Source organism: Aureimonas sp. SK2 (genome assembly GCF_029813115.1).
Taxonomy (GTDB): domain Bacteria; phylum Pseudomonadota; class Alphaproteobacteria; order Rhizobiales; family Rhizobiaceae; genus Aureimonas.
Genome location: NZ_JAPZDS010000006.1, coordinates 220,725 through 262,403 on the forward strand (window position 1 = coordinate 220,725; position 41,679 = coordinate 262,403).

The 41,679-nt window shown below is 65.0% G+C and carries 45 protein-coding genes, 1 tRNA gene and 2 pseudogenes (1 of these 48 cut by a window edge); 21 read left to right on the forward strand and 27 right to left on the reverse strand.

The window, feature by feature from the left end; translation table 11 throughout:
* From atpA to O5O54_RS10025, 5 genes are all read left to right on the forward strand, one after another.
* Nucleotides 1-1,366, forward strand: partial view of a F0F1 ATP synthase subunit alpha gene (gene atpA / locus O5O54_RS10005; RefSeq protein WP_279481213.1) — the 3' portion only. It extends 164 nt beyond the left edge of the window; the window shows 1,366 of its 1,530 coding nt (coding positions 165-1,530); its start codon lies beyond the left edge, outside the window; the stop codon is at nt 1,364-1,366.
* Nucleotides 1,367-1,420: 54 nt separating this feature from the next.
* On the forward strand, nt 1,421-2,308 hold the full coding sequence (locus O5O54_RS10010) for a F0F1 ATP synthase subunit gamma (RefSeq protein ID WP_279481215.1): 888 nt from the start codon (nt 1,421-1,423) through the stop codon (nt 2,306-2,308).
* A gap of 106 nt (nt 2,309-2,414) precedes the next feature.
* Nucleotides 2,415-3,866 (forward strand): F0F1 ATP synthase subunit beta, encoded by a 1,452-nt coding sequence (gene atpD / locus O5O54_RS10015; RefSeq protein ID WP_279481217.1) that lies wholly within the window; start codon nt 2,415-2,417, stop codon nt 3,864-3,866.
* Nucleotides 3,866-4,099, forward strand: a complete 234-nt coding sequence (locus O5O54_RS10020) for a glutathione S-transferase (RefSeq protein WP_279481219.1) — start codon at nt 3,866-3,868, stop codon at nt 4,097-4,099. Before atpD ends, O5O54_RS10020 begins: the two co-directional genes overlap by 1 nt.
* Complete coding sequence (locus O5O54_RS10025; protein ID WP_279481221.1) at nt 4,092-4,496, forward strand: F0F1 ATP synthase subunit epsilon; 405 nt, start codon at nt 4,092-4,094, stop codon at nt 4,494-4,496. Before O5O54_RS10020 ends, O5O54_RS10025 begins: the two co-directional genes overlap by 8 nt.
* A gap of 70 nt (nt 4,497-4,566) precedes the next feature.
* On the opposite strand, the gene O5O54_RS10030 is transcribed toward O5O54_RS10025, so the two are convergent.
* The 15 genes from O5O54_RS10030 to rplU form a co-directional block, all read right to left on the reverse strand.
* Nucleotides 4,567-5,073 (reverse strand): N-acetyltransferase, encoded by a 507-nt coding sequence (locus O5O54_RS10030; RefSeq protein ID WP_279481223.1) that lies wholly within the window; start codon nt 5,071-5,073, stop codon nt 4,567-4,569.
* On the reverse strand, nt 5,073-5,585 hold the full coding sequence (locus O5O54_RS10035) for an RNA pyrophosphohydrolase (RefSeq protein ID WP_279481225.1): 513 nt from the start codon (nt 5,583-5,585) through the stop codon (nt 5,073-5,075). The genes O5O54_RS10030 and O5O54_RS10035 overlap by 1 nt, the downstream gene beginning before the upstream one ends.
* Nucleotides 5,586-5,666: 81 nt before the next feature.
* A complete protein-coding gene (locus O5O54_RS10040; protein ID WP_279481227.1) occupies nt 5,667-6,839 on the reverse strand; it encodes a divergent polysaccharide deacetylase family protein in 1,173 nt (390 codons plus the stop codon).
* Between the two features lie 102 nt (nt 6,840-6,941).
* Nucleotides 6,942-8,288 (reverse strand): S41 family peptidase, encoded by a 1,347-nt coding sequence (locus O5O54_RS10045; RefSeq protein WP_279481230.1) that lies wholly within the window; start codon nt 8,286-8,288, stop codon nt 6,942-6,944.
* The gene (locus O5O54_RS10050) at nt 8,278-9,714 is read right to left on the reverse strand and encodes a murein hydrolase activator EnvC (RefSeq protein ID WP_279481233.1); all 1,437 of its coding nucleotides are present in this window, start codon (nt 9,712-9,714) and stop codon (nt 8,278-8,280) included. Before O5O54_RS10050 ends, O5O54_RS10045 begins: the two co-directional genes overlap by 11 nt.
* Before the next feature lie 213 nt (nt 9,715-9,927).
* Nucleotides 9,928-10,410 carry a 23S rRNA (pseudouridine(1915)-N(3))-methyltransferase RlmH gene (gene rlmH, locus O5O54_RS10055; RefSeq protein ID WP_279481235.1) on the reverse strand — a complete coding sequence of 161 codons (483 nt, stop codon included), beginning with the start codon at nt 10,408-10,410 and terminating at the stop codon, nt 9,928-9,930.
* Nucleotides 10,407-10,778, reverse strand: a complete 372-nt coding sequence (gene rsfS, locus O5O54_RS10060) for a ribosome silencing factor (RefSeq protein WP_279481376.1) — start codon at nt 10,776-10,778, stop codon at nt 10,407-10,409. Before rsfS ends, rlmH begins: the two co-directional genes overlap by 4 nt.
* 117 nt (nt 10,779-10,895) lie before the next feature.
* Nucleotides 10,896-11,489 (reverse strand): nicotinate-nucleotide adenylyltransferase, encoded by a 594-nt coding sequence (locus O5O54_RS10065; protein WP_279481237.1) that lies wholly within the window; start codon nt 11,487-11,489, stop codon nt 10,896-10,898.
* A gap of 41 nt (nt 11,490-11,530) precedes the next feature.
* On the reverse strand, nt 11,531-12,805 hold the full coding sequence (locus O5O54_RS10070) for a glutamate-5-semialdehyde dehydrogenase (RefSeq protein WP_279481239.1): 1,275 nt from the start codon (nt 12,803-12,805) through the stop codon (nt 11,531-11,533).
* Nucleotides 12,795-13,946: a glutamate 5-kinase gene (gene proB / locus O5O54_RS10075; protein WP_279481241.1), complete on the reverse strand. Its 1,152-nt coding sequence runs from the start codon at nt 13,944-13,946 to the stop codon at nt 12,795-12,797. Before proB ends, O5O54_RS10070 begins: the two co-directional genes overlap by 11 nt.
* On the reverse strand, nt 13,943-15,010 hold the full coding sequence (gene obgE, locus O5O54_RS10080; protein ID WP_279481243.1) for a GTPase ObgE: 1,068 nt from the start codon (nt 15,008-15,010) through the stop codon (nt 13,943-13,945). The genes proB and obgE overlap by 4 nt, the downstream gene beginning before the upstream one ends.
* A gap of 95 nt (nt 15,011-15,105) precedes the next feature.
* Nucleotides 15,106-15,690, reverse strand: coding sequence for a DUF3833 family protein (locus tag O5O54_RS10085; RefSeq protein WP_279481245.1), 585 nt, complete (start codon nt 15,688-15,690; stop codon nt 15,106-15,108).
* The gene (locus tag O5O54_RS10090) at nt 15,654-16,274 is read right to left on the reverse strand and encodes a GNAT family N-acetyltransferase (protein WP_407061685.1); all 621 of its coding nucleotides are present in this window, start codon (nt 16,272-16,274) and stop codon (nt 15,654-15,656) included. Before O5O54_RS10090 ends, O5O54_RS10085 begins: the two co-directional genes overlap by 37 nt.
* Nucleotides 16,275-16,356: 82 nt before the next feature.
* Nucleotides 16,357-16,626, reverse strand: a complete 270-nt coding sequence (gene rpmA, locus O5O54_RS10095) for a 50S ribosomal protein L27 (protein ID WP_279481249.1) — start codon at nt 16,624-16,626, stop codon at nt 16,357-16,359.
* A gap of 112 nt (nt 16,627-16,738) precedes the next feature.
* Nucleotides 16,739-17,227, reverse strand: coding sequence for a 50S ribosomal protein L21 (rplU, locus tag O5O54_RS10100; protein WP_279481251.1), 489 nt, complete (start codon nt 17,225-17,227; stop codon nt 16,739-16,741).
* 321 nt (nt 17,228-17,548) lie between these two features.
* On the opposite strand from rplU, the gene O5O54_RS10105 reads away from it, so the two are divergent.
* Nucleotides 17,549-17,638: transfer RNA gene (locus tag O5O54_RS10105), tRNA-Ser, on the forward strand.
* On the opposite strand, the pseudogene O5O54_RS10110 reads toward O5O54_RS10105, so the two are convergent.
* From O5O54_RS10110 to traA, 6 genes and pseudogenes are all read right to left on the reverse strand, one after another.
* Nucleotides 17,609-19,237: pseudogene (locus tag O5O54_RS10110) on the reverse strand (recombinase family protein); the annotation flags it as partial. The gene O5O54_RS10105 and the pseudogene O5O54_RS10110 overlap by 30 nt on opposite strands.
* Before the next feature lie 40 nt (nt 19,238-19,277).
* Nucleotides 19,278-19,610 carry a type II toxin-antitoxin system HicB family antitoxin gene (locus O5O54_RS10115; RefSeq protein ID WP_012090880.1) on the reverse strand — a complete coding sequence of 111 codons (333 nt, stop codon included), beginning with the start codon at nt 19,608-19,610 and terminating at the stop codon, nt 19,278-19,280.
* On the reverse strand, nt 19,607-19,861 hold the full coding sequence (locus O5O54_RS10120; protein ID WP_050742845.1) for a type II toxin-antitoxin system HicA family toxin: 255 nt from the start codon (nt 19,859-19,861) through the stop codon (nt 19,607-19,609). Before O5O54_RS10120 ends, O5O54_RS10115 begins: the two co-directional genes overlap by 4 nt.
* A 13-nt stretch (nt 19,862-19,874) precedes the next feature.
* On the reverse strand, nt 19,875-20,192 hold the full coding sequence (locus O5O54_RS10125) for a hypothetical protein (protein ID WP_050742844.1): 318 nt from the start codon (nt 20,190-20,192) through the stop codon (nt 19,875-19,877).
* On the reverse strand, nt 20,182-20,409 hold the full coding sequence (locus tag O5O54_RS10130; protein ID WP_050742843.1) for an AlpA family transcriptional regulator: 228 nt from the start codon (nt 20,407-20,409) through the stop codon (nt 20,182-20,184). Before O5O54_RS10130 ends, O5O54_RS10125 begins: the two co-directional genes overlap by 11 nt.
* Nucleotides 20,410-20,546: 137 nt before the next feature.
* Nucleotides 20,547-23,501: a Ti-type conjugative transfer relaxase TraA gene (gene traA, locus O5O54_RS10135; RefSeq protein WP_279481280.1), complete on the reverse strand. Its 2,955-nt coding sequence runs from the start codon at nt 23,499-23,501 to the stop codon at nt 20,547-20,549.
* Nucleotides 23,502-23,672: 171 nt separating this feature from the next.
* On the opposite strand from traA, the gene O5O54_RS10140 reads away from it, so the two are divergent.
* A complete protein-coding gene (locus O5O54_RS10140) occupies nt 23,673-23,999 on the forward strand; it encodes a conjugal transfer protein TraD (RefSeq protein WP_197283953.1) in 327 nt (108 codons plus the stop codon).
* 1 nt (nt 24,000) lies between these two features.
* The gene (locus O5O54_RS10145; protein WP_050742841.1) at nt 24,001-24,273 is read left to right on the forward strand and encodes a conjugal transfer protein TraD; all 273 of its coding nucleotides are present in this window, start codon (nt 24,001-24,003) and stop codon (nt 24,271-24,273) included.
* Between the two features lie 235 nt (nt 24,274-24,508).
* Here O5O54_RS10145 and O5O54_RS10150 read toward each other — a convergent pair whose 3' ends face one another.
* The gene (locus O5O54_RS10150) at nt 24,509-25,876 is read right to left on the reverse strand and encodes a cell wall metabolism sensor histidine kinase WalK (protein WP_245318716.1); all 1,368 of its coding nucleotides are present in this window, start codon (nt 25,874-25,876) and stop codon (nt 24,509-24,511) included.
* Entirely contained in the window at nt 25,873-26,589 is a 717-nt protein-coding gene (locus tag O5O54_RS10155; RefSeq protein WP_050742840.1) for a response regulator, read from the reverse strand. The genes O5O54_RS10150 and O5O54_RS10155 overlap by 4 nt, the downstream gene beginning before the upstream one ends.
* A gap of 9 nt (nt 26,590-26,598) precedes the next feature.
* On the opposite strand from O5O54_RS10155, the gene O5O54_RS10160 reads away from it, so the two are divergent.
* The 9 genes from O5O54_RS10160 (at nt 26,599) to O5O54_RS10200 (ending at nt 33,960) form a co-directional block, all read left to right on the forward strand.
* On the forward strand, nt 26,599-27,114 hold the full coding sequence (locus O5O54_RS10160) for a hypothetical protein (RefSeq protein WP_197283952.1): 516 nt from the start codon (nt 26,599-26,601) through the stop codon (nt 27,112-27,114).
* A 129-nt stretch (nt 27,115-27,243) separates the two neighbouring features.
* Nucleotides 27,244-27,738 (forward strand): sterol desaturase family protein, encoded by a 495-nt coding sequence (locus O5O54_RS10165; RefSeq protein WP_245290094.1) that lies wholly within the window; start codon nt 27,244-27,246, stop codon nt 27,736-27,738.
* Complete coding sequence (locus tag O5O54_RS10170; RefSeq protein WP_245290093.1) at nt 27,735-28,013, forward strand: cysteine rich repeat-containing protein; 279 nt, start codon at nt 27,735-27,737, stop codon at nt 28,011-28,013. Before O5O54_RS10165 ends, O5O54_RS10170 begins: the two co-directional genes overlap by 4 nt.
* Nucleotides 28,014-28,019: 6 nt before the next feature.
* Entirely contained in the window at nt 28,020-29,318 is a 1,299-nt protein-coding gene (locus O5O54_RS10175) for an efflux RND transporter periplasmic adaptor subunit (RefSeq protein ID WP_050742837.1), read from the forward strand.
* Complete coding sequence (locus O5O54_RS10180; protein ID WP_050742836.1) at nt 29,315-30,478, forward strand: ABC transporter permease; 1,164 nt, start codon at nt 29,315-29,317, stop codon at nt 30,476-30,478. Before O5O54_RS10175 ends, O5O54_RS10180 begins: the two co-directional genes overlap by 4 nt.
* The gene (locus O5O54_RS10185) at nt 30,475-31,194 is read left to right on the forward strand and encodes an ABC transporter ATP-binding protein (RefSeq protein ID WP_050742835.1); all 720 of its coding nucleotides are present in this window, start codon (nt 30,475-30,477) and stop codon (nt 31,192-31,194) included. The genes O5O54_RS10180 and O5O54_RS10185 overlap by 4 nt, the downstream gene beginning before the upstream one ends.
* A 202-nt stretch (nt 31,195-31,396) precedes the next feature.
* On the forward strand, nt 31,397-32,752 hold the full coding sequence (locus O5O54_RS10190) for an IS1380-like element ISPme1 family transposase (RefSeq protein ID WP_012112698.1): 1,356 nt from the start codon (nt 31,397-31,399) through the stop codon (nt 32,750-32,752).
* 239 nt (nt 32,753-32,991) lie between these two features.
* Entirely contained in the window at nt 32,992-33,627 is a 636-nt protein-coding gene (locus tag O5O54_RS10195; RefSeq protein WP_078706666.1) for an SH3 domain-containing protein, read from the forward strand.
* A gap of 12 nt (nt 33,628-33,639) precedes the next feature.
* Entirely contained in the window at nt 33,640-33,960 is a 321-nt protein-coding gene (locus O5O54_RS10200; protein ID WP_279481336.1) for a hypothetical protein, read from the forward strand.
* A 34-nt stretch (nt 33,961-33,994) separates the two neighbouring features.
* Here O5O54_RS10200 and tnpC read toward each other — a convergent pair whose 3' ends face one another.
* Together tnpC and tnpB (O5O54_RS10210) are read right to left on the reverse strand one after the other, a co-directional pair.
* Nucleotides 33,995-35,527 carry an IS66 family transposase gene (gene tnpC / locus O5O54_RS10205; RefSeq protein WP_050742833.1) on the reverse strand — a complete coding sequence of 511 codons (1,533 nt, stop codon included), beginning with the start codon at nt 35,525-35,527 and terminating at the stop codon, nt 33,995-33,997.
* Between the two features lie 69 nt (nt 35,528-35,596).
* Complete coding sequence (tnpB, locus tag O5O54_RS10210) at nt 35,597-35,785, reverse strand: transposase (protein WP_256364416.1); 189 nt, start codon at nt 35,783-35,785, stop codon at nt 35,597-35,599.
* Between the two features lie 20 nt (nt 35,786-35,805).
* On the opposite strand from tnpB (O5O54_RS10210), the gene O5O54_RS22430 reads away from it, so the two are divergent.
* The 3 genes from O5O54_RS22430 to O5O54_RS10220 all read left to right on the forward strand — a co-directional run bounded on the left by O5O54_RS22430 (nt 35,806) and on the right by O5O54_RS10220 (nt 39,095).
* Entirely contained in the window at nt 35,806-36,048 is a 243-nt protein-coding gene (locus O5O54_RS22430) for a DUF5372 family protein (RefSeq protein WP_164056374.1), read from the forward strand.
* 193 nt (nt 36,049-36,241) lie between these two features.
* Entirely contained in the window at nt 36,242-36,703 is a 462-nt protein-coding gene (locus tag O5O54_RS10215) for a helix-turn-helix domain-containing protein (RefSeq protein ID WP_050747112.1), read from the forward strand.
* A gap of 292 nt (nt 36,704-36,995) precedes the next feature.
* Complete coding sequence (locus O5O54_RS10220) at nt 36,996-39,095, forward strand: recombinase family protein (RefSeq protein ID WP_050747113.1); 2,100 nt, start codon at nt 36,996-36,998, stop codon at nt 39,093-39,095.
* On the opposite strand, the gene tnpB (O5O54_RS10225) is transcribed toward O5O54_RS10220, so the two are convergent.
* Together tnpB (O5O54_RS10225) and tnpA are read right to left on the reverse strand one after the other, a co-directional pair.
* Nucleotides 39,003-39,305: an IS66 family insertion sequence element accessory protein TnpB gene (gene tnpB, locus O5O54_RS10225; RefSeq protein WP_279481382.1), complete on the reverse strand. Its 303-nt coding sequence runs from the start codon at nt 39,303-39,305 to the stop codon at nt 39,003-39,005. The two genes, O5O54_RS10220 and tnpB (O5O54_RS10225), sit on opposite strands and share 93 nt — an antisense overlap.
* Before the next feature lie 26 nt (nt 39,306-39,331).
* Entirely contained in the window at nt 39,332-39,778 is a 447-nt protein-coding gene (gene tnpA / locus O5O54_RS10230) for an IS66-like element accessory protein TnpA (RefSeq protein WP_050746558.1), read from the reverse strand.
* A 551-nt stretch (nt 39,779-40,329) separates the two neighbouring features.
* Here tnpA and O5O54_RS10235 point away from each other — a divergent pair.
* Nucleotides 40,330-41,433: pseudogene (locus tag O5O54_RS10235) on the forward strand (IS3 family transposase).
* Nucleotides 41,434-41,679: the final 246 nt, after the last annotated feature.

Sequence of the window (41,679 nt, forward strand, 5' to 3'; positions counted from 1 at the left end):
CCCCGGCGGCGTGCGCGGCATGGCGCTGAACCTCGAGTCCGACAATGTCGGTATCGTGATCTTCGGCTCCGACCGCGACATCAAGGAAGGCGACACCGTCCGCCGCACCGGCGCGATCGTGGACGTCCCGGTCGGCAAGGGCCTCCTCGGCCGCGTGGTCGACGGTCTCGGCAACCCAATCGACGGCAAGGGCCCGATCGAGTCCACCGAGCGCCGCCGCGTCGACGTCAAGGCGCCCGGCATCATCCCGCGCAAGTCGGTGCACGAGCCGATGTCGACTGGCCTCAAGGCCATCGACGCCCTGATCCCGGTCGGTCGCGGCCAGCGCGAGCTCGTCATCGGCGATCGCCAGACCGGCAAGACCGCCATCCTGCTCGACACCTTCCTCAACCAGAAGCCGGCGCACGACGCTGGGGCCGAGAAGGACAAGCTCTACTGCATCTACGTGGCGATCGGCCAGAAGCGCTCGACCGTCGCGCAGTTCGTCCGCACGCTCGAAGAGCGCGGCGCGATGGCCTATTCGATCGTGGTCGCCGCGACCGCTTCCGATCCGGCCCCGCTCCAGTACATCGCGCCCTTCGCCGGCTGCGCGATGGGCGAGTATTTCCGCGACAACGGCATGCATGCCGTGATCGCCTATGACGACCTGTCCAAGCAGGCCGTGTCCTACCGCCAGATGTCGCTGCTGCTGCGTCGTCCGCCGGGCCGCGAGGCCTATCCGGGCGACGTGTTCTACCTGCACTCGCGCCTTCTTGAGCGCGCGGCCAAGCTCAACGACGAGATGGGCGCCGGTTCGCTGACCGCTCTCCCCGTCATCGAGACGCAGGCCAACGACGTGTCGGCCTATATCCCGACCAACGTGATCTCCATCACCGACGGCCAGATCTTCCTCGAGACCAACCTGTTCTACCAGGGCATCCGTCCGGCCGTGAACGTCGGTCTCTCGGTGTCGCGCGTCGGCTCGGCCGCCCAGGTCAAGGCGATGAAGCAGGTCGCCGGCTCGATCAAGGGCGAGCTCGCGCAGTACCGCGAGATGGCGGCCTTCGCGCAGTTCGGCTCCGACCTCGACGCTTCGACGCAGCGCCTCCTCAACCGCGGCGCCCGCCTGACCGAGCTCCTGAAGCAGCCGCAGTTCTCGCCGCTGAAGACGGAAGAGCAGGTCGCTGTGATCTTCGCGGGAACGCAGGGCTATCTCGACAAGCTCAAGGTCTCGGACGTCGGCCGCTTCGAGGAGGGTCTCCTCACCTCGCTGCGCACCGAGCACAAGGCCGTGCTGGACACGATCGCCACCGAGAAGGCGCTGTCGGACGACACGCGCGCCAAGCTCAAGGCGGTGCTCGAGCAGTTCTCGAAGTCCTTCGCGTAAAGCCCCAGCCGCTCGCACTAACGGCCACGGCCGCCCAGGAGACTGACCCGACAGATGGCTTCGCTCAAGGATCTGCGAAACCGCATCGCCTCGGTCAAGGCGACGCAGAAGATCACCAAGGCCATGCAGATGGTCGCGGCGGCCAAGCTCCGCCGCGCCCAGGATGCGGCCGAGGCGGCTCGCCCCTATTCCGAGCGCATGGCATCGGTTCTGGCCAATATCGCGGGCGCCATGGAGGACGGCGAGGGCCTGCCTCTGATGGTCGGCACCGGTAAGGACGACGTGCACCTGCTCGTCGTCTTCACCTCCGACCGCGGCCTGTGCGGCGGCTTCAACTCGCAGATCGTCCGTCTGGTCCGCGAGCACATCCGCCGCCTCGAAGGCGCCGGCAAGACCGTGAAGATCATCTCGGTCGGCAAGAAGGGCACGGACCTGATGCGCCGGGACTTCGGCGACCGGATCGTCGCCCGTCTCGACCACGGCGGCGCGCGCACGATCGGCTTCTCGGCCGCCGAAGCGGTCGCCGACAAGATCATGGAACTGTTCGAGGCCGGCCAGTTCGACGTCGCGACGGTGTTCTACTCCGCCTTCGTCAACGTCATCACCCAGGTCCCGACCGCGCAGCGGATCATCCCCGCCGAGGTGCCCAAGGTCGACCAGGCGACAACCGAAGCCGGCGGCGCGACCGCGCTCTACGAATATGAGCCCGGTCCGGAGGAGATCCTCGCCGATCTCATCCCGCGCAACATCAAGGTGCAGCTCTTCCGCGCGCTGCTCGAGAACGGCGCGTCGGAGCAGGGCGCCCGGATGAGCGCGATGGACAACGCCACGCGCAACGCCGGCGACATGATCAACAAGCTTTCGATCTCCTACAACCGTCAGCGCCAGGCGCAGATCACGACGGAGCTGATCGAGATCATTGCGGGCGCCGAGGCGCTCTGAGGATTACCGGCTGCGCCGCCACAGGGCGGCGCGCCGTAGGACGACATGATGGGCGCGGAGAGGCGGGGCCGCCGGACGCGCCGGACACTTTCGAGAGGACACTCGCATGGCTGACACACTGGATATGAACGGCCGCCGCGGCCGGGTCTCGCAGGTCATCGGCGCCGTCGTCGACGTGCAGTTCGACGACCATCTGCCCGAGATCCTCAACGCGCTGGAGACCGACAACAACGGCAACCGGCTCGTGCTCGAGGTCGCCCAGCACCTCGGCGAGAACACGGTCCGCACCATCGCGATGGACTTGACCGAGGGTCTCGTGCGCGGTCAGGCGGTGACCGACACCGGCACCCCGATCCAGGTTCCAGTCGGCGACGGCACGCTCGGCCGCATCATGAACGTCATCGGCGAGCCGATCGACGAGGTCGGCCCGATCCAGTACGAGTCGAAGCGCGGCATCCACCAGCCGGCTCCTCCGTATGTCGAGCAGAACCCCGAGTCGCAGATCCTCGTGACCGGCATCAAGGTCATCGACCTCCTCGCCCCCTATGCGCGCGGCGGCAAGGTCGGCCTGTTCGGCGGTGCGGGCGTCGGCAAGACGGTGCTGATCCAGGAACTCATCAACAACGTCGCGAAGGCGCACGGCGGCTACTCCGTGTTCGCCGGCGTCGGCGAGCGCACCCGCGAGGGCAACGATCTCTACCACGAGATGATCGAGTCCGGCGTGAACAAGGACCCGCACGAGAACGGCGGTTCGACCGCGGGCTCCAAGGCGGCCCTCGTCTACGGCCAGATGAACGAGCCCCCGGGCGCGCGCGCTCGCGTCGCGCTGACCGGTCTCACCATCGCGGAGAACTTCCGCGACCAGGGCCAGGACGTGCTCTTCTTCGTCGACAACATCTTCCGCTTCACGCAGGCGGGCGCCGAGGTGTCGGCGCTTCTCGGCCGTATCCCCTCGGCGGTGGGCTACCAGCCGACGCTGGCGACCGACATGGGCGCCATGCAGGAGCGCATCACCACGACCACCAAGGGCTCGATCACCTCGGTGCAGGCCATCTACGTGCCCGCCGACGATCTGACCGACCCGGCCCCGGCGACCTCGTTCGCCCACCTCGATGCGCGTACGGTTCTCAACCGCGCGATCTCGGAGAAGGGCATCTACCCGGCCGTCGATCCGCTTGACTCCACTTCCCGCATGCTCTCGCCGCTGATCGTCGGCGAGGAGCACTACGACGTGGCGAACCGCGTCCAGCAGATCCTGCAGAAGTACAAGTCGCTACAGGACATCATCGCGATCCTGGGCATGGACGAGCTGTCCGAAGAGGACAAGCTGACCGTCGCCCGCGCCCGCAAGGTCGAGCGCTTCCTCAGCCAGCCGTTCTTCGTGGCCGAGGTGTTCACCGGTTCGCCCGGCCAGCTCGTCCCGCTGGAAGACACGATCCGCTCGTTCAAGGGCCTCGTCGAGGGCGAGTACGACCACCTGCCGGAAGCTGCCTTCTACATGGTCGGCTCGATCGACATGGCGATCGAGAAGGCCCAGAAGATGGCCGCGCAGGCCTGATGACGATGGACGCGTCCGAAACCTTGAAGGTGGAGGACGCGGTCAACACGACCTGTCCCTGGTCGGGCAAGCCGATCTCGGACGACGCGTTGACCCTCTATCGCGAACGGGTGGTCGGGTTCTGCAATCCCGGCTGCCGCGACAAATTCGAGATCGCGGTCCGGCATTTCGAGACCGCGCTTCAAGCCGAGCTCCATTTGGGGAGCCAAGCAAGGCAGGCGGATCGTGGCTGAGAGCTTCAAGTTCGAACTGGTGTCTCCGGAGCGTCTGCTCCTGTCCGAGCAGGTGTCGGCCGTCGTCGCCCCGGGCAGCGAGGGCTACTTCACGGCGATGCCGGGCCACGCGCCGTTCATGACGACGCTGAAGCCGGGCGTGGTCCATGCAACGCTGGCGGGCGGCGGAGAGCGCCGGATCTTCGTCCAGGGCGGCTTTGCCGACATCAATCCCCAGGGCTTCACGCTTCTCGCCGAGCATGCGATGCCTGTCGAGGAGATCAACGTGGCCGATCTCGACCAGCAGATCCGCAACACGGAAGAGGACCTCGCCGACGCGACGGACGCCGCCGTTCGCTCGCGCGCCGAGCGCCGCCTCGCCGACCTGCGCAATGCCAAGGAAGCTCTCGGCCTCTAAACCGGCGCGCTTTAACGACAAAGGCCCGGACGGTTCTCCGTCCGGGCCTTTTTTTCGGGCCGCTTTGCGATCAATGGTCGGTCTGTTCGAAGGCGGCGGGATAGACGAGAACGCCCGACCAGCCTTCGAGGGCGCCCGGCACCAGTTCCATGGCCTGGAAGTTCGGTCCGGCCCAGGGGACGACCGCGCCCGTGGCAAGCTCGGCCCGGAAGCCGAGTCGCCCGTAGAAGCCGGGATCGCCGAGAACGAAGATCGAGCGCCAGCCGCGGTTCCGAGCCAGCTCGACGCCGGTCTCGACGAGGCGCATGCCGATGCCCTGGCCCTGCCGCTCGGGCACCACCGCGACCGGCCCGAGGGCGAGCGCGCGGTCGATGCCGGCCAGCGCCGTGAAGAGGGCGTGGGCGACGAAATACTCCCCGTCGACCGCCACGACGGAGATGACGTCGTGTCCCGCCGAGACGATGGCATTGGGCAGCCGAGCTTCCTCGTCGCGCCCGAAAGCCGAGGCGTGGACGGTCTCGACGAACACGAGCTCGCTCGGGACCATCTCGCGGATGACGATGTCGCCGCCCGCCATCAGGCGGCTTCCAGATGGCGGAACTGGGCGATCACCGCGTCGTAGACCTCGCGCTTGAAGGGGACGACGAGGTCGAGCACCTCGTCCATCGACTTCCAGGCCCACTCGCTGAACTCGGCGGCGTGGTCGCCCGGTGGCGGGTCGATCTGGATTTCGCTTTCGTCCCCCTCGAAGCGGAAGGCGAACCACTTCTGCATCTGGCCGCGGAAGCGACCCTTGAGCGCGATACCGACGAGTTCGGGCGGCAGCTCGTAGCGGATCCAGCCGTCGGTCATGCCGAGCGGCACGACGCTGCGGATGCCGGTCTCCTCGTAGAGCTCGCGCTTGGCGGCGGTGAGCGGGTCCTCGCCCTCGTCGATGCCGCCCTGCGGCATCTGCCAGAGCTTCGACGCCCCGTCCATCTCGCCCTGCGGCTCGGCGATGCGGCGGCCGACGAAGACCTTGCCCTCGCCGTTCAGCACGAGGATGCCGACGCAGGGGCGGTAGGGAAGCGAATCGGGCGAGGTCGTCATGCGCGCTCCATGGGCTTTCCCAAGGCTAACGCATCCGCAGGCGCGAAGGAACGTCGTCCGGCGGCGGCGGGAGAGCCTGCCTCAGCTCCGCGCTTCGGGGTCGAAGGCGAGGGCGGAGATCGGGACGATCTCGATGCCGCGACCGGCCGCCTCCGCCGCCCAGCGTCCGATCACGTCGATCGAGACGTCGAAGGCGCTGGCGGTGCCGATCGCGGTGCCCTTGGCGCGGGCGATGCGCTCGAGCACGTCGAGCTGTCGTCCGATCGCCTGCGGCTCGCGCTCGGCGTCGATCACGAGGTCGGCGGCGGCGAAGGGCGTGCCGTTCGCCACGGCGACGTCGCGCGCGCCGGATCGCGGGGAGGAGCCATCGTCGAGATAGAGGAGGCCGCGCTTCGAGAGCTCGCCCAGGAAAGGCTGGAGGGCCGCCGGATCGGCGTTGAGCCGCGCGCCCATGTAATTCATGACGCCGACATAGTTGGTCAGACGTCCGAGGGACCAGTGGAGATCGTCGAGGCGACCGGCCGCGGCGTCTGCGACCTTCAGCGTGTGAGGCCCGGCCGAGACGTTGGGATAGCCGAAGGGCTCCATCGGCGCCTGGAGCAGCAGCTCGTGGCCGTTGCGCCGCCCCGCCTGCATCCAGCGGTCGAGGCTGTTGCCCTCGGCGGCGAAGGCGAGCGTCACGGCGGCCGGCAGTTCCTCGACGGCGCGCTGCGAGCCGCTCTGGCTGACGCCGATGCCGCCGACCACGATGGCGACGCGCGTTCCGCCGGTGCCGGACCAGTTGCCGGCATAGACGTCGAGCGGACGGCGCCCGTCGGCGCCGCGCACGGGCAGGGGGCCGAAGTCGGTGGATTCCAGAAGTGACTGCTCGGGCATGTGGGCGAAGGCGGCGGGCTGGCGCAGCGAACCCGGCTCCAGGACGCGGATCGAGCCGGTCATGAGATTGGCGTCGTCCACGAGCGGGCGCTGGCCCTCCTCGTCGGTGATGGTGAAGCCGCCGCCCTCTTCCATGCGCAGGACATTGGGCTGCGGCGCGGCCGGTGGGTCCATCGCTTCGGCCACGCGCTCGGCGACGACGGTCGGCGAGACGGGCGCCGGCGCGAAGCCGGGCTGGGTGAAGGCGGTGTAGGCCGAGCCGCCGGCCACCAGAGCGAGCGCGCAGGCCGCGCCGAGCCAGCGCGCGCGCGATCGGCGGCGCGGTTTGCCAACGGGGTCGAGGGTCTGGCCGAGCGGGCGGTAGAGCTCTTCACGCATGCATCCTTCATAGGACGCAAGACTGGACCGGAGCTTTGCCCGCCCGACAAAAAAGACCCCGGCGCATGGCACCGGGGCCTCTCGATGGTGAAATCGCTCCGCTCAGTTGGCGGCGGACGCGGTGTCCTGCTTCGGCGGGAAGGCCGCGTTGGTCTTCACGCCGCGCAGGAGGTCGTAGGCGTACTGCAGCTGCAGGTCGTCCTTGGCCTCGGGCGGTACGTAGTCGAGCGAGCCGGAGCCCTCCTCGCCTTCCTCGGCGCCCTGAATGTGGCCGCGCAGCGAGGACTCGCCCATCTTGACGTCCTCGTCGGCCTTGAGGCCCATCTGCGCCTTGATCTCGTCGGGCAGCGGCTGCTCGACCTCGATGTCGGGGCGGATGCCGCGGCCCTGGATGGAGGAGCCGGACGGGGTGTAGTAGAGGGCCGTCGTCAGGCGCAGCGCGCCGTTGGCGCCGAGCGGGATGATGGTCTGCACGGAGCCCTTGCCGAAGGAGCGCGAGCCGACGACCGTCGCGCGCTTCTGGTCCTGCAGGGCGCCGGCGACGATCTCGGAGGCCGAAGCCGAGCCGCCGTTGACGAGCACGACCAGCGGCTTGCCGTCGATGTCGTCGCCCGAGCGGGCGTTGTAGCGGCGTGTCTCCTCGGCGTTGCGGCCGCGGGTGGACACGATCTCGCCGTTCTGCAGGAAGGCGTCGGAGACGCTGACCGCCTCGTCGAGCAGGCCGCCGGGGTTGCGACGCAGGTCGAGCACGTAGCCCTTGAGCTTGTCGGCCGGGATCTTCGACTTGATGTCGGCGATCGCCTCTTCCATGCCGGACGTCGTCTGCTCGTTGAAGCGCAGGAGCTTGATGTAGCCGACGTCGTTCTCGACCGTATGGCGGACGGACGGAACCTTGATTTCGGCGCGCTCGATCGTCAGGCGCACCGGCTGGGTCGCACCCTCGCGGATGATGGTCAGGTCGACGGAGGTGCCGATCTCACCCTTCATCTTCTCGACGGCCTGGGCAAGGTTGAGCCCGCGCACCTGCTCGCCGTTGATCTCGGCGATCAGGTCGCCCGCCAGGACGCCCGCCTTGTCGGCCGGGGTGCCGTCGAAGGGCGAGATGACCTTGACCAGCTCGTTCTCCATCGTGACCTCGATGCCGAGGCCGCCGAACTCGCCGCGCGTTTCCGTGCGCATGTCCGCCGTTTCCTTGGCGTTCATGTAGCTCGAATGCGGATCGAGGGAGGTCAGCATGCCGTTGATGGCGGTCTCGATCAGCTTCTGATCGTCCGGCACGTCGACATACTGCGCGCGCACGCGCTCGAACACGTCGCCGAAGATGGCGAGCTGGCGATAGGTGTCCGACCCCGCGGCATTGGCGACGCCCGCATGCGGGCCGACAAAGGCGGTCATCGCGGTGGCACCCAGAAGCGCTCCCGCGAAGAGAATGGAGAGCTTACGTATCATTCCTCGTCCTTCCAGATGATCCATCCGCCCACCAAGGGTTCGGATCGACCGGTTTCCCGTCCTTGCGAAATTCCACATAGAGCGAGGGTTCGGCATTCGACACGTCCGCTTCCGCCGCGCTTGCGATCCGAAGCGCCCCCATCGCCGCCAGGGGCTCTCCCGCGAGGACGAACTGTCCGACCGCAACGTCGATCCGGCTCATGCCGGCCAACACGATATGATAGCCACCGCCCGCATTCAGGATCAAGAGTTGCCCATAGGAGCGAAACGGTCCTGCATAGAGGATGTGGCCCTCCGCCGGCGCCGTCACGAGATCGCCGGCCCGCGCCGCCAGAACGATCCCGGACGAGGGCCGCCCGAGGTCGTCCTTGTCCGCGTACCCGCGCACGAGCCGGCCGGACACGGGACGTACGAGGCTCTTCTTCAATGTCGAAAATGGGGCGGTCGGCTCCAGTTTCGTCATTTCCTTGCGCAGCGCCGCGATGTCGTAGGCGGGGGCCGGTTTCTCGGCGTCCGGCGTGGCGGCCATGCGGCCTTCCGTGCCCTCGGGCGCCGCCTTGGCCGCCTCGGCGGCCAGACGCTGGCGCTCGGCTTCGGCCGCTGCGGCGATGCGCCGCCGCTCGTCCTCTTCCTCCCGTGCGCGTGCGGACTCTGTCTCGAGCGAAGCGATGAGGTCCTGCAGCGTCGTCGCTTGGGCCGCGAGTTCGGCTGCGCGGCGGTTCTCCTCGCCGATCCGCCCGCGCCCCTCGGCTTCGAGCTTCTGCTTCTCGGCCATGAGGCGGTCGAGGCGCGCGGCCTCTTCCTCGCCCTTCGCTTCAGCCTCCGCGAGGCGCGCGCGCTCGCCTTCCTGCGCTTCGCGGATGGTGGCGAGATGGGTGAGGTCGGAGACGAGGCGCTCGGTCTGCTCGCGCATCTCCGGCACCACCGCGCCGAGAAGGATCGCGCTGCGAACGGACCCGAGCGCGTCGCCGGGCTTGACGAGAAGGGCAGGGGGCGGCGCGCGGCCCATGCGCTCCAAGGCGGCCAGAACCTCGGCCAGGACGCCCCGACGTTCGCGCAGCGAAGCCTTCACGCCCTTTTCCTGGTCGAGCAGCGACGACAGCCGCTCCTCCGAAGCGGTGATCTCGACCGAGATGCGCTTCTGCTCGGCAGCAGCGGCGATCGTCGCCTCGCGGATACGGTCGCGGTCGGCAGCCAGCGCGGTCATCTCGGCGTCGAGCCGGCGCGTCAATTCCTGGGAGCGGCGCAACTCGGAGGTGATGCGGTCGAGCTCGGCCTGCGTGCCGGCCTGGCGGGCCGTCAGGGCCGCGACGCTGGGCGGCGCCGCGCCGGGCGCCTGACGCTCGTCCGGCGCGGCCTGAACGACGACGGACAGCCCGAGGAGGAGCGCCAGCCCCGCCAAGCTCCGTGCCGCCCCGCGCCGCATGTCCGCTCCAGACCTGCGCAACCCGTATCCTCGCCTGCCGATCCGCTCCATCGCCGCTAAGACTAGCGGCGGGAGCTTAAGATATCATCAACCATGCGGGCCATGCCCAGCCGGCTCCATGGCGATGACAGGCAATGACGGCACGCGCGCGGCGAGGCCGGCGCGGCGCGTCGTTTCCGCGACGCTGTTGCCGGCCTGCATCGAAGCGGGGCGTCAAGACCGATGGTAGGGGTGGCCGGAGAGGATCGTCGTCGCGCGGTAGAGCTGCTCGGCGAGGAGGATGCGCACGATCTGGTGCGGCAGGGTCAGGCGGCCGAAGGCGATCGCCTTGGCGGCGCGCTCGCGAAGCTCGGGCAGGAGCCCGTCGGGGCCGCCGATCACGAAGGCGAGGTCGCGCGCGCCGCCGTCGCGAAGGCGCGCGATCTCGTCGGCGAACTCCGGCGAATTCGGCGTGCGTCCGGTCTCGTCGAGGACCAGGAAGGCGGCGCCATTGGGCAGCGCGGCTTCGATGCGAGCCGCCTCGTCGCGCTTGCGTTCGGGCACCGTGGACTGGCGCGCCTCGGGAAGCTCGACCACACCGCCCCATTCGAGCCCAAGCGGCGAGCCGCTCTTGCGCAGGCGGTCGATGTAGCGGGCGGCCAGCTCCTGTTCGGGGCCGGCCTTCATGCGGCCGACCGCGACGATCCAGAGCTTCAACGGGTGACGGTCTCGCTCGTCTCCGCCACGCTCCACATCTTCTCGAGATTGTAAAACGAGCGCACTTCGGGCCGGAAGATGTGGACGATGATGTCGCCCGCGTCGATCAGCACCCAGTCGCCGTTCTGGAGACCCTCGACCTTCGAGCTGCCAAAGCCCGCTTCCTTGAGGTCGCGCAGGAGGTGATCCGCGACGGCGGACACGTGGCGGTTGGACCGGCCGGAGGCGATCACGATGTGGTCGGCGAGCGCGGACTTGGTCCGCAGGTCGATCGCCACGACCTCTTCGGCCTTAGAGTCTTCGAGGCTGGCGGTCACGACGTCGATCACGGGGCGCTCGGAGCGCGGGGCCTCGCCGGGGGCGGGCAGGGTGTCGAGGTCGTCGTTCAGTTCGGCAGCGGGTCTCAGCGAATTGCTCCTTTCGAGCGTGGCGGCGGAAGCTTCGCTTCCATCCTCAAAGTAAAGTGGCAAGGATCGATGACCCTTTCAAGACGAGGGGCGACCCGCCTCGCGCAGACGAGTGGACGACAGCGTGGAGCGCCGCCCGTGGAGAAAGGTCCAGGCCGGCGGGTCGAGACCGGGCAAGAGGCGGGCGTCCGCTTCCGGCAGGCGCTCGGCCGCGAGAAGCCGCGCGGCGGGCGACGATAAGGTGGCCAGCGTCGCGCCCGGCCGGTCCACCACCGCGATCGGCAGTCGGGCGGCGATCTCGCGCCAGGATTGCCAGCGGTGGAAGGTGGCGAGATTGTCGGCCCCCATAACCCAGACGAAACGGCCCGTGGGGCGATGCGTCAGCACGAGGTCCACCATGTCGGCGGTGTAGCGGATGTCGTGCGAGGCTTCGAAACCGGTGACGACGATGCGCCGGTCCTCGGCCAGCGCGCGGCAGAGCGCGAGGCGGGCGGCCAGCGGGGCGGGCGGGCGCCCGGCCTTGAGCGGGTTGCCCGGGCTGACGATCCACCACAGCCGGTCGAGCCGCAGCCGGCGCAGCGCGGTTTCCGCCACGAGGAGGTGGCCCTCGTGCGGCGGGTCGAACGATCCGCCGAAGAGGCCCACCCGCAGCCCGGCGGGGGCGGGGGGCATCCGGAGGTCGTCGGGCTTGGGCGCCGGCGGCGTCGGGGCGTTCAAGTGCGAAGCTGGCCCGTGCCCGAGACGCGGTAGTTGAAGCTCGTGAGCTGCTCGACCCCGACCGGCCCGCGCGCGTGCATCTTGCCCGTCGCGATGCCGATCTCGCCGCCGAAGCCGAACTCTCCGCCGTCGGCGAACTGCGTCGAGGCATTGTGGAGGAGGATCGCAGAATCCACGGCGTTGAAGAAGCGCTCGACGGCCGCGGCGTCTTCGGTGACGATCGCCTCCGTGTGGCCGGACGAGAACCGCGCGATGTGGTCGATCGCTCCTTCCACGCCCCGCACGATCTCGACCGAGATGATCGCGTCGAGATACTCGGTGCGGAAGTCCTCTTCCGTCGCGGGCTTGGCGGCCGGGTAGAGCGCGCGCACGGCTTCGCTGCCGCGGATTTCGCAGCCCTTGGCGGCCAGCGCGTCGAGGACGGGCGCGAGATGCGAGGCCGCCACCGCCTCGTCCACCAGCAGCGTCTCGGCCGAGCCGCAGATGCCGGTACGCCGCATCTTGGAGTTCATGGTCACGGCCACCGCCATGTCGAGGTCCGCCGCCTTGTCGATATAGACGTGGCAGAGGCCCTCGAGATGGGCGAAGACCGGCACGCGCGCGTCGCGCTGGACCCGCTCCACGAGCGAGCGCCCGCCGCGCGGCACGATCACGTCGATCGCTCCGCCGAGCCCCGCCAGCATCTCGCCGACGGCCGCGCGGTCGGACACGGGCACGATCTGGATCGCATCGGCGGGCAGGCCGGCGGCCTCCAGGCCCTTGGCGAGCGCTGCGTGAATCGCGCGCGAGGACAGCGCCGAGTCCGAGCCCCCGCGCAGGATCACGGCATTGCCGGCCTTGAGGCAGAGCGCGCCGGCATCGGCCGTCACGTTGGGCCGGCTCTCGTAGATCACGCCGATCGTGCCGATGGGCGTGCGCACGCGCCGGATGGTCAGGCCGTTGGGGCGTGTCCATTCCTCGGTGACCGCGCCGACCGGATCGGGCAGGGCGGCGATGTCGCGCAGCGCGCCCGCGATCGCGGCCACGCGCCCTTCGTCAAGCTTGAGGCGATCGACGAACGCCGCCGCCATGCCGGCCGCCGTCGCGCGCTCGACATCGCCCTTGTTGGCCGCCAGGATTTCAGGCGTCGCCGCTTCCACCGCCTCGGCCATGGCGCGCAGCGCCGCATCCTTCGTCTCGGTCGGCGCCTGGGCCAGCACGCGCGCGGCGGCCTTCGCCCGCACGCCCATGTCGGCCATCACCGCGGCGAGATCGGAAACCTTATCCAGCATCGCGCAAAACCCCTTCGTCCTGCCAGTTGCGCCCGACCACGAGGTCGTCGCGGTGGATCATCGCGGCGCGCACGCCCTGACCGAGACGCTCCTCGATCTCGGCCGATCGAAGCCCGGCGATCAGGCGCGCATCGCTCGCATCGTAGGAAACGAGGCCGCGCGCGATCTCCGCACCCGTCTCGTCCAGCACCAGGATCGTATCGCCGCGGCGGAAGTCGCCGTCCACCCGCTTCACGCCGGCCGGCAGAAGGCTCTTGCCGGCATGGAGCGCCTGGACCGCGCCGGCATCGACATGCAGCCGGCCCGACGTGTTGAGATGACCGGCGATCCAGCGCTTGCGCGAACGGACCGGATCCGCCGCGGCCTGGAACAGCGTCGCGCGCTCGCCGCGGCGCACCGCGTCCAGCGGATGGAGCCTCTGGCCCGAGGTGATGATCATGGCGGCGCCCGCACCGGTCGCGATCTTGCCGGCGTCGATCTTGGTCTTCATGCCGCCGCGCGAAAGGAGCGAGGCGGCGCCGCCCGCCATGGCCTCGATCTGTGGGGTGATCAATTCCACCAGCGGGATATGCGTGGCGTTCGGGTCCTGCGCCGGCGGGGCGGTGTAGAGCCCGTCGATGTCGGACAGGAGCACCAGAAGGTCGGCCGACATCATGGCCGCCACCCGCGCGGCGAGCCGGTCGTTGTCGCCGTAGCGGATCTCGGTGGTGGCGACCGTGTCGTTCTCGTTGATGACGGGCACCGCGCCGAAGCCGAGCAGCGTGCCGACGGTAGCGCGCGCGTTGAGATAGCGGCGGCGCTCCTCCGTGTCGCCGAGCGTGAGCAGGATTTGCCCTGCTTCGATGCCGTGGGCGCCCAGCGCTTCGCTATAGGCGCGCGACAGGGCGATCTGGCCGACCGCCGCCGCCGCCTGGCTCTCCTCGAGCTTCAGCGGCCCGCGCGAGAGCTTGAGGATCGACCGTCCGAGCGCGATCGCGCCGGACGAGACGAGCAGAACCTCGCGCCCCTCGGCATGGAGCCCCGCGACGTCCTGCGTCAGGGATTCCAGCCATTCGCGGCGCAGGCCCGTGTCGGGATCCACGAGAAGCGCGGACCCGACCTTGATGACGATGCGCCGAAACGATGCCAGCCCGTCGCTCATCCCCGCCAGTCCTCCTCGGCCAGCGAGCCGCCGAAGCGCTTGGCGTCCTCGGCCGCCTGGTCGGCCGCGTCGTCCGACAGGCCGTCGATCTCGCGCCGCAGGCGGCGCAGCACGTCGGGCAGGCCATGCCGGGTGACGGCCGAAAGGACGAGCGGCTTGGTGCCGCTCGCCTGCGCCAGCGCATCCAGCTTGTCGCGCCGGGTCTCGTCGTCCACCGTATCGGCTTGGGAAAGGGCAACGATCTCCGGCTTCTCGATCAGGCCCTCGTCGTAGAGCTCCAGTTCGCGGCGCACGGTCGTGTAGGCGGTGGCCACATCCTCCTCGACGGCCGAGACGAGATGCAGCAGCACGCGCGTGCGCTCGACATGGCCGAGGAAGCGATCGCCGATGCCGACGCCCTCGTGCGCGCCCTCGATAAGGCCGGGAATGTCGGCGATGACGAACTCGTGGCCGTCGACGGTGGCGACGCCGAGATTGGGATGAAGCGTCGTGAAGGGATAGTCCGCGATCTTCGGCCGCGCGGCGGTGACGCTGGCCAGGAAGGTGGACTTGCCGGCGTTGGGCAGGCCGACCACACCGGCATCGGCGATCAGCTTGAGCTGGAGCCAGATCGTCAGCTCCTCGCCCTCGAGGCCGGGGTTGGCCCGGCGGGGCGCCTGGTTGATCGAGGACTTGAACTGCCAGTTGCCGAAGCCGCCGTTGCCGCCGGCGGCGACGCGGAACACCTGCCCGACCTCGGTGAGGTCGGCGAGCAGCGTCTCCTCGTCCTCGGCGAAGACCTGCGTGCCCACGGGAACCTTCAGCGTCACGTCGGCGCCCTTGGCGCCCGTGCGGTTGCGGCCCATGCCGTGCATGCCGGTCTTGGCGCGGTAGTGCTGCTGGTAGCGGTAGTCGATCAGCGTGTTGAGGCCGGAGACGGCCTCGATGAAGACGTCGCCGCCGCGCCCGCCGTCGCCGCCGTCCGGCCCGCCGAACTCGATGAACTTCTCGCGGCGGAAGGACACCGCGCCGGCGCCCCCGTCGCCCGAGCGCACATAGACCTTGACCTTGTCGAGAAACTTCATCGTCCTGTCCTGAATGCCCTTTCGGCCGGCGTCGTCTTCGATCTCGCGGCCTGTTTAGCGCGCCCGGCGCGCCGTTGAAACTCGAACCCGCGGCTTCACGGGTCGGAAAGATGGGTTTCGAGCGCCTCGGCCGACTTGGCGAAGGTCACGGTCGCCCGCGCCAGCGGCAGCCCGAAGCGCGACGCGCGGACCCGGTTCTCGACCGTCCCGTCACCGCGGGGCGTCATCTCGTGGCGGAATTCCAGCTGGAATCGCCCGCCACCCGGCGCGATGCCGCGATAGCGCAGCGTCGCACCGCCGGGACCCGCCGTGCCCGAGACGGGGAAGGGGCCTTGCAGCCGGCCCTCGCCGTCCTCGGTGAGAACGGTGCCGGCAAGGCGGCCGTCCCGCTCGGTCAGATGCCAGCGCTGGAGGCGCTCGCCGTCGGCGAAGCGGAACCGCTCATCGAGATCGAGCTCGTCGCCCGAGACCGATCCCGAAAAGCCCGCCGTGAACCGTTCGCCGAAGAGCGCGAGCGTGCGAATCTCGCCCGCACTCACGCTCTTCCCCACAAAGAAGGAGCGCAGGGAGAAGCCCTCCGCCGCCGAAGCCGGCGCGACGCACAGGCCGACGAGCGCGGCGAGCGCCAAGGCGCGGATGGCCCTCATTCGGGCGTTTGCCAGCTTTTCAGCGACTGCCATGTCCGCCGGTCCATCCGATAGGTCTCGCTCGCCACGCGGCCCGCCACCAGCGAGGTCGACAGGCCGGTGCCGACATAGCCGAAGCCGCACTTCTGAATCACGCGCCGCGACCCGGTGTTGATCACCCGGCAGCGCACCTCGATCGCGGAAAGCTCCAGAACCGCGAAGCCGTAGTCGATCGCCGCCTGCGCGGCCTCCGTCGCATAGCCGTTGCCCCAGAAGGGTCGGCCGATCCAGTAGCCGAGCTCGGCCGCGCCGGGCGTCGGCGACGCCGCGAGGCTGCAAAGGCCGAGGAAGCGATCGTCCGCCCGCCTCGTGATCGCGACGATCAGCTCGTCCCGGGCGGCGCCGAGAAACGCGCGCGCGTCGTCCAGCCCGTAGGGGTGGGGGATGCGCGAGGTCATCTGCGCGATCTGGAGATCGTTCGCGTGGGTCGCGATCTCCGGCGCATCGCTCATGCGGGCCTGCCGCAGGACCAGGCGTCGGGTTGTCAGCCGACAGTCTTCGTCGTCGGTTTCGAGGCAGCTGTCTTCGCACGTCATCGGACCCCTCCGGAAATGCAAAACGGGGAGATGGCGACCCATCTCCCCGGCTCTCATTCCCCGTCCGACGGTTCCGTCGTTCAGAGGCCGGGTCGTTGGGACGCCGGCGCTCTGAAGCAACCGGTCACTCGGCGGCTTCGGCTTTCGGCATGACGGACACGTAGGTTCGGCCCTGCGCCTTCTTCTGGAAGGTCACGGTCCCGTCCGAAACGGCGAACAGGGTGTGGTCGCGGCCGATGCCGACATTCACGCCCGGGTGCCAGCGCGTGCCGCGCTGACGCACGAGGATGTTGCCGGCGATGACATGCTCGCCGCCGAACTTCTTCACGCCGAGGCGCTTGGACTCGGAGTCGCGACCGTTGCGGGAGGAACCGCCTGCCTTTTTGTGTGCCATGTTTCAGTCTCCTGGTCGTTCAAGCGTCCGGGGCCGGATGGCACCGCACGGACGCGGAAGGAATGTCTCGGATCAACGGGGCGAGGGCTTGGAGGCTCCCGCCCGTCGTGTCTCAGGCCTCGCCGCCTTCGGCCTTCTTCTTGGTCGCGCGCGGCTTCTTGGCCGGCGCGGCCTCGTCGGTTGCGGCTTCCGGCGCGGCAGCCTTGGCCTTGGCGGCCTTCTTCGGCGCGGCCTCGGTCGTCTCGGCGACGGCAGCGCCGGCCGGCTTCTCAGCCTTCGCCTTGGCGGTCGGCTGCTTGCCGTCGGTCAGGATCTCGGCGATGCGGATCAGCGTCAGGTCCTGGCGGTGGCCGCGGGTGCGCTTGGAGTTCTGGCGACGACGCTTCTTGAAGGAGATGACCTTCGGGCCGCGCGTCTGTTCGACGATCTCGCCGACCACGGTGGCGCCGGCCACGAAGGGCGCGCCGATCGTGGAGCCGACCATCAGAACTTCGGTGAACGACACGCTGTCGCCGGCCTCTCCGGCCAGGCGCTCGATCTCGAACTGGTCGTTGGCGGCGACGCGGTACTGCTTGCCGCCGGTCTTGATCACTGCGAACATATCTTGCCTCTTGGGATCGGCTCTCGGTCGCCAAGGCGAGCGGGCCGTCTTCTTGTGCTTCTTTATGAACGGTGCCGAAACATTGCTCGGGACCCCGCAAGGGGCGTCCGGGTCGCACGGCACGACGCGCGTTGCCTATCCTCGCAGGCGCAAAAGGTCAAGGGCGCAGAGCGTCCCGCATCCTCGTTTCGGAATGATGACGCCAGCGACGATTGCCTCTTGTCCGACGGCCCGATGGTTTGCTAGAGAGCCCTCGCGCCGCAGGGCGCCGACCACGCTTCTTGAGCGTATGCTTATTCGATCGGAAGATCGACCTCGGACGGAGAGGTGGCAGAGTGGTTGAATGCACCGCACTCGAAATGCGGCATACTCGCAAGGGTATCGGGGGTTCAAATCCCTCCCTCTCCGCCACTTCAGTCCCTGAGTGGGCACTGAGTTTACACCACTTCCCGCCACAAGCGTCTGTAGCAGCCGGGACTTCGATCCCATGATGCGAACCTCGCCCTCCGCGACCTCGACACGCTGTGCAAGCGCGCGCAGGTGGTCGCGGCGATAGCCGCCACTTTCCAGCCGGATACGGTCGCGGGCGGTTGCGGCGAACTTCCGCAGCATCTGCGGCGTCACCGCCTTCTGTCCTGTGTTCTGGAGCATCGCCTGCGCACGCTCTGCGTCCGCCTTGGCCTGATCGCGGATGGCCTTGAGTCCCTCGATGCGGTCTTTCAGCGCCGGGTCGTCCAGATCGGCAATGCCCGCCTCGATGGCGTCGTAAAGCCGCTTGAGGCGCAATTCCGATTCGGCTGAGCGCTTGTTCAACTCGGCGATATGCTCGCGGCGGCGCTCGGCGTGTTCTTCCCTGCGGTCCAGCGCGGCGGCAAGGACGGTTTCCAGCCGCTCGGGTTGGAGAAGCTGGCCCTCAAGGTGGTCGGCGACCAGATCGTCCAGCTTGTCCATCGGCACGGCCATGCCGCTGCACGCGGTCGGCCCCTGCCGCGCCTTCATCGAACAAGCATAGTAGCGATAGCGCCCGCCCTTGCCGGTGCGGATGGTCATGGCCCCGCCGCACTTGGCGCAATGGATCAGGCCGGTCAGCATGGTCGGGCCGCTGATGACGCGGGCTGGCATGACCTTGGGATTGCGCGCCTTGAGCAGTTTCTGAACCGCGTCGAACGTCTCTTTGTCGATGATCGGCGGAACAGGGACGGTGACGATCTCGCTCGTCGGCTTCAATTCCTTGGTCTTGCTACGCTTGTTGAACTCATGCTCGCCCATATAGGTGCGGCGGGTGAGGATGCGGTGAACCTGACCGATGCCCCAACGCCCGCCGTCGCGGGTAAAGATGCGTCGGCTGTTGAGGTAAGAAACGATATTCTTGACGCCCATTTGGCCGGTCGTGCCGTCGCCTTCCAGCGCGAGGCGATAGATCAGGCGCACCGTGTCGGCGTGGAGCGGGTCGATTTCCAGCTTCTTCTTGACCTTGGCTCCGCGCTGCTCGGCGGCGACGGTGCGATAGCCGATAGGAGGAAGCGAGCCGTTCCAGAAGCCTTGCCGGGCATTCTCCTTCAAGGCTCGCATGACGTGCTTGGCGTTCTCCTTGGACTGGTATTCATCGAACAGCGCCATGATCTGCCGCATCATGACGTGCATGGGGTCATCCCCCATTTCCTGTGTTATCGAAACCAGCTTGACGCCATTCTTCGCCAGCTTGCGGACATAGAACTCAAGCTCGAAGTGATCGCGGAAGAACCGGCTGAACGAGTGGACTACAACAACATCAAATGGCGCGGGCTTCGACGTTCCGGCCTCGATCATGCGCTGAAACTCGGGGCGGCGGTCGTTGGTGGCCGATGCGCCGGGTTCGATGAAGGTTTCGACCAGTTGCAGCCCGCGTGACTCGCAATAGGCTTCACCCTGCCGCTTCTGGTCGGGAATCGACACGTCATGCTCGGCCTGCCGCGCCGTCGAAACACGCAGATAGAGGGCGGCGCGTAGCGGCACGGAAGAAGCGGTCATAATCAGTCCCCTTTCAAACCCGGTCGAACGAACGAGGCCGCTACTCAGCGGCCTCCCGGATCGTCCCGACGATCCATTCATTCAGGCTCTTGCCCGATGCTGCGGCGGCAATGACTGCGGCGGCATGGTCGTCAGGCGTGAGGCGGACATTGAACTTGCCGGAGAACTTCCGGCGCGGCTCAATCCCCTTTTCCCGGCACATTTCAAGATAGACGGCCAGCGACTTGCGGCCTTCCTCGATCAGATCGTGGACGCTTTCGGCATAGAAGTCGGCCCCGCCATTGAGGCCGACAAACTCGCCGCGCAGCATCTGAATCTCGGGATCGAAAGCGATAACCGCCTTCTCGCCATTGATTTCAACGACATTGTTCATGGCTTTACTCCGTGTTCGTCCAGCCATTTACGGATGCTGGCAACCGCACCTTTGTCCGTATCCGGTGACGGATGCGGGCGATGAAAGACGCGCACTTCGCCGAACAGGAACACGCCGACGCGCGAACCTTCCCGCTCACTGACTTCCGCCCCGAGGCTTAAAAACAGCGCCTCTATGTCGGCCCAGCGGATCGAACCGTTGACCGGGCGGGCGAAGATCAGTTCCAGCGTGGCTCTGTGACGCTTTTTCATGGAGCATCCAGTATCATTTTCTAGTACCGTTTTCAAGGTCGATTTCGGTCCCGGCGTCAGGCAAGGCAATGTCGGGGCCGAACAGTTCATCGAACAGGTCGCCGAACCATCGCTCGAACACCTCGATTTCGGCCTCCGTAACCGGAACGGGGTCGGGCCAGTCGTCGGTGACTGTCCATGTGCTGAGGTCGTGTTTGGGCGGCCTGCCGGGGAACGGCCACGGATAGCCCAGCAGTTCCTCAAGCTGTTCCGATGCCGTGGGCGGGCGTTCGGCGTGCCGGGAACGGGATGCTGTCTCGGGCTTGTCGTCGTTCCTGCGATCAATAGTCATCGAGGAAGTCGAACTCGTTGCGCGGACGCTGCCGCCACCCGGCGGGATCGGCAATCCATCGGTTGATGTCGGATTCCCGCCATCCCGCGCCGTTGGTGCTGATCTTGAGTTGGGCCGGGAACGTGCCCTCTGCGATCTTGCGGTAGATGGTGGACCGCGACAGGCCGGTGCGGGCGCGGACGGTGTTGAAGCGGATGATGCGGTCTGGTTGACGCATGGCTGCGCTGCCTCCTGCTGGCTGTTTCTGGCGATTACAGAGACCAGACAGAGCAACGATTTGTCGTTGTGCAAGAAGTATTTAGCCGTCGTAGTGCTGCGGCGTACAAAGGGCGGCAAAAAGGTAGGTTCTACGATCTACAAACCGATGCCCCGGCCCCTGCCGAGACCGTGACTGAGGGCGAGTTGCCGACCAAGCCTCATGCCTGAGTCGAAATCCATGCTGATGCCGAGTTGCTTCTTGCGGCCTTCGAGCAGGGATTCCATCTGCGGATCGCGTTCGAGGCTCATCGCCATGTTGCCCATCTCCGCCCGCGCGGCTCTGTGGCCGGAATAGTCGCCAGCCGCATATCTGTGTTCGCCCGCCTGCCCGAGTTCCTGAAAGCGCTCCACGAAACGATCCGCGCGCCAGTTCGGATCACGGGCCGGATCGGTGCGGATTTCTGTTTCGAGCTGGAGGGCGCGGATGGCGCGGTCGATCCTGCCGCCGCCCGCCTCGCGGGCAAGGCTGTTGTCCTTGCTGTAAGCCGCCTCCGCATCCTGCCAGCCGTGCGGGCGGACTTCCTCGAAGGCCCGCCGTGCCGCGCCCAACTCACGCCGCTGCTCGTCGGAAGGCGTGAGACCCTGTTGCTTGGCGTCAAGGATCGCATCGGAGGCGCGGGCATGGCGGACAAGCGCCTGCCTGCGGGCGCGGCGCAAGGCGGCTTCCGGGTCTTCCTCATCCTTCCTTTCCGGCTGCCTAACCGCGTCCGAAACGGCTGCACCGTCTGCGGCCAGGTGCAGGCCATCAAACATGCCGCGCACCTTTTCGGGAACCCGCTTGACGATCTTGACAACCCGCTCCATCCGCTCGCGGAAAGTGATGCCGCGCCGCTCGGCAAAGCTTTGGGCCGGGTCGGCGCGCTCGTAGTCCGACGCCATGTCCTTGGCCCGGTCGCGCGACAGGGTGCTGATGAGCTTGTCCTGACTGGCGAAGTCGTCGCGGCCATAATGCAGGTCCATGCCGTCACGGTGCCGAGACAGGGCGACATAGCTGCCGTGGGCGTCCATGCCGGGCGTTGCCAGCACATGCGTCCGGTCCACGGTCATGCCCTGCGCCTTGTGGATGGTCGCGGCATAGCCGTGGTCGATCCGGTCATAGTCCTTCAATTCGAACGAGACGTTGCGCCCGTCATCGGTGCGAACCGTCATGCTCTGGGTGCTGACTTGTTCGATTGTGCCGAGCGTGCCATTCTTCACGCCAAGCCCGCGTTCGTTTTGCAGGAACATCACGCGCTCGCCACTGGCGAAATTTCTGTCTCCGCGCTCGACCTTGACGCGCACATCCTCGCCCAGATCGCCAGCCTCCCGCATCCGGTCACGGGCGGCCTCGTTGAGTTCTCGCACCTCGGCATTGGTGTGGGTGAGGATGATGCGGCTTGCGTCGGGGTTAGCCTGCCGGTCGCGGTCCCAGCGGTCGATCAGATCGCCGCGTGCCTGTTCGCGGGTTTCAGCGGAATGCACCATGTCGTGACTATCATAAGCGTTGATCGCTTTGCCGGTCCTGTCGCTCGCCAGATCGCGGGTGGCGTCGCGCTGCCAATCCTCGCGCTGGCGGCGCACCTCGCCGATTTCCGCGCCGCCGTGGCGCTCATGGATCGACCGGAATGCCGCGCCTGCCTCAATGGATTGCAACTGCTGCGGATCGCCGACCAGCACCACCTTGGCCCCGGCTTCGGCCGCATAGGACAGGACGCGCTCCATCTGCCGCGTGCCGACCATGCCCGCCTCGTCGATCACCAGCACGTCGCGCGAAGTCAGCATGTCGCGACCGTTTTTCCAGCCGTGTTCCATGCTGGCGATGGTGCGGGACGCAATGCCAGAACCGCTTTCCAGATTCTCGGCGGCGATACCCGACAGGGCCACGCCGCGCACCTCGTAGCCTGCCGCCTCCCATGCCTCGCGCGCCACACCGAGCATGGCGCTCTTTCCCGTTCCGGCGTAGCCGACGACAATACCAAGGTCGCGCCCGTCCGTGACATGCGCCAGCGCGTCGGCCTGCTCGCCGGACAGGACAAGGCCGCGCTGTTCGGCGCGGACCAATGCGGCTTCGCGGTCCCGGTCGCTGACTTCGTGCAACTGCTTCTCGGCCATCATTTCCGCCGCGCGGTGCAGGCGCTGTTCGGCCTCGATCATGTCGCGCGTGGTGAACCGATCCTCGCCACGAGAATCCTTGCCGAGTTCGATCAGGTCAGGGGCGTTTCCCATCGCGCCCATGACCTCGTTGAACTGGTCCAACCCGTCGCTGTGGCGATGGGCGAACTTCGCCATGTCGCGCCGCGTGAAGGTTGATTGCTGCTGCGTGATCGCGTCCAGTGCAATGGAAGGATCGGCAATGATCCGCTCGCCATTGTTGCGGGCAATCTCGCGGTGCATGTCCGTGCGGTCGGCGGCTTCAACGCCTTCGCCCTCGATGCGCTGCGCCGGTGCGCCAATCTGGCTTTGCGGCTCAAGGCCGATGCCCTGTGCTTCTAGGCTGCGGTGATCGATGCGCGCGTCAATGTCGAGTTCGGCAAGCCGCTCGTTGACATGATCGGCCCAGCGTTCCCGCCAGCGCTCGACCATCTCCGTCCGGTTCCAGTCGCGCACCTTCTGGCCGAAACCGTTTTCATCCACGCTGCGCATGGTGAGCATCACATGGGCATGGGGCTTGGGGTTGCCGGCCTCGGCAAAATCCCAATGCACATTCAGATCGGCGATCATGCCCTGATCGACGAATTCCGACTGTGCGAAGTCGCGGGCAAGGGAAATCCCTTGTTCCTCGCTCATCTCGCGCGGAATGGCGAATTCGACCTCGCGCGCAAGCTGCGCATCCTTGCGCACCTCGAATGCCTCCACATCGTTCCAGAGGCGTTCGCGGTCGGACCAGACTTCGGGCGCACCGTCCGGCAATAGCACCTCGGAATGGACGACGCCGCGTTTGTTGGAAAAATCCTGCACGCGGTCGATGCGCTCGTCGCGCATTCGCGAGGCCGAGCGGTAGGCGGCGGAGGCCACCGCGCTGCTTCCGGCCTTACGGCCAATGACCTTGACGTGAAGATGATAGATCGCCATCGCGATCAAATCATCTACACCTCTGAGCGCACGTCGGAACGACGTATAAGCGCGCCCTCGAAATGAATTTCTCGGGACATCCCGCGCCGTTTCAGCTTGTCTCGGCAACCTTACAGCATTGCGGCAGACGCTCAACTATCATCGCTCCAGCAACAGCTTATGGAGATGGCGATGCGCAAGCCACGGGACTTCGATGCGGAACTGAAGTCGCTGGAAGACAAGGCGCGAGACCTGAAAGCCCGCAAAGTGCAACAGCTTGGCGAGCTGGTCATCTCGACTGGCGCCGACGCCCTCAGCGCCGAGGAACTGGCGGGCGCGCTGATCGTGCTGGCCGAAACCAAGGAAGCCGGAAAGAGGGAGGCGTGGGCGAAGCGCGGGGCCGCGTTTTTTCAGGGCCGATCGCGGCGATCTGCTCCGGCATCTGAGCGCGACAACGGCGGCGCTCCGGCGCAATCGGGCGGCGCGCAACCGCCATCAGGCGGCACGGGCGCGGCATGACATGCGAAGCTGGCAGGTCGAGCGCCGCAAGCGCACGCGGCATCTGATTGAGCTGGGTGGTCTCGTCGTCAAAGCCGGGATCGTGGACCTGACCGGCGACGATCGCGCCATGATCTACGGCGCGATGATCTGGATGGCGGACAAGTTGCAGAGCGAGGACAGCGAACGGGCGCGGGCGCTGTGGGCCGGAAAGGGGAAAGAGGCGTTCGAGGCGGAACGTGACGGCATGAATCTCACTTCGGTTGCGACCAGCACGACAGGGCGTGAGCGATAGCGGGCGGTGCGGAGACCCCACATATCGCAGCGCCGCCCGCTATCGCGCGGCTTGCCGCGCAAAATTGATGTGGATCAGGAAGTCGGAGTTTCGCATACCTCGCGTAAGGTCCGACTGAAGAGATGGTTGAAGATGCGATCGCGATCTTCCGCGTTGTCCCGGATCAGCGCCCTTGCGATTGAAGGCGATTGGCGTCGTCTCGGGCGCAGATGTGATAAGAGTCGTTGACCCAAGGCTATGCCTTTTGAGATTCGAATAGTGGGAAGCGGATTTCTACACGGGCTCCGCCTTCGGGACGGTTGCCTAGAACTATCGTCCCGCCTTGGGCTTCTACAAGGTTTCTAACCACAGCAAGGCCAAGCCCGGCCCCACCGGTTTTGCGGGCACGCGAGGGCTCCGCGCGAACAAACGGTTCCAAAAGAAGATCGATTTCGCCTTCAGCAATGCCCGGACCATTGTCTTCGACCAGGATGACCGCTGTGTTGTCGCGCTCCTTTAGCGTAACATTTGCGATCTGCCCATACTTCATGGCGTTGTCGACGAGGTTCGCGAGGATTCGCCTGACTGCGAGGCGATCGACTATAACGAGTATCTCTCGATATTGTGGCGGGGATTTCAGGGCCACATTCCAGCCCGATGCCTTCAGATCGGCGGTCTCCTGCTCGACAAGGGCGACGAGATCCAGAAGCTCTTCATCGAGTGCGCCGACGCCGGCCCGGGCGGTCAGCAGAGCGTTGTCGAGAAGGTCAACCATATCGGCGATATCGCGGATCGCCTTCTCCCGCTCTGTCGGATCGCAGATGTGGTCGATTTTCAGCCGCAGACGCGTCGCAAAAGATCGCACGTCATGTTGAACGCCGCTGATGAGCGCGAACCGGCTGCTGATTATGGACTGAAGCCGGTTCTGCAGCCGCTCGAATGCCTTCACGAGAGCAACGGTTTCCGGCGTCCGGAAAGGGATTTTGGTCAACTGCACCGGCTCCACGGAGGGATCCATCCTGTCCACCGCGGCTGCAAGCTGGGTCAACGGTCGTATTTCCCGGTGAAGAAGAATGAAGGCAGCCAGCGCGAAAAGCGTTCCCACCAAGCCGGCACCCATGCCGGCCGGAAGACCGAACAGTGTGACGATAAACGGCGTCTTTGTTTGCAGCCGCGCGATGGCGCCATCGTTCAGCCGCACCCGGAACTCGATGGGGTCTATCGCTCCTGCCAACAAACGCGGCCGCCTGGCACCGGATTCGGCAGCGCCAAGTCTACTGATCGAAACAAGCCTCTCTCCCAGCGCATCGCGGTAGCCGGCAAACTCCGGCAGATCTTCCATATGCTCGCGCGTGACCGGTTCCGGCGCCGTCACGCCGGGCGGATCGATCTCCACGGTCAGGACGGACGAACCGATCGCCGCAGCAAGTTTTCTGCGCGCTTGCGGTCCGGCCTCCGACAATACATCTGCCACCATGAGAATCTGGGTGGTGGGGGGATAGGTGGAGATGCGACTGAGGCCGTTCGACCAGTAGTAAAACGCCACGAGCGCGATCCAGGCGGTCAAAAGGAACGTTACGCCTACGCCGAGGATCCGAGCGGACAGCCCAAGACGGAACATCATAGTACCTGCCGCACCGGCACCGTCAGCAGATAGCCGCCGTTGCGGACCGTACTGATCAGGGTGTTGCCGGGGCTGAGACTCTCCAGTTTCTTGCGCAGCCGCGACACCAGGATGTCGACCGTCCGGTCGAGCGGATCGGCATTGCGGCCATGCGTCCAGTCGAGAATCTGATCGCGAGAGAGAACGCGGCGAGGGCGCAGCACGAAGCACGTCAGAAGGTCGAATTCCGCGCTCGTCAGTGTTGCCGGTTCGCCGTCCTCGTCAGTCAATTGGCGAGCATCGAGATCGATGATGAAGCGATCGAAACCGTACCGCCGGCTCGCGGCCTGGAGAGGCTGGGACTGGCTGCGGCGAAGAAGGGCGCGCACGCGCGCAAGGAGTTCGCGCGGTCCGAACGGTTTCGAAACATAGTCGTCGGCACCGACCTCCAGTCCCACCACCCGATCCATTTCGTCGTTCTTGGCGGTCAGCATCAGTATGGGAAAAGCGCCCTCGGAGCGCATGCGACGACAGATCGAAAGCCCGTCCTCTCCCGGCAGCATCAGGTCGAGGATGATCAGATCCGGCCGAACCCTGCGCAGAACATCGTCCAGTTCCAGGCCGTTTTCGGCGGTTCGGACGTCGAAGCCTTCGCGTGACAGCAAGGCTGCGACGAGTCGCCTTATCTCCGGATCATCGTCCACGACGAGGATTGTGCGTACCAAGTCTTCCATGGCCGGAAAATGAACCGAAACCAGAGTGCGATCAAGAATGCGGAGGCCGCTGCTACAATTCTCTACACGTCAGCAACAAAACCGAACATCTCGACACAGGCTGTTTATCGGCGTGATACCGAAAGCGTCGAATCTTGTCCGTATGTCGAATGCACCCGGCTTTCGGCATTCCTGCAAAGTCTCATTCCTGCAAAGTCTGATGACAGAGAGGACAAGATCATGATGAAGACCATCACCGCCGCGGTTCTGGCCGGCACATTTGCATTGACGGCAGCCGCTGACGCAAATGCGTGGAGCCGCGATCGTTCGGTGAGCGGCGCCAACGGCACAGCCTCGATGCACGCAAGCGGCGGCTGCTCGGGCGGCTCCTGCTCGCGCGATGTGACCCGAAGCGGTCCGGACGGCCAGACCTATTCCCGGTCACGAACGGTAACCTGCCAGGAGGGTGGCTCCTGCAGCGGATCGGCGGCCACGACAGGCCCGAACGGCAATACCGTCACCCGTCAGGGGAGCGTCAACTGGTAGTCGACCATAGCCAGTCCGCACCGTGACGAGCCGGCGGCACGCCGAACCCCAGGAAGCCGCCGGCTTGCAATTTCATGATCATCTCGCGCGATATCGAGGCTCGGCCATGCAGTCCTTCGTCCCTTTGTATTGCCGCTGGCCTTTCTTGGCTTTCATCCGTTCGCCATCGTCGCGACGCTCGCGGCAAACCTTGCCTATCAGTTCTTCCTTCATACCGAGCTCTCACCCGGCTTCGGCTCGTTCGAATGGATATTCAACACGCCTTCCCATCATCGGGTGCACCATGCTTCGGACGCCGAGTACCTCGACAGGAACTTCGGCGGCATACTGATCGTCTTCGACCGGCTGTTCGGCACCTTTGCCGAAGCGCCGGACGGCAAGCCGCTGACCTACGGTCTGCGTGGCGGCTCGGCATCGCATCATCCGCTGCGCATCGCGTTTTCCGAATGGAGCGCAATGATACGAGATGTGCGCGCAGCTTCCACGCTCAAGCAAAAAATCGCCGTTCTCTTCGGCCCCGTCACGCGCAAAAAGGCGTCGGCAGCCAAACCTAAATCGCCCACAACCGGGCGAGCGAAGGCTGATGCTCCCCAACAGACAGATCAATGGAAGGAAATATTATGAGTGCCATCAATCGCCTGACCCCGACCCGTTGGCTGAGCATTGCGCTGCTCGCCGCTGCTTGCGCAGCGCCCGCAGCCGCTATGGCTCAAAGCCAGATGACCCCCGAAATGCAGGCGCTGGCGAGGAAAGTCGTCCAGGCTTGCAAGGCTGATCTCAAGCAGTATTGCCAGGGCATTCAGCCGGGTGGCGGCCGGATTGCCGCTTGCCTTCAGGCAAATCGGGCGAACCTCACGCCGAGCTGCCAGGCCGCGCTCGCTGAGGCTCTTCCGAAGTGACGGCTCATGGATCAGACGGTTGAAGATGCGCGCGCTCGGCAGAAGCGAACGGCCAAGGACAAGGACGCCGGCAGAAATGCCGGCGCCCCGCCGGACGGTTTCGCTTCCAATGATGCCAAGGTCATCGGTTCCCGGCCGCCCTCGCGCCCCGGCGGGCGGTTCAGACGTGTTAGCGCCGTCACCATGGCGCTCGCGGTCCTTTGCGTCGTATGGCTGGGCAACCGCTATCTGGTCTCGCACGCCGTCGACCAATTCACCGTGAAACCTGTCGACCTGACTATCGAATTGACCGGCCCCGGCACGCTGGACGCGACGCGCATAAGCGCGGTCAGCTCCCGACTGCAGGGGGTGATCGCGACGATGCGGGTCGATCGCAACGACCAGGTCAGCCAGGGGGATGTCATTGCCGAGATCGTCACCGACGATCTGAAGAGTGAGCTTGGCGCATCGCTGGCCTCGGTCGACGCCGCCCGCAAGGCCGTCGATCTGGCCAACGCCGACCGTGAGCACGCCGAAGCGGTACTCGCCAATGCCCAGCAGAATTTCGATCGCAAGAAAAGGCTACTCGAAAAAACCATCGCAAGCCAGGAATCCTATGATACCGCGGTGGCCACGCTCCGGCAGGCCGAAGCCGATCTCAAGCGGTCACGGGCGGCGATAGAGCAGGCCAAGGCTCAGGAAACCTCGGCCGCCGCGACTGCGGAGGCCCAGGGGGTTAAACTCGCTGAAGGAACCATTCGCGCACCCTTCGACGGCGTTGTCGTCTCACGCGATCACTATGTCGGCGACACGATCACACCCGGCGCCGAGATTGTCCGGCTCGTTGATCCGGCTTCGGTCATCCTGTCGGCGCGCTTCGACGAGAGCGCGATTTACCGCCTTTCGCCAGACCAAAAGGCCGTCATCCGGTTCAACGGCGCCGGCAAGGGACATTCGGTGACGGCGACCGTGCTGCGCGTCAGCCGGCAAGTCGACACCGAAACGCGCGAATTTTCCGTCGATATGCACCCTGGAACACTGCCGCCAAACTGGGCCTTGGGTCAGCGTGCGATGACGACGATCGAAGTCGGCACCAGGAAAGGTGTCCTTGCCGTGCCGGTCGGCGCGATCGAAAGGCGACAGGGAAAATCGGGCGTCTGGATCATCGAGAGCGGTCGGGCCTACTGGATCGTGGTGACGCTCGGAGACACCGGCGGGCCGTTCGTGGAGGTCGTGCATGGACTTCAACCGGACGATGTCATTCTGAGCGAGCCGCGCGATGCCTATTACGGCATGAAGATAGCCGAAGGTGGAACAAGGCGATGAATCTTGCCTTCAAGGACGTCAAATACAATTTCCTGCGCTTTCTGCTCACGACGGCAGGCGTCGGCTTCCTGATCATGGCCTCGACCGGAATGGTCGGTCTTTACCGGGGTATCGTCGGAGATGCGCTTCTCGTGGTGGATAAGATCGGCGCGGATCTCTGGGTGGTCCAAGGGGGCCGGGCCGGGCCCTTCTCCGAAAGCTCTGCCGTTTCAGCAAACATGGACCGGCGCGTCGAGGGTATCGCCGGCGTATCTGTGGTCCGGCGCTTTGTTCAGATCAGTCAGCAATTCAGCTTCGAAGGACGTGATTTGCGCGCCTCCATCACCGGCCTCGATTTTCCAAAGGATCGAGGAGAGTGGGTTGAGCTGCAGCGAGGACGGTATCTGACTGCCGGGCACTTCGAGGCGATCGCCGACGAAAGTATCGGGCTCTCGCTGGAGGACCGGGTGCGCCTGGGTCAGGATGACTACCTGATCGTCGGTCTGACGCGCGGCATGGTCGACGCCAGCGGCGATGGACTGATGTTCGTTACCGTCAACGACGCGATGGCGATCGCAAAGCGGCGCACCAGCGAAGAGGTCTTGCTGGCGCGCAACGCGGCGGGCAGGACGGGAGCTGCGGATGCCTCCGAAAGTTCCGTGCCGCAGGACAGCAAGATCGCCGCCGTTCTCGTCAGCCTCGACAAGGGGGCGAACGAGGATCGGGTCCGAGCCGATGTCCTTGCATGGGGCGATGCCAACATCCTGTCGCGTGCGGACCAGCGGGACCTTTTGCTGAACCAGCGCCTCTGGCGCCTCAGACTGCAGATTCTGGCTTTTACCGGCGTCCTGCTGGTGGTGATGGCGATCGTCATCTCCCTCATCATCTATATGCTGACGATGGAAAAGCTTCATCAGATCGCCATGCTGAAGCTCATCGGTGCGCGAAACAGCGTCATCGTCGCGATGATCGCCCAGCAGTCCTTCCTGATCGGCGCTGGTGCGCTTGTTCTCGGATTGGCGATGTCGAAACTGGTTTTCCCGTTCTTTCCGCGAAGGGTTGTCATCGATCCATGGGATTTCGCGGGTCTTGCGCTCGCCGTAGGAGCCGTTTGCGCCTTTGCGAGCCTGCTCGGGATCTGGAGGGCGCTGAAAGTCAGGGCGCAGGAGGTGCTGTCGTGACGGCCGAGCCGATCCTGTCGGTGCGCGATGCCACCCGGCATTACCGCAGCGGCGACAGCATCGTCAAGGCGCTCGACGGGGTCTCGCTGGATATCAATGCCGGCGAGCTGGTTGCGATCCTCGGACCGAGCGGATCGGGAAAAAGCACGCTGCTTCTGATCGCCGGCCTGCTGGAGCCGCCAACCGAAGGCGAGGTGAGAATTCGCGGCGCCCTCGTTTCGAAGGCAGGAGAAGAGCTCGACAGGCTGCGCGACTTCCGACGACGTAATATCGGTTTCGTGTTTCAAAAGGCCAACCTCATTCCCTTCCTGACGGCTTCGGAAAATGTGGCGCTGGCAATGGAAATCGATGACGTGCCTGCCCGCGATGCCCGCCGCCACGCCGAGCGGCTGCTGGCAGGGCTCGGTCTCGGACATCGCATCGGCAATCGCCCATCGCGGCTTTCCGGCGGCGAACAGCAACGCGTGGCGATTGCCCGCGCTCTCGCCAACGATCCCACCCTCATCCTGGCGGACGAGCCGACCGCAGCGCTCGACGGTGTTCGCGGGCGTCAGGTGATCGAACTCTTCCGTCAGATTGCCGACACGAGGGGAGCCGGGATCGTGGTTGTGACACATGATCCCCGGTCGCTCGATCTCTTTGACCGGACGATCGAGCTGACCGATGGTCGCGTCGTCGGCGAACGAGCGGGGCCGGACCGCCTGCAGGTTCTCTGAGTCCGGCCATGCAACAAAAAGCTACAAATTTCTACGTCCGCGAGATGGGCGAGCGATGTTCGGGGCCTAGCCTCGCGGTTGGAAGGCTCCGCAGTCGCGGTCCATCATCCCACATTCTCCAAGTAAGTCGCTGATTTCGCTGTCGTAATCGTGATATTTCGCATATAAATCATGGCGTTGACGGCTGCGAGGGGCGCGTTTCATGGATCACCTGGAGGGTGCGGGCTTGGCGCGGGGAGATCGGGTTGATTTCGACCGCCGTGTGCGTCTGGAGTTCCGTGGTGCGCAGATCAGTTCAGACGGTGGCCTGCTGGTGATGCGCGAGCTTGATGACGTGCTCGGCCTGTCCAATCTGGCGTCGGAGGCGCTGCGAGACAGCCGCACCGGGAAGAACACGCTCCATCGGCTTGACGGATTGTTCCGGCAATCGGTGTTCGGACGACTGGCCGGATACGAGGATGTGAACGATGCCGACCGCTTGGCCCTCGATCCCGTGATGCGTCAGGTCGTTGGCGGCAGGGCCGTCGAGGCGCAAGCTGCTTCGGCATCGCAGATGGGACGGTTCGAGACCGAGACGCTGGCTCTGGCCGCGAACCGGGCGGCGCTGGCCGATCTGAACGGCCAATGGATCGACCGGTTTCATGACCGCAACGGGTTGAAATACATCGTGCTGGACATGGACAGCTCGGTCAGCCCCACCCACGGCGATCAGGAAGGTGCTGCCTGGAACGGGCATTTCGACTGCACCTGCTATCACCCCATCTTCTTGTTCAACCAGTTTGGCATGCTGGAGCGCTGCGCCCTGCGTAACGGCAATGTCCACAGCGCCGATGGCTGGCGGGATGTCCTTGATCCCGTCATTGCCCGATATGCTGGCCGCGACCTTGGTGGACGCTTCTTCCGGGCCGACGCTGCCTACGCGATCCCCGCGATCTATATGCGGCTGGAAGAAGCCAGGTTCTTCTACGCCATCCGTCTGCCCGCCAACGCCGTCTTGCGCGAGAAGATCGCGCATCGGCTGACACGGCCCGTGGGACGGCCTTCGCTGACCAAGGTCAAACGGTTCTTCGAGGACTTCGAGTATCAGGCGGCGTCCTGGGACAAGCCGCGCCGCGTCATCGCCAAGATCGAATGGCATCCGGGCGAGCTGTTCCCCAAAGTCGGCTTCATCGTCACCAACCTGCCGATGGAGCCAGACTGGGTGGTGAGGTTCTACAACCAGCGCGGCACCGCAGAGCAGCACATCAAGGAAGGCAAATATGCCTTTCGCTGGACGCGGCTGTCATGCCGGAAGTTCCGGCACAACGAGGTGCGGCTGCAACTGCACGCGCTGGCCTACAACCTGGCAACCTTCCTGCGCTGCATCGAACTGCCCGAGGCCATGGCGGACTGGTCGTTGACCAGCCTGCAACTCAAGCTGATCAAGATCGGCGCCCGCGTCGTCCGCCACGCCCGCGCCATTACCTTCCAGTTGGCCGAGGTCGCCGTCACCGGCCCGATGGTGCGGGCCGTCCTTGCCGCCATCCGCCGTCTTCGAACGCCTCCGTCATGCGCATGACCACGATCCATGCCCAAGCTGAACGAAAGCGGCAGGACAGGTCCGTCTGCCGCGCGGAAAAGCGGCTCTGCCGGGCCAGAATGCTGCGGGTTCGAGGCTTGATCCACCCGACTTCGGCCGTTTGCGCGACGACAGACACCGCTCGGGGCGAAAAACGCTTGCCCAGCGAGCAAAATCAGGCGATCTTGAAGTCAAGCGGCAGGCCACTTGGGGAATGTCGGATCATAAGGGATAGGGATATGATCAAGAGATTATGCATCGCGATCGTCATGGTATTTGCCATGGCATCCATGGCTGCGGCGGCGACCGTTGCAGTTGCCACCGGCAACGTCAATCTAAGGGCCGGACCCTCGACGGGATATCCTGTCGTTGTCGTCGTTCCGGTCGGCGCACGCATCGTCACCCATGGCTGTCTGCCGGGCTACACCTGGTGCGATATCGGTTTCGGCAGCTACCGGGGCTGGGTGTCGGCACGCTATGTTCAGGTGGTCTACAATGGTGCCCCGGTCGTCCTGTCGCCGGCCGTTGCCGCAAGTGTCGGGGTCGCCGTTGTTGCCTTCAACAAGGCCTATTGGGACAACCACTACGCCAGCTATCCCTGGTACTATCGCGGCCCCGCCTATTACGGCCAGGCGGCTCGCAGCTGCGGACCAAACGGCTGCTCCGGCACGGTAACAGGCCCCTATGGCGGCACCGCCTCCGGAGCCCGTGGATGCGGTCCCCGCGGCTGTGCTGGCGCTGGCACAATCATCGGCCCCAATGGGGGTAGTGTCCAGGGCGCCCGTAGATGCGGTCCCTATGGTTGTGTCGGCGGCTATCGCGCCGTCGGTCCGAATGGCGGCACGCGAAGCGGCGCAGGGCATTTCCGTTGGTAAAGGAGACTGCCCATGTCGTCTCACCGCGTGCGATGGACGCTGCTTTTATTGACGTTGTTTCTGGCTGGTGCTGGTCCGTTTGAACTGGCACTTGCCGGAATGGACGGCAGCGAATTCGAGGAAGAGCCGTTGGAATTTTTTTGCATCACGCCGGATGGCGGTCGGGGAGAGGTATGCGTGAGTCTCTATCTTGACGAGGATGGATACCAGGTCTGCCTTTCCGGCGAGGCTGCCGAAACGGAACGCTGCGTGAGCTACTATAGTCAACCGGACTATCCGGGCGATGACTACGATTCTCTAGCGACCTCAACCGTCCGCCTGATCGATTGCTAACCCTCGGTACGGTTCTTATTCGTAAGCGCTGTTGTCAGGCCACGGCCCTGAACTCGGGAGCCTGAATGTAGGCCCAGGGGAGGAGATCGTCGATCTGGCTGTTGGGGTGGCCGTTGACGATCCTGGTGAGCACGTCGGCGAGGTAGCCGAGCGGCTCGACGCCGTTGAGCTTGCAGGTTTCGATCAGCGAAGCGACGACGGCCCAGTGCTCGGCGCCGCCATCCGATCCAGCGAAGAGTGCATTCTTGCGGTTCAGCGCGATCGGGCGGATCGAGCGTTCGACGGTGTTGCTGTCGATCTCGATGCGACCGTCGTCGAGGAAGCGCGAGAGGCCATCCCGGCGCGAGAGCGTGTAGCGGATCGCCTCGGCGAGCTTTGTCTTCTGGCTGATCAGCTCGAGCTTCTCGCGCAGCCAGGGTACGAGATCGGCGACGATCGGGAGGCTCTTTTCCTGGCGCACGGCACGACGCTGCTCCGCCGATCGTCCACGAATGTCATCTTCGATTCTGTAGAGCTCCGCGATCCGCCGGAGCGCCTCGCTGGCGATCGGCGCGGGACCGGCTGCGGCAAGTTCGTAGAAGCGGCGGCGCACATGTGCCCAGCAGAAGGCGAGCGTGGCACCGCTCTTGTCGGCGAGCACGCGATAGCCACCATAGCCGTCGACCTGCAGGATGCCAGTAAAGCCCGCCAGATGAGTGATCGGACGTTCGGCCTTTCGGTCCGGCGCATAGACATAGGCGACGCCCGGCGGGTCGGCTCCTTGCCACGGCCGATCATCGCGGGCATAGGCCCAGAGTTGCCCGGTCCTGGTCTTGCCACGGCCGGGATCGAGCACCGGCGCCGTCGTCTCGTCGGCGAACAGTTTTGGCGAAGCCTTCAACTTCGCCAGCAGTCGCTCGTGCACCGGACGCAGGTGCCAGGCGGCGCGGCCGACCCAGTCGGCGAGCGTCGAGCGGTCGAGATTGATGCCCTGCCGGGCGTAGATCTGCGCCTGGCGATAGAGCGGCAGGTGATCGGCGTATTTGGAGACCAGCACCTGGGCGACGGTCGCATCGGTCGGCAGGCCGCCTTCGATCAGCCGGCCGGGAGCCGGAGCCTGAACGACCACATCGTCGCAGGCGCGGCAGGCGTATTTGGGCCGGCGCACCACGATCACGCGCAGCTGCGCCGGAACGATGTCGAGCCGCTCGCTCACATCCTCGCCGATCCGGTGCAGGCCATTGCGACAGCACGGACAGACGTGATTGTCGATGTCGACGATCGTTTCGATGCGAGGCAGATGCGCCGGCAGCGCGCCACGGTTGGCTCGCCGCTTTGTGGCGCGCTCATTGCGTTCGCGCGGGTCGACACGTTCGGCCTCTTCCTCGCCGGCGGCCTCGATCTGCTCGGCCTCTTCGAGGCCCAGCAGCAACTGGTCTTCCGGCAGCGTCTCGGCGCGCCGGCCGAAGCGGTGACGCTGCAGTTCCCTGATGATCTGGATCAGCCGCGCATTCTCGACGTCGCGCGCCAGGACCATCGCCTTCAGCGCATCCGGATCGTCGGGAAGCTGGTCCGCCGTCATCGCCATGAGCGGATCAGACCATATTCGCCGGCACCGGGCGACCGTGGAATCCGGGCTGATTCACTTGGTCGCGGATCAACCCGCCTGCGCCGGAACGCGCGTCGGGCGGGCTTCATGGACCCGTCGCCAGTCGAGACCTTCGAGCAGCGCCGACAGCTGCGCGGCGGTCAGCCGCATGATCCCGTCCTGCACCTTCGGCCAGCGGAACTCGCCATCCTCCAGCCGCTTGTACCTCATCTGAGAATGCAGCCCCGACCAGCGCAGGTCAGCAGTTAGTGCGGGTCATGCACCCGTTTCATCCCCTTTTTGGACAACAGCTTCCTTGCGTCGGCGAGCGAGCTAACTCGCAGGGCAAACGTTTGCTGTTGCAGACCGAGGATGCCACCGTTTGGTCCGTTCCCCCGCAATGGACTGACCTTATGAGCCCAGATCCTGAAGTTGTCATGGGTAACGGACGGTCGCTCTTGCGGGTCGCCGACTTAATGGAATTGGCCGCCCTGGTAGAGCGCCTTTCCAGAACACGATGATGGGCAGAGCTGTAAAGATAAATATGCCGCATCTGTAAAGCTGATTATGCCGCATGGGTCTTATTTTCGTGGAATTTATCCCGCAATTACAGGGCTTATCTAATGCTAAATCATGAGGGTTGCCTTGACGAGGCAGTAAAATGCGTCATAATTAGCATTACGATAACGCCGCTTCATGTCCTCGGAGCCATCGATGTCTGCGAAGTACGACAGCAAGCGCACAAAGACGGATGTCCTCATCGAAGAGGGCACGTTCAATCCCACCCCCGAGAAGGTGCGCGATCCAAAGTTCCGGGGCAGCGAGTTCTTCGATCCGCACGACGCCGTGCAGGTCAAATACGAGATGCTGCGGCGCGTCTCCATCGACAAGGTGTCGGTGACGGAGGCCTCCGACGAGTACGGTGTTTCCAGGCCGACCTACTACCAGGCCAAGGTGAACTTCGATATGGCCGGGATTGCCGGACTAGTGCCGACAAAGCCGGGGCCCCGCGGTCCCCACAAGATCGACGACAAGGTCGTGGCATTTCTGCGGGCGCAGCTCGCTCCAGGAGAACCCGTTCGCGCCCGGGAACTTGCCAAGCTGCTCCGCCAGGAACTCGATATCGAGCTTCATCCCAGATCGATCGAGCGGGTTCTAAAAAAAAGCGGCAGGTAAACCTTGCCGCGACGGCGGCATGCCCGATCCTACCGTCGACCATCGCGTCCCAGTACGAGGTCTTGCGCAAGGCTGCTCTCGGCGCAGCGCTGCCACTTATGGCCCGTAGTGGCCTGATGCTCTTTTTGCGCCGGGGCATGTGGGGATGGGCTCAGACGCTGACCGCAACAGCAAGCACCCCGCGAGAGCAGAATTACCCATCGTCAATTGCTTGGCCGCTGCACCGCGGACACAGCGCCGTCGTTCACGTCCTTGCGACAATCGCCATGAGCATCAACGATCGGAGATCACGATGAATGTACATCTCAAAGTCCAGCCTCATCACCTCGAACGCAGCGCCTACCTCTACATCCGCCAATCTTCGATGCGGCAAGTCATCGACAATACCGAGAGCGCCATGCGGCAATATGCGCTTCGCGGGCGCGCTATCGCCCTTGGTTGGCGCGAGGAGCAGATTATCGTCATCGATAGCGATCAAGGTGAATCCGGCGCATCGGCGGTCTGGCGTGAGGGATTTCAGCGGCTGGTCAGCGATGTCGGCATGGGACATGCCGGGATCGTCATGGGCCTGGAGGTCTCCCGTCTGGCGCGCAACAATGCCGACTGGCAGCGTCTACTCGAGATCTGCGCCCTTGCTGACACCCTGATCCTCGACGAGGACGGTGTCTATGACCCGGCAAGTTTCAACGACCGGCTCCTGCTCGGCTTGAAGGGAACAATGAGTGAGGCCGAACTGCATGTGATCAAGGCGCGGCTGCGCGGCGGCATCCTCAATAAGGCCCGGCGTGGCGAGTTCCGTTGCCCGCTGCCAACCGGGCTGGTCTATGACCACTCCGGCAATGTAACGCTTGATCCGGACATGCAAGTCAGAGAGACGATCGCCCATTTCTTCGAGACGTTCTCTCGCGTCGGATCCGCCTCCCAGACCGTCAAGGCCTTTCGGCAGGAAGGCATTCTCTTTCCCTCTCGCTTGCACGACAGCCAGACGGTTTTCCGGCCACTGACGCCTTCGACGGCGATGCGCGTGCTGCACAATCCACGTTACGCCGGAGCCTATGCCTATGGCCGCCGTCGCTATCGACGAACCATCGATGGCAAAAAGCTCGTGCGCAAACAAGGTAGTGACGATTGGACAGCATGCATTCCAGATGCCCATCCCGGCTACATCAGTTGGGAGCAACATCAGGAGAACCTGAGGATTCTGAAGTCGAACATCTGCCATAAATGGAACGCGGCGGTCGCATCACCTCCGCGGGAAGGCCCGGCGCTGCTGCAGGGGCGCGCCGTGTGTGGGCAATGCGGCAGGCATTTTCACATGCGCTACGCTGCCCGACGCGGTCGGCAGGAAGCCTGGTACGTTTGTGATCGCGCCCGTACCAATCGCGGTGAACCCCTCTGCCAGGCGATCGCTGCACCTCCTGTTGACGAAGCCATCGGCATGCTGATCGCCGAGCAGATGACGCCGGCAGCCATCGAACTGGCGATTGAAGTCCGCAAAGAGATCGAAGCGCGACATGAAGAGGCGGACCGGCTGCGCTGTCGCGCAATCGAGCGCGCGCAAACGGAAGCCGATCTCGCCCAGCGCCGTTTCATGCTCGTCGATCCCAATAACCGCCTCGTCGCCGACACGCTCGAAGGCGAATGGAACGAGAAGCTCCGCATCTTGGCTAATGCCCGCGAAGAGCGCGAGCGCGGCTGGGAGCACGATCAATTCATCCTCGATAAGGCCGTCTACGAGCGGTTGGTCGCAATGACGGCGGACTTCAAAAAACTCTGGACCAACCCAGAGACCCCGAACCGCGAACGAAAGCGCTTGCTTGCCCACATCATTGAGGACGTCACCCTCCTCAAACTACCGAAGAGAGGCACAACCAAGGCTCATATTCGCTTCAAAGGCGGCAAAACCCAGACACTCGTCACCATCAGCCCAAAATCGCCCAGCCAGCAGGTCAAGACGAACCCCGACATCATTGCACTGATCGATAAGCTCCTCGACGATCATATTTTTTCCGAGATCGCCGACATTCTCAACAATCAGGGATACCGTCCGGGCTCGGTGACGCGCCGTGACCAGCGCAACGCCCGCTTCACAACCAAACGCGTCACCTATCTTGTTCGCGAATACAAGCTGAGATCACGCTATGACCGGCTCCGGGATCGTGGGATGTTGACAAAGAAGGAGGCGGCTGCACACCTCAATATCCATGAGCATACCCTCGCCAGATGGGCTGAACATGGCCTCGTCACCAGCCATGCCTACAACGGACACTACTACCTGTACGAGCTTCCGAAGACAGATTTACCGCAAAAGCAATCCAGTCGATGGAACCAGCTCGTCGATCGCCTCGCCGCTCATAAGGAAAATGCCAGCCAAGCCAAAACCTTCAACTGAGTGCGAAAGAGAGATGCAGTATGAATGCAGATCGTTCGCATAGAGGCAGACGCCGGTGCCGTCCCAGAAGATCAGCTTGATCCGGTCCGTGCGCTTGGCACGGAAGACATAGACCGCACCGCTGAACGGATCGGCGCCCATCGTCTCGCGCACCAGCGCGGCCAGCCCCTCCGCGCCTTTGCGGAAGTCCACCGGCTTTGTCGCCACCATGACCTTGACGGCGCCAGTCGGCCCGATCACGACGTTGCCTTCAACGCACGGATCACCGTCGCAACCGTCCTGGCGTCGGCGCCACGGCCGACCCGCATCGCAACGCCGTCGATCTCCAGCTCGATCACGCCGGCGTCTGGCGCGGCCTTCCGCTTCCGCGTCGATCTCGCGCGCTTCCCCGACGGTTCAGGCTCCGGCGCCGCAATCACCGCCGGAACAAACAATGGCTCCGGTGCCGGCGCTCCCGCCAATGGCTGACGCGCGGCCCGACGCCAGGCGAACAACTGCTGCGGGGACAATGCATATCGCCGGGCCACTGCGCTCACGGTCTCGCCGGCATCGTAGCTTTCCGCCACGATCCGAGCCTTCTCCTCCGGCAACCATTCGCGCCTCCGGCCGGAACCCGTGAAAACCTCGAACCGCCGCGCGGGCTCAGGATCGCTGGATTTAAGCGTAAACTCTGAAATCGTCATGTGTCGAAGCCCTCAAAGGCTCCGAACATCGTCGCTCACGACCACGCGCGAAAGGTGCCGCCGGAACAGCGCTTACGCTCAAACCACTTTCAGGCGTCATTTTGTAGGGCTATAGCGTAAGCGTAGTGATCATCACTATCGGTCGCGGCCCGCCATTTGATCCAGCAATCTATTGTTTTCGCTGAATAATTTGACAGCCTGTCCGTACCGCCCCACTGTTTACCCCACATTCAAGTTGCATGTAGGCACACACCGTTGGACGCTGCCCGACCTTTGAGACGATCACCGGCAGGCTAGCCGTGCACGTGGTGAGTCGAATCCGTAGAAGCCTCGTCTGCCCCTCTCATGCCCACGCCAGTCTCTATGCCGGCCACGCTTCCACGCCCCCTGCCTACCCCACCCGCCCCGTGAAGGAGGACGACGCAACCAGACCCCAAGGGGGTGATATGTCTATCCTCCATCACGCCGACGGTGATCTGCTCCCGAAAAACTGGATCGTTCTGAACTGGAGTTTTCCGCGGTAGTCCCTTGGCCGGGAGGAGCGGAGAACGATGAAGGCATCGAAGTTTTCGGACGCCCAGAAGGCATTCATTTTGAAGCAGGGAGCCGACGGGATCCCGGTCGCCGAGATATGCCGGCGGGCCGGGATCAGCCAAGCGACCTACTTCAACTGGAAGAAGAGGCATGACGGCCTGCTGCCGACGGAGATGAAGCGGCTGAAGCAGCTCGAGGACGAGAATGGCAAGCTTCGCAAGCTCGTCGCGGACCTGTCGCTCGACAAGGAGATGCTCCAGGACGTCATCCACTGACAAACTGTAAGGCTTGGTCGCAAGCGCGAGCTGGTGGCAGAGGCGTGTAAGGAATGGGGTGTTTCGATCCGGCGAGCCTGCCGGGTCCTGGAGTTCGACACCTCGACCTTCCATTACAAGTCCCGTCGCCCCGACCAGGCCGGCTTGGCAGCTCGGATCAAAGACATCTGCATGACGCGTGTCCGTTATGGGTATCGGCGCGTTCACGTGCTGCTCCGGCGCGAGGGCTGGGCCGGCAACATCAAGCGAACCTACCGGGTTTACAGGGATCTTGGCTTACAGCTGCGGAATAAGACGCCGAAGCGTCGGGTAAAGGCGAAGCTGCGGGCGGATCGACAAACGGCCATCGGCCCGAACGACGTGTGGGCCATGGACTTCGTCCACGATCAGCTCGCGACAGGTCAAAAGATCCGGGTGTTCACGATCGTGGATACGTTCACCCGCTACGTGCCTGTGCTCGATCCTCGGTTCAGCTATCGGGCCGAGGACGTCGTGCGGACGCTCGAGCAGATTTGCCCGGTCATCGGCTATCCAAAAACCATCCGCGTCGATCAGGGCACCGAGTTCGTATCTCGCGATCTCGACCTGTGGGCCTACACAAGAGGCGTGACGCTGGACTTCTCCCGACCGGGCAAGCCCACCGACAATGCGTACATCGAAGCCTTCAACGGACGCTTCCGAGCGGAATGCCTCAACCAGCATTGGTTCCTGACGCTTGCCGACGCGGCGGAAAAGTTGGAGGGTTGGCGCAGATACTACAACGAGGAGCGCCCGCACGGGGCGATCGGGAACAAGGTCCCGATCTCGTTCATCAATCCCGACGGCGCCACCGGCCCGCCGTCATGAGAAGCCGGAAAACTCCAGCTTCCGGCGGTCCAAGCTTCGGGAGCGGATCATCGTTGGGCGGACTCTAGCCATCCGTGGCTGGAATACAGGGGGTCACGTCACCCGAGACGCATGCGTTCTAACAGAACCTGCTGGTGCAGCAAACTTCAGAAGCGATACAATGGCTCGTTACAAAGCCAACGTGCACCTGCTACATTCGAAGGAGCGCCTCGCGAACGGAGAGCATGCTAAGTCTGGATGACCCGG

Excerpts from the sequence above, each read along its gene's own strand:
- O5O54_RS10150 (WP_245318716.1), bottom strand. The coding sequence starts at position 25,876 with ATGATGTTCCGTCTTGGGCTGTCCGCTCGGATCCTCGGCGTAGGCGTA.
- rpmA (WP_279481249.1), bottom strand. The coding sequence starts at position 16,626 with ATGGCACACAAAAAGGCAGGCGGTTCCTCCCGCAACGGTCGCGACTCC.
- traA (WP_279481280.1), bottom strand. The coding sequence starts at position 23,501 with ATGGCGATCTATCATCTTCACGTCAAGGTCATTGGCCGTAAGGCCGGA.
- O5O54_RS10115 (WP_012090880.1), bottom strand. The coding sequence starts at position 19,610 with ATGAACAATGTCGTTGAAATCAATGGCGAGAAGGCGGTTATCGCTTTC.
- O5O54_RS10215 (WP_050747112.1), top strand. The coding sequence starts at position 36,242 with ATGTCTGCGAAGTACGACAGCAAGCGCACAAAGACGGATGTCCTCATC.
- O5O54_RS10020 (WP_279481219.1), top strand. The coding sequence starts at position 3,866 with ATGACGATGGACGCGTCCGAAACCTTGAAGGTGGAGGACGCGGTCAAC.
- O5O54_RS10085 (WP_279481245.1), bottom strand. The coding sequence starts at position 15,690 with ATGGCAGTCGCTGAAAAGCTGGCAAACGCCCGAATGAGGGCCATCCGC.
- O5O54_RS10010 (WP_279481215.1), top strand. The coding sequence starts at position 1,421 with ATGGCTTCGCTCAAGGATCTGCGAAACCGCATCGCCTCGGTCAAGGCG.
- O5O54_RS10130 (WP_050742843.1), bottom strand. The coding sequence starts at position 20,409 with ATGCGTCAACCAGACCGCATCATCCGCTTCAACACCGTCCGCGCCCGC.
- rplU (WP_279481251.1), bottom strand. The coding sequence starts at position 17,227 with ATGTTCGCAGTGATCAAGACCGGCGGCAAGCAGTACCGCGTCGCCGCC.
- O5O54_RS10140 (WP_197283953.1), top strand. The coding sequence starts at position 23,673 with ATGCGCAAGCCACGGGACTTCGATGCGGAACTGAAGTCGCTGGAAGAC.
- O5O54_RS10120 (WP_050742845.1), bottom strand. The coding sequence starts at position 19,861 with ATGAAAAAGCGTCACAGAGCCACGCTGGAACTGATCTTCGCCCGCCCG.
- O5O54_RS10125 (WP_050742844.1), bottom strand. The coding sequence starts at position 20,192 with ATGACTATTGATCGCAGGAACGACGACAAGCCCGAGACAGCATCCCGT.
- tnpB (WP_279481382.1), bottom strand. The coding sequence starts at position 39,305 with ATGGTGGCGACAAAGCCGGTGGACTTCCGCAAAGGCGCGGAGGGGCTG.
- O5O54_RS10195 (WP_078706666.1), top strand. The coding sequence starts at position 32,992 with ATGATCAAGAGATTATGCATCGCGATCGTCATGGTATTTGCCATGGCA.
- tnpC (WP_050742833.1), bottom strand. The coding sequence starts at position 35,527 with ATGGCGATGACGGCGGACCAGCTTCCCGACGATCCGGATGCGCTGAAG.
- O5O54_RS10045 (WP_279481230.1), bottom strand. The coding sequence starts at position 8,288 with ATGATACGTAAGCTCTCCATTCTCTTCGCGGGAGCGCTTCTGGGTGCC.
- O5O54_RS10170 (WP_245290093.1), top strand. The coding sequence starts at position 27,735 with ATGAGTGCCATCAATCGCCTGACCCCGACCCGTTGGCTGAGCATTGCG.
- atpD (WP_279481217.1), top strand. The coding sequence starts at position 2,415 with ATGGCTGACACACTGGATATGAACGGCCGCCGCGGCCGGGTCTCGCAG.
- O5O54_RS10065 (WP_279481237.1), bottom strand. The coding sequence starts at position 11,489 with ATGCCCCCCGCCCCCGCCGGGCTGCGGGTGGGCCTCTTCGGCGGATCG.
- O5O54_RS10155 (WP_050742840.1), bottom strand. The coding sequence starts at position 26,589 with ATGGAAGACTTGGTACGCACAATCCTCGTCGTGGACGATGATCCGGAG.
- O5O54_RS22430 (WP_164056374.1), top strand. The coding sequence starts at position 35,806 with ATGCACCCGTTTCATCCCCTTTTTGGACAACAGCTTCCTTGCGTCGGC.
- O5O54_RS10220 (WP_050747113.1), top strand. The coding sequence starts at position 36,996 with ATGAATGTACATCTCAAAGTCCAGCCTCATCACCTCGAACGCAGCGCC.
- O5O54_RS10160 (WP_197283952.1), top strand. The coding sequence starts at position 26,599 with ATGAACCGAAACCAGAGTGCGATCAAGAATGCGGAGGCCGCTGCTACA.
- O5O54_RS10035 (WP_279481225.1), bottom strand. The coding sequence starts at position 5,585 with ATGACGACCTCGCCCGATTCGCTTCCCTACCGCCCCTGCGTCGGCATC.
- O5O54_RS10175 (WP_050742837.1), top strand. The coding sequence starts at position 28,020 with ATGGATCAGACGGTTGAAGATGCGCGCGCTCGGCAGAAGCGAACGGCC.
- O5O54_RS10190 (WP_012112698.1), top strand. The coding sequence starts at position 31,397 with ATGGATCACCTGGAGGGTGCGGGCTTGGCGCGGGGAGATCGGGTTGAT.
- O5O54_RS10050 (WP_279481233.1), bottom strand. The coding sequence starts at position 9,714 with ATGCGGCGCGGGGCGGCACGGAGCTTGGCGGGGCTGGCGCTCCTCCTC.
- O5O54_RS10145 (WP_050742841.1), top strand. The coding sequence starts at position 24,001 with ATGCGAAGCTGGCAGGTCGAGCGCCGCAAGCGCACGCGGCATCTGATT.
- O5O54_RS10070 (WP_279481239.1), bottom strand. The coding sequence starts at position 12,805 with ATGCTGGATAAGGTTTCCGATCTCGCCGCGGTGATGGCCGACATGGGC.
- O5O54_RS10200 (WP_279481336.1), top strand. The coding sequence starts at position 33,640 with ATGTCGTCTCACCGCGTGCGATGGACGCTGCTTTTATTGACGTTGTTT.
- O5O54_RS10030 (WP_279481223.1), bottom strand. The coding sequence starts at position 5,073 with ATGGCGGGCGGCGACATCGTCATCCGCGAGATGGTCCCGAGCGAGCTC.
- tnpA (WP_050746558.1), bottom strand. The coding sequence starts at position 39,778 with ATGACGATTTCAGAGTTTACGCTTAAATCCAGCGATCCTGAGCCCGCG.
- O5O54_RS10040 (WP_279481227.1), bottom strand. The coding sequence starts at position 6,839 with ATGCGTGAAGAGCTCTACCGCCCGCTCGGCCAGACCCTCGACCCCGTT.
- O5O54_RS10180 (WP_050742836.1), top strand. The coding sequence starts at position 29,315 with ATGAATCTTGCCTTCAAGGACGTCAAATACAATTTCCTGCGCTTTCTG.
- O5O54_RS10090 (WP_407061685.1), bottom strand. The coding sequence starts at position 16,274 with ATGGGTCGCCATCTCCCCGTTTTGCATTTCCGGAGGGGTCCGATGACG.
- proB (WP_279481241.1), bottom strand. The coding sequence starts at position 13,946 with ATGAGCGACGGGCTGGCATCGTTTCGGCGCATCGTCATCAAGGTCGGG.
- obgE (WP_279481243.1), bottom strand. The coding sequence starts at position 15,010 with ATGAAGTTTCTCGACAAGGTCAAGGTCTATGTGCGCTCGGGCGACGGG.